The organism is Kitasatospora sp. NPDC057692 (genome assembly GCF_042799475.1).
In the GTDB taxonomy this organism is placed as follows: Bacteria; Actinomycetota; Actinomycetes; order Streptomycetales; family Streptomycetaceae; genus Kitasatospora.
This window is the reverse complement of the sequence record NZ_JBHVIV010000024.1, coordinates 1-53,899: the sequence shown is the minus strand read 5'-3', so window position 1 is coordinate 53,899 and position 53,899 is coordinate 1. Positions and strand designations below refer to the sequence as shown.

The 53,899-nt window shown below is 75.6% G+C and carries 45 protein-coding genes and 2 pseudogenes; 22 read left to right on the top strand and 25 right to left on the bottom strand.

Annotated elements, in window-relative coordinates:
• Positions 1-139 precede the first annotated feature (139 nt).
• On the bottom strand, positions 140-358 hold the full coding sequence (locus ACFVFS_RS16055) for a DUF397 domain-containing protein (protein WP_380624506.1): 219 nt from the start codon (positions 356-358) through the stop codon (positions 140-142).
• A 314-nt stretch (positions 359-672) separates the two neighbouring features.
• Here ACFVFS_RS16055 and ACFVFS_RS16050 point away from each other — a divergent pair, with 314 nt between their 5' ends.
• The gene (locus tag ACFVFS_RS16050; RefSeq protein ID WP_380624437.1) at positions 673-1,212 is read left to right on the top strand and encodes a PTS-dependent dihydroxyacetone kinase phosphotransferase subunit DhaM; all 540 of its coding nucleotides are present in this window, start codon (positions 673-675) and stop codon (positions 1,210-1,212) included.
• Positions 1,213-1,358: 146 nt separating this feature from the next.
• On the top strand, positions 1,359-2,288 hold the full coding sequence (locus tag ACFVFS_RS16045) for an NAD-dependent epimerase/dehydratase family protein (protein WP_380624435.1): 930 nt from the start codon (positions 1,359-1,361) through the stop codon (positions 2,286-2,288).
• 3 nt (positions 2,289-2,291) lie between these two features.
• Here the strand turns inward: ACFVFS_RS16045 and ACFVFS_RS16040 are convergent, their stop codons facing one another.
• The 6 genes from ACFVFS_RS16040 to ACFVFS_RS16015 all read right to left on the bottom strand — a co-directional run bounded on the left by ACFVFS_RS16040 (position 2,292) and on the right by ACFVFS_RS16015 (position 6,825).
• Entirely contained in the window at positions 2,292-2,780 is a 489-nt protein-coding gene (locus ACFVFS_RS16040) for an NUDIX domain-containing protein (protein ID WP_380624433.1), read from the bottom strand.
• A gap of 10 nt (positions 2,781-2,790) precedes the next feature.
• Positions 2,791-3,477, bottom strand: a complete 687-nt coding sequence (locus tag ACFVFS_RS16035; protein ID WP_380624431.1) for an acetyltransferase — start codon at positions 3,475-3,477, stop codon at positions 2,791-2,793.
• A gap of 26 nt (positions 3,478-3,503) precedes the next feature.
• Complete coding sequence (locus ACFVFS_RS16030; protein WP_380624429.1) at positions 3,504-4,229, bottom strand: sugar transferase; 726 nt, start codon at positions 4,227-4,229, stop codon at positions 3,504-3,506.
• A gap of 43 nt (positions 4,230-4,272) precedes the next feature.
• Positions 4,273-5,457, bottom strand: a complete 1,185-nt coding sequence (locus ACFVFS_RS16025; RefSeq protein WP_380624427.1) for a glycosyltransferase — start codon at positions 5,455-5,457, stop codon at positions 4,273-4,275.
• Complete coding sequence (locus ACFVFS_RS16020; protein ID WP_380624425.1) at positions 5,450-6,292, bottom strand: polysaccharide deacetylase family protein; 843 nt, start codon at positions 6,290-6,292, stop codon at positions 5,450-5,452. The genes ACFVFS_RS16025 and ACFVFS_RS16020 overlap by 8 nt, the downstream gene beginning before the upstream one ends.
• A gap of 263 nt (positions 6,293-6,555) precedes the next feature.
• Positions 6,556-6,825 carry a hypothetical protein gene (locus tag ACFVFS_RS16015; protein WP_380624423.1) on the bottom strand — a complete coding sequence of 90 codons (270 nt, stop codon included), beginning with the start codon at positions 6,823-6,825 and terminating at the stop codon, positions 6,556-6,558.
• A 373-nt stretch (positions 6,826-7,198) separates the two neighbouring features.
• Here ACFVFS_RS16015 and ACFVFS_RS16010 point away from each other — a divergent pair, with 373 nt between their 5' ends.
• Entirely contained in the window at positions 7,199-8,395 is a 1,197-nt protein-coding gene (locus ACFVFS_RS16010) for a polysaccharide deacetylase family protein (RefSeq protein WP_380624421.1), read from the top strand.
• Between the two features lie 698 nt (positions 8,396-9,093).
• Here the strand turns inward: ACFVFS_RS16010 and ACFVFS_RS16005 are convergent.
• Entirely contained in the window at positions 9,094-9,864 is a 771-nt protein-coding gene (locus tag ACFVFS_RS16005; RefSeq protein WP_380624419.1) for a glutamate racemase, read from the bottom strand.
• Positions 9,865-9,921: 57 nt separating this feature from the next.
• Here ACFVFS_RS16005 and ACFVFS_RS16000 point away from each other — a divergent pair, with 57 nt between their 5' ends.
• Positions 9,922-11,061, top strand: a complete 1,140-nt coding sequence (locus tag ACFVFS_RS16000; RefSeq protein WP_380624417.1) for a glycosyltransferase — start codon at positions 9,922-9,924, stop codon at positions 11,059-11,061.
• A gap of 92 nt (positions 11,062-11,153) precedes the next feature.
• Positions 11,154-11,900, top strand: coding sequence for an SAM-dependent methyltransferase (locus ACFVFS_RS15995; RefSeq protein WP_380624415.1), 747 nt, complete (start codon positions 11,154-11,156; stop codon positions 11,898-11,900).
• Here the strand turns inward: ACFVFS_RS15995 and ACFVFS_RS15990 are convergent.
• The 6 genes from ACFVFS_RS15990 to ACFVFS_RS15965 all read right to left on the bottom strand — a co-directional run bounded on the left by ACFVFS_RS15990 (position 11,852) and on the right by ACFVFS_RS15965 (position 18,291).
• Positions 11,852-12,787: an alpha/beta fold hydrolase gene (locus ACFVFS_RS15990; protein WP_380624413.1), complete on the bottom strand. Its 936-nt coding sequence runs from the start codon at positions 12,785-12,787 to the stop codon at positions 11,852-11,854. The genes ACFVFS_RS15995 and ACFVFS_RS15990 overlap by 49 nt on opposite strands.
• 50 nt (positions 12,788-12,837) lie before the next feature.
• Positions 12,838-14,037 carry a glycosyltransferase family 4 protein gene (locus ACFVFS_RS15985; protein ID WP_380624411.1) on the bottom strand — a complete coding sequence of 400 codons (1,200 nt, stop codon included), beginning with the start codon at positions 14,035-14,037 and terminating at the stop codon, positions 12,838-12,840.
• A 3-nt stretch (positions 14,038-14,040) separates the two neighbouring features.
• A complete protein-coding gene (locus ACFVFS_RS15980; protein ID WP_380624409.1) occupies positions 14,041-15,240 on the bottom strand; it encodes a polysaccharide ABC transporter ATP-binding protein in 1,200 nt (399 codons plus the stop codon).
• Positions 15,230-16,144 (bottom strand): ABC transporter permease, encoded by a 915-nt coding sequence (locus ACFVFS_RS15975; protein ID WP_380624407.1) that lies wholly within the window; start codon positions 16,142-16,144, stop codon positions 15,230-15,232. The genes ACFVFS_RS15980 and ACFVFS_RS15975 overlap by 11 nt, the downstream gene beginning before the upstream one ends.
• A gap of 219 nt (positions 16,145-16,363) precedes the next feature.
• The gene (locus tag ACFVFS_RS15970; RefSeq protein WP_380624405.1) at positions 16,364-17,053 is read right to left on the bottom strand and encodes a thiol:disulfide interchange protein DsbA/DsbL; all 690 of its coding nucleotides are present in this window, start codon (positions 17,051-17,053) and stop codon (positions 16,364-16,366) included.
• Between the two features lie 104 nt (positions 17,054-17,157).
• Positions 17,158-18,291 (bottom strand): glycosyltransferase family 4 protein, encoded by a 1,134-nt coding sequence (locus ACFVFS_RS15965; protein ID WP_380624403.1) that lies wholly within the window; start codon positions 18,289-18,291, stop codon positions 17,158-17,160.
• Between the two features lie 324 nt (positions 18,292-18,615).
• Between ACFVFS_RS15965 and ACFVFS_RS15960 the strand changes: the two genes are divergently transcribed.
• From ACFVFS_RS15960 to ACFVFS_RS15915, 10 genes and pseudogenes are all read left to right on the top strand, one after another.
• Complete coding sequence (locus ACFVFS_RS15960) at positions 18,616-19,746, top strand: glycosyltransferase family 4 protein (RefSeq protein ID WP_380624401.1); 1,131 nt, start codon at positions 18,616-18,618, stop codon at positions 19,744-19,746.
• 408 nt (positions 19,747-20,154) lie between these two features.
• Positions 20,155-21,990, top strand: a complete 1,836-nt coding sequence (locus ACFVFS_RS15955) for a tyrosine-protein kinase family protein (RefSeq protein WP_380624399.1) — start codon at positions 20,155-20,157, stop codon at positions 21,988-21,990.
• On the top strand, positions 21,987-23,159 hold the full coding sequence (locus tag ACFVFS_RS15950) for a glycosyltransferase (protein WP_380624397.1): 1,173 nt from the start codon (positions 21,987-21,989) through the stop codon (positions 23,157-23,159). Before ACFVFS_RS15955 ends, ACFVFS_RS15950 begins: the two co-directional genes overlap by 4 nt.
• Before the next feature lie 92 nt (positions 23,160-23,251).
• Positions 23,252-24,328, top strand: a complete 1,077-nt coding sequence (locus tag ACFVFS_RS15945; RefSeq protein WP_380624395.1) for a GNAT family N-acetyltransferase — start codon at positions 23,252-23,254, stop codon at positions 24,326-24,328.
• The gene (locus ACFVFS_RS15940) at positions 24,328-25,902 is read left to right on the top strand and encodes a hypothetical protein (protein WP_380624393.1); all 1,575 of its coding nucleotides are present in this window, start codon (positions 24,328-24,330) and stop codon (positions 25,900-25,902) included. The genes ACFVFS_RS15945 and ACFVFS_RS15940 overlap by 1 nt, the downstream gene beginning before the upstream one ends.
• Positions 25,899-27,092 carry a DegT/DnrJ/EryC1/StrS family aminotransferase gene (locus ACFVFS_RS15935; RefSeq protein ID WP_380624391.1) on the top strand — a complete coding sequence of 398 codons (1,194 nt, stop codon included), beginning with the start codon at positions 25,899-25,901 and terminating at the stop codon, positions 27,090-27,092. The genes ACFVFS_RS15940 and ACFVFS_RS15935 overlap by 4 nt, the downstream gene beginning before the upstream one ends.
• Before the next feature lie 138 nt (positions 27,093-27,230).
• A pseudogene (gene mscL, locus ACFVFS_RS15930) lies at positions 27,231-27,641 on the top strand (large conductance mechanosensitive channel protein MscL); the annotation flags it as partial.
• A gap of 534 nt (positions 27,642-28,175) precedes the next feature.
• The gene (locus ACFVFS_RS15925; RefSeq protein ID WP_380624389.1) at positions 28,176-28,976 is read left to right on the top strand and encodes a DUF6643 family protein; all 801 of its coding nucleotides are present in this window, start codon (positions 28,176-28,178) and stop codon (positions 28,974-28,976) included.
• 274 nt (positions 28,977-29,250) lie between these two features.
• Positions 29,251-30,129 (top strand): MOSC domain-containing protein, encoded by an 879-nt coding sequence (locus ACFVFS_RS15920; RefSeq protein WP_380624387.1) that lies wholly within the window; start codon positions 29,251-29,253, stop codon positions 30,127-30,129.
• A 300-nt stretch (positions 30,130-30,429) separates the two neighbouring features.
• Complete coding sequence (locus ACFVFS_RS15915) at positions 30,430-32,853, top strand: right-handed parallel beta-helix repeat-containing protein (RefSeq protein ID WP_380624385.1); 2,424 nt, start codon at positions 30,430-30,432, stop codon at positions 32,851-32,853.
• Between the two features lie 67 nt (positions 32,854-32,920).
• Here ACFVFS_RS15915 and ACFVFS_RS15910 read toward each other — a convergent pair whose 3' ends face one another.
• Together ACFVFS_RS15910 and ACFVFS_RS15905 are read right to left on the bottom strand one after the other, a co-directional pair.
• On the bottom strand, positions 32,921-34,039 hold the full coding sequence (locus ACFVFS_RS15910) for a PLP-dependent cysteine synthase family protein (RefSeq protein WP_380624383.1): 1,119 nt from the start codon (positions 34,037-34,039) through the stop codon (positions 32,921-32,923).
• Between the two features lie 110 nt (positions 34,040-34,149).
• Positions 34,150-35,328, bottom strand: a complete 1,179-nt coding sequence (locus tag ACFVFS_RS15905; RefSeq protein WP_380624504.1) for an ROK family protein — start codon at positions 35,326-35,328, stop codon at positions 34,150-34,152.
• Positions 35,329-35,444: 116 nt separating this feature from the next.
• On the opposite strand from ACFVFS_RS15905, the gene ACFVFS_RS15900 reads away from it, so the two are divergent.
• A complete protein-coding gene (locus ACFVFS_RS15900; protein ID WP_380624381.1) occupies positions 35,445-36,716 on the top strand; it encodes an MFS transporter in 1,272 nt (423 codons plus the stop codon).
• Between the two features lie 44 nt (positions 36,717-36,760).
• Entirely contained in the window at positions 36,761-37,342 is a 582-nt protein-coding gene (locus ACFVFS_RS15895; RefSeq protein WP_380624379.1) for a HutD family protein, read from the top strand.
• A 109-nt stretch (positions 37,343-37,451) separates the two neighbouring features.
• On the opposite strand, the gene ACFVFS_RS15890 is transcribed toward ACFVFS_RS15895, so the two are convergent.
• Positions 37,452-38,210 carry an acyltransferase gene (locus tag ACFVFS_RS15890; protein WP_380624377.1) on the bottom strand — a complete coding sequence of 253 codons (759 nt, stop codon included), beginning with the start codon at positions 38,208-38,210 and terminating at the stop codon, positions 37,452-37,454.
• 128 nt (positions 38,211-38,338) lie between these two features.
• Between ACFVFS_RS15890 and ACFVFS_RS15885 the strand changes: the two genes are divergently transcribed.
• The gene (locus ACFVFS_RS15885) at positions 38,339-39,094 is read left to right on the top strand and encodes a maleylpyruvate isomerase family mycothiol-dependent enzyme (protein WP_380624375.1); all 756 of its coding nucleotides are present in this window, start codon (positions 38,339-38,341) and stop codon (positions 39,092-39,094) included.
• An 18-nt stretch (positions 39,095-39,112) separates the two neighbouring features.
• Here ACFVFS_RS15885 and ACFVFS_RS15880 read toward each other — a convergent pair whose 3' ends face one another.
• Positions 39,113-39,886, bottom strand: coding sequence for an enoyl-CoA hydratase family protein (locus ACFVFS_RS15880; protein WP_380624373.1), 774 nt, complete (start codon positions 39,884-39,886; stop codon positions 39,113-39,115).
• Between the two features lie 416 nt (positions 39,887-40,302).
• On the opposite strand from ACFVFS_RS15880, the gene ACFVFS_RS15875 reads away from it, so the two are divergent.
• Positions 40,303-40,725: a RidA family protein gene (locus ACFVFS_RS15875; RefSeq protein WP_380624371.1), complete on the top strand. Its 423-nt coding sequence runs from the start codon at positions 40,303-40,305 to the stop codon at positions 40,723-40,725.
• A 4-nt stretch (positions 40,726-40,729) separates the two neighbouring features.
• Here the strand turns inward: ACFVFS_RS15875 and ACFVFS_RS15870 are convergent, their stop codons facing one another.
• Positions 40,730-42,061, bottom strand: coding sequence for an MFS transporter (locus tag ACFVFS_RS15870; protein ID WP_380624369.1), 1,332 nt, complete (start codon positions 42,059-42,061; stop codon positions 40,730-40,732).
• 75 nt (positions 42,062-42,136) lie between these two features.
• On the opposite strand from ACFVFS_RS15870, the gene ACFVFS_RS15865 reads away from it, so the two are divergent.
• Together ACFVFS_RS15865 and ACFVFS_RS15860 are read left to right on the top strand one after the other, a co-directional pair.
• Positions 42,137-43,129 (top strand): ArsR family transcriptional regulator, encoded by a 993-nt coding sequence (locus tag ACFVFS_RS15865; protein WP_380624367.1) that lies wholly within the window; start codon positions 42,137-42,139, stop codon positions 43,127-43,129.
• Positions 43,130-43,343: 214 nt separating this feature from the next.
• Positions 43,344-45,641: a glycosyl hydrolase family 18 protein gene (locus tag ACFVFS_RS15860; protein WP_380624365.1), complete on the top strand. Its 2,298-nt coding sequence runs from the start codon at positions 43,344-43,346 to the stop codon at positions 45,639-45,641.
• 90 nt (positions 45,642-45,731) lie between these two features.
• On the opposite strand, the gene ACFVFS_RS15855 is transcribed toward ACFVFS_RS15860, so the two are convergent.
• Positions 45,732-46,904: a geranylgeranyl reductase family protein gene (locus tag ACFVFS_RS15855; RefSeq protein ID WP_380624502.1), complete on the bottom strand. Its 1,173-nt coding sequence runs from the start codon at positions 46,902-46,904 to the stop codon at positions 45,732-45,734.
• Positions 46,905-47,131: 227 nt separating this feature from the next.
• On the opposite strand from ACFVFS_RS15855, the gene ACFVFS_RS15850 reads away from it, so the two are divergent.
• Positions 47,132-48,496: a dipeptidase gene (locus ACFVFS_RS15850; protein ID WP_380624363.1), complete on the top strand. Its 1,365-nt coding sequence runs from the start codon at positions 47,132-47,134 to the stop codon at positions 48,494-48,496.
• A gap of 83 nt (positions 48,497-48,579) precedes the next feature.
• Here the strand turns inward: ACFVFS_RS15850 and ACFVFS_RS15845 are convergent, their stop codons facing one another.
• The 5 genes and pseudogenes from ACFVFS_RS15845 to ACFVFS_RS15825 form a co-directional block, all read right to left on the bottom strand.
• Positions 48,580-49,434 carry a DUF4184 family protein gene (locus ACFVFS_RS15845; RefSeq protein WP_380624361.1) on the bottom strand — a complete coding sequence of 285 codons (855 nt, stop codon included), beginning with the start codon at positions 49,432-49,434 and terminating at the stop codon, positions 48,580-48,582.
• Between the two features lie 106 nt (positions 49,435-49,540).
• Positions 49,541-50,608 carry an NUDIX domain-containing protein gene (locus ACFVFS_RS15840; protein WP_380624359.1) on the bottom strand — a complete coding sequence of 356 codons (1,068 nt, stop codon included), beginning with the start codon at positions 50,606-50,608 and terminating at the stop codon, positions 49,541-49,543.
• 360 nt (positions 50,609-50,968) lie between these two features.
• Positions 50,969-51,904: a C40 family peptidase gene (locus tag ACFVFS_RS15835; RefSeq protein WP_380624357.1), complete on the bottom strand. Its 936-nt coding sequence runs from the start codon at positions 51,902-51,904 to the stop codon at positions 50,969-50,971.
• Positions 51,905-52,120: 216 nt separating this feature from the next.
• Positions 52,121-53,545, bottom strand: coding sequence for an acyl-CoA synthetase (locus ACFVFS_RS15830; protein ID WP_380624355.1), 1,425 nt, complete (start codon positions 53,543-53,545; stop codon positions 52,121-52,123).
• A gap of 180 nt (positions 53,546-53,725) precedes the next feature.
• Positions 53,726-53,899: pseudogene (locus ACFVFS_RS15825) on the bottom strand (electron transfer flavoprotein subunit alpha/FixB family protein); the annotation flags it as partial.

Genomic DNA, 53,899 nt, shown 5'->3' with positions numbered 1-53,899 from the left:
TTTATTTCGGATGTTTGTTTGGTCAACCAATTAAACATATTTTTGTCGGGCCCCCTCTCAATTGTCTTCGCCACCGGGCCCCTCCCCCCCCGCGCCCCCGGCCGGGCCGCCGCGGGGGGCCCCCCCGGCCGGAATCCGGTCAGGTGAGGTCGAACTCGCCGTCCCGCGCGCCGAGCACGAAGGCCCGCCACTCGCCGGGCGTGAACACCAGGACCGGGCCGTCCTCCTGACGGCCGTCCCGCATGCCGATGTAGCCGTCCACGAAGGCGATCTGGACGTCGCCCACGCCCTGGCTGCTGCACAGCCAGGTCGCCCCGGCGAAGTCCACCTTCGGCTTCCCGTTCGCGCCGAGCTCCACCGCTCCCGCGGCCTCCGTCCCGGTCGACTCCGCCCCGGTCACGCTGTTGGCTGCCACTGCTGGTCTCTCCTCCCGACGGCCTGAACGGCCCCAGCCTAGTCACCCGCACGGCCCCGGGCGGCGGGATCGGCGGGACTCCCCCGACCGGGGCCGACGGGCCGTCGGCGGCCCCGCCCGGCCTGCTCCGGCGCGTGTCCCGTACGGGCGGACGACGGGCGAACTGCCAGAGTGTGGGGAGCCCCCACCGAGTTCGCGACCCGGGTTCCGACCAGGTTCCCGCCCGAGTTCCCACCGAGCGCCCCGAGGAGCAGCCGATGAGCCGCCGGGACGGCACCCGCGCCGATGTCATCCCCATCTCCGACGCCCCCTCGGCCCACCCCCCGGCGCCCCGCACCCCGCCCGCACCGGCGCCGCTGCCCCGGCCCGGAACGGGCCGCCCGCCCGCGCACGGCCGGGTCGGCATCGTCCTGGTCTCGCACAGCCAGGAACTCGCCAACGCCGTGCGCACCCTCGCCCTCGCCCTGGGCGGCGACGACTCCCCCGCCCCGGTGGCCGCGACCGGCGGCGACCTGGTGGCCGGCCCCGGCATCAGCGCCGTCCTGGTCGCCGCCGCCACCCGGCGGGTCGACCAGGGCCACGGCGTGGTCGTGCTGGCCGACCTCGGCGGCGCGGTGACCACCGTCCGGGCGCTGCTCGCCGACGCCGACGAGCACGGCCTGCCGTTCCCGGTCCGCTTCGCCAACGCCCCGTTCGTCGAGGGCGCGGTGGCCGCGGTGGCCACGGCCACCGCCGGCGGCGACCTCGCGGCGGTGCTGGACGCCGCCGAGGAGGCGTACCGCCAGCCCAAGGGCTGACCGCCCCGGCCCGGGGCCCGCCGCTCCCCGCGCCTGGCCGCTTCCGGCCGTTCTCGGGGTTCCGGCCCACCACGGGTGATCGCGCGGCTACCATCGGCGCAGGACCGGCCGAGGGGCCGGGTGGTCGTGAGGGGGGAACCTCAGCCATGCGCGTGGTCGTCACCGGCGGAGCCGGATTCATCGGGGCCAACCTGGTCCGGGCCCTGCAGGCCCGGCCCGAGGTGGACCAGGTCCGGGTCGTGGACGACCTCTCCACCGGGCGGAAGACCAACCTGGCCGGCACCGAGGCCGTGCTCTACGAGGGCACCGTCCTCGACCCGGCGCTGCTGGACGAGGCCTTCGCCGGCGCCGACGCCGTGGTCCACCTCGCCGCACTGCCCTCGGTGCCCCGCTCGGTGGCCGACCCGCTGGCCAGTCACCACGCCAACGCCACCGGCACCCTGGAGGTGTTGGAGGCGGCCCGCCGCGCCGGGGGCCTGTACGTGGCCGCGGCGTCCTCCTCCTCGGTCTACGGCGCCAACCGCGAGCTGCCCAAGCGGGAGAGCATGCGCACCGCGCCGATGAGCCCGTACGCGGTCAGCAAGCTCGCCACCGAGTCCTATCTGGCGGCCTACCACCACTGCTACGGGCTGGGCGTGCTCCCGCTGCGGTTCTTCAACGTCTTCGGCCCGCTTCAGCCCGCCGGGCACGCCTACGCGGCCGTCGTCCCTGCCTTCCTGGACGCCGCGCTGGCCGGGCGGCCGGTGACCGTGCACGGGGACGGCGGGCAGAGCCGGGACTTCACCTTCGTCGGCACCGTCACCCAGGTGATCACCGAGGCGGTGCTGCGCCGGGTGGTGCACGCCGACCCGGTGAACCTGGCCTTCGGCACCCGCACCTCGCTGCTGGAGCTGATCGGCGAGCTGGAGTCGGTGCTCGGCCACCCGGTCGAGGTGGCGCACGTCGACCCGCGGCCCGGGGACGTCCGGGACTCGCAGGCCGACAACGCACGGCTGCGCGCGCTCTTCCCGGACGTCACGCCGGTGCCGCTGCGCGAGGGCCTGGAGCGCACGGCGGCCTGGTTCCGCGGCCTCTGAGCCCTACGGGCGCACGGCGCCGTTCCACTGGAAGGCGGCCTCCGGGTGGCCCGACACCGCCCGGTGGATCCAGCCGAGCTCCTTCTCGCCCATCGGCGGCAGCGCGTCCAGGGCGTACCAGCCGACCGCGAGGGTCTCGTCCTCGTCCAGCCGGACCTCGCCGCCCGTCGGACGGCAGCGGAAGACGACCTCCAGGTACTGCGTCAGGTCCCCGTTGGGGTAGGTGATCTCCGGCGAGACGGTGACCGCCAGCAGCTGCTCCGGGACGGCGACCACGCCGGTCTCCTCCAGGCACTCGCGGGCCGCGCCGTCGGCGGGCTGCTCGCCGGGGTCGAGGATGCCGCCGGGCGGCGCCCAGCAGCCGTCGTCGACGCGCTGCACGAGCAGCACCCGGCCGTCGTCGTCCAGGACGACGGCGACGACGGCGCTGAGCCAGAGCATGCGGGAGCCGACCACGGAGCGGAGGTCGGCGAGGAACGCGGGAATGGCCATGGCCCGCACCCTATCCGGAGGCCCGCCGCGCCTGACCAGGGTCCCCGGCGGCGGGCGGGCCGCCGCCGGGTCGGTCCCGGCGCAGCGGGCGGGCCGGGGAGCCGACCACGACCTCGCCGGGCGGCACGTCCCTGGTCACCACGGCGGCCGCGCCCACGAAGGCGCCCTCGCCCACCGTGCGGCCCTGGAGGACCACGGCGTTGGAGCCGACGGTGGCGCCGTCCGCGAGCAGGACGGCGCCCGAGACGTTGCCGCCCGGGTAGACCGTCACCCGCTCGCCCAGCACCGCGTCGTGGCCGACCGTCGCGTTGTAGTGGACCTGGCTGTGCGCGCCGAACCGGACGCTGCTGGACACGTAGGCGCCGCCCATCACCAGGCAGCCCGGGCCGAGCACGGTGTCCGGGGCGATCAGCGCCCGGGGGTGGACCAGGGTGGCCGGCTCCGCGCCCAGGCCGTCCAGCAGGGCGGCGAGCCGCTGCCGGACGGCCGGGTCGGCGATCCCGACCAGGTAGCGGGCGCCGGGTTCGAGCTCGGCGGGCCTGCGGACGGGCAGGCCGCGGACGGTGTCACCGTGCCGGCCGTCGTCGAGGAAGCCCGCGACGGGGACGCCGGCCGCGAGTGCGGTGTCCAGCGCCTCGCGGCCGACGCCCCCGGCGCCGGCGATCCAGAGCCCGGGCGGGGCGGCTGCGGAGGGCACGGGCTCCATCCTGCCCGGTCCGGCCGTCAGGACGCCTCCTCGACGGCCGCGTGGACCGGTGCCGGGAGGACCGGCGGGGCCGGCCGGGACGCCGTGCCCTGCCGGGGCAGGCCGATCACGGCGGGCGGCTGCTCGGCGGCTCCTGCGGCGACCGGCACACCGGTGTCGGCCGGCTCGGTGGGCGCCGGGAAGCCCGGGTTGACGCCGCCGGCCGCGGTGATCCCGGCCGGGCGCAGCAGCACCTTGACGGTCAGCAGCAGGATCCGCAGGTCGAGTCCGAGCGAACGGTTGTGGACGTACCAGAGGTCGAGCTCGATCCGCTCGGGCCAGGTGATGGAGTTGCGGCCCCGGACCTGGGCCCAGCCGGTGAGGCCGGGCCGGACGTCGAGCCGGCCGCGCTGCCGGCGGGAGTAGTGGACGACCTGCTCGGGCAGCGTGGGCCGGGGCCCGATCACGCCCATCTCGCCGCGTGCGACGTTCCACAGCTGCGGCAGTTCGTCCAGGCTGGTCCTGCGGAGCAGTTCCCCGAGCCGGGTGATCCGGGGAGCGTCCGGCTCCTCCGGGAAACGCCGGTCCCGCATGGTGCGGAACTTGAGGATCTCGAACTCCTCGCCGTGCAGCCCCGTCCGGGTCTGCCGGAAGAGCACCGGTCCGCCCATCGTGCGGCGGATCAGCAGGGCGATCACCAGGCCGAGCGGAATCGCGACGATCCCGGCCAGGCCGGTGATCACGAGGTCCCCCCCTCGCTTCATGACGGTCCTTCCCCCTGATGCGGTGGTGTGGTCGTGGGCGGGCTCAGCCGACCGTCCAGGGCAGTCCCTTGGCGCGGGCGACGGCCGCGTAGGTGGCCAGCGAGACGGCGGCGACCGCCCGCTGGTCGAACTGCGCCGTGGCGCGGCGGCGGGCCGCGGCGCCGAGGCGCTCGCGCAGGCCGGGCTCGGTGAGGAGCCGGTCGAGCGCGCCGGTGAGGGCCCGGGCGTCGCCGGGCGGGGCGAGGAGCAGGTGCTCGTCGTGGGTGCCGATCTCGCGGCAGCCCCGGATGTCGCTGAGCACCATCGGCAGGCCGCCGGCGGCGGCCTCCATGGCGGAGCGGGAGAACCCCTCCCGGTAGGAGGGGAGCACGAAGACGTCGAGGGCCGCGTAGACGGCGGGCATGTCGCCGCGCGGGCCGAGGAAGTCGATGCCGGACTCGGCGCCGTGGGCGTCCGGCTTGTCCGGGTCGTCGGGGCCGATCCACACGAACCGGGCCTTGCCGGCCAGCGCGCGGGCCGCCTCGGCGTACTCCCCGATGCCCTTCTCGGCGACCCGTCGGCCGACCCCGCCGACCAGCAGCTCGTCCGGCCCGACGCCGAGTTCGGCGCGCAGCGCGGCGCGGGTGCGGGCGCGCTCGCCCGGGTCGGTGGCGAAGCGGGTGAGGTCCACGCCGTTGCCGACCACCCGCGAGCGGCGGGCCGGGACGGCGCGGGCCAGGGTGCGGCGGTCCTCGCCGTTCTGGTAGAGCTCGGCGTGCGAGAAGCGGGCCGCGAAGGCCTCGGCGCCCAGCACGAAGGCCCGTTTGGCGAGCGGGTCGTGGGCCTGCGCCCAGAGCCCGTGGCAGGTGTTGACCACCACCGGGACGCGGGCGAGGCGGCCGAGGACCCGGCCGAGCACGCCGGTCTTCGGGTTGTGGGTGTGCAGCACGTCCGGGCGGATCCGGCTCAGCACGGCGAGCAGTTCCCGGGCGGCGGCGGCGTCGGACCGCGGTTCCCAGGCCCGGGTGAGCGCGTGCAGCGGCTCGTGGCGCACCCCGATCGCCTCCAGCTGCGGGACGTACGGGCCGGGCGCGCTGATCCCGTACGTCTCGAAGCCGGCCTCCAGGTCGACCTTCAGCTCGGTGGCGAGCAGCAGGTGCAGGCTCATGTCGACGGTGGTGAGGTGGGCGACCCGCAGCGGGCGGCCGCCGGGGCCGCGCAGCCGCGCGGGTATCCGGCTGTCAGGCACGGGCGCCCACCGCCTTCGCGGTGGCGACGATCCCGGCGTAGGCGCGTTCGGGGATCAGCCGGCCGTGCAGCTTGGCGCGGAAGAAGTCGATCGGATCGGTGCGGCGGACCGGCACCCGGCGCAGCCGGACCGGGTCCACGCCGGGGGTGTTGCGGCCGACCTCGCCGGTCGCGGCGGTCCGGAAGCGGGCCCGCAGGGCCGGCTCCATGTGCGGGACTGGCACGCCCCAGGTGTAGGCGTAGTGCCGGGGGCGGACGCCCAGGTGCTCCTCGACGTCGTCGTTGCAGGCGTCCAGTTCGGCGGTGGAGAGCAGCTCGGGGCGGGCGTGGGTGCGGGTGTGGTTGGCGACCGTGCACAGGCCGGAGGCGGTCATCTCGCGCAGCTGCTCCCAGCTGAGCGCGGGGGCGCCGGCCGCCTTGGCGGTCGAGCCCTCCCAGCGCATCTCGCCGCCGACGTGGCCGCTGGCCAGGTAGACGGTGAAGGGCAGTCCGCGCTCGCGCAGCAGCGGCCAGGCGTTGTCGTAGACGTCCGCGAAGCCGTCGTCGAAGGTGAGGACGACGCCCGGGGTGCGGCGCCCGGCCGCGATCCGGTCGGCGGCCTCGTCCAGGGAGACCACCCGCCCGGGCGGCAGCGCGGCGAGCAGGTCGGCCTGGGCGGCGAAGTCGGCGGCGGACACGTCCAGCTCGTCCGGGCTTCCCCCGCCCACCCGGTGGTAGATCAGTACGGTGGCGCCCTCGCCGGGGCTGGTCCCGACCCGGCGTGCCAGCTGGCGTTTCACCCGGGTCCGGATTCCCCCGCCGGCCGGGGCCGTTCCGGGCACGGCGGTGCCGCTCATCGCTCCCCCCTCTGCGGCGCCCTCCCCGGCACCGTCAAGTGGCCTCGCATCCGGCGCGGTTGGCACCCCGGACGGACATCACAGTAGGGGGAACTGTGGGGCTGGTGCCCCGGAATTGTGAAAGAAGCGAGAAGGAGTTGGCAGATGGGCTGAAAACCGGCCGATCTGACCGGTTGGACTCGATCGGGTGATCGATGTTTGAGCGGCTCCGCCTCGGCCGGTCCGTTTCCGTGCGTGGTCCGCCGGTGGCTCGCGGTGCGCGCTCAGGCGGTCGCGCGCCGGCGGCGGAACAGCGCGAAGCCGATCCGGCCGAGCAGCAGCACACCGGCCGCGAGGCAGCCGGCCACCGCCATCGCCCAGGCCGGACCGTCACTGTCCGGAACCACGACCGCCACCACGATCCCCAGCACGAGGCAGGCCAGGCCCACCAGCGCGAGCGGCACCTGATGGGTGACCAGCGGGCCCCCGTGACAGTACCGGGCCATCCGGGTCGCGCCGTGCGGGTGGAGGTGATCACGTTCCGCATCTGCCATGAGCCCAAGGTACCCCCGTACCGCCGCGCGGGCAGCATGCGGGACGCGATCGGGCGGACACTTTCCGTGACGGACGTGACGGGAGCGGCCGATGGTCGGCACGGTGTCGCGGAGCCGTCCCGGGCCTGTTCCGGGCTCGTCCCGGAATCGTTCCCGATCTGCGAAAAAACCTTGCCGGTCCGGTACAACCATCAACGGGGCGTAGCTGTCTCCATTACATTGAGCGATCCAGGAGCCGTCCGCGGTGCGGGTTGGGAGTCCCCGCCGCGGACCGGACATACCCAGGGGGCGGAGCCGCCGCGCCCTGGAGTCGGAGGCCGGGCTCCGTCCTCCGGCGGTACCGCCACGCCGCATCGGCGACCGAGGGGGAACCGTGCCGCAGTCCCATTCCACGACATCGACCTCCAGCCCCACCGCCCGGACCAGGGCCGTGGTGACCGCCCTGTCGGACCTGCGGCCCCCGCCGACCACCGCCGCGCCGCCCGGGCCCGGCACCGTGACGACCGACGGGCAGCCGGTCGTCACCCCGCCCGCCGTCCTTCCCCCCGCCGCCCTCGCGCCGGGGGGCCGGGCGCTGCGGTCCGCCGGCACCCGCACCTGCTCCGGGCCCGTCCGCCGACCCGCCGAGCCCGAGCCGGCCGGCCACCCGGGCGGCCACGCCGCGGACGCGCGCGGTGAGTGGCTGCGGTTCGCCCCCGTCCAGCCGCTCTTCCGCGCCCGCGCGGCGCAGCGGCTCGCCGTGCTCGCCTACCACGGGGTGACCGACCCGCGTTCGTTCGGCGCCCAGCTGGACCGGCTGCGAAGACTCGCGACCCCCGTCTCACTGGCCGCCGTGCAGCAGGCCGTCACCGAACGGCGCCCGCTGCCCGCCCGCAGCGTGCTGGTGACCTTCGACGACGCCGACCGCAGCGTCCTCACCCACGCGCTGCCCGCGCTGATCGAACGCGGCATCCCGGCCGCCGCCTTCGTCATCTCCGAGCTGATCGGCACCGAGAAGCCGTTCTGGTGGCACGAGGCCGACTTCCTCGCCCGGCACGGCGGGCGTGCCCGCTCCCTCGACTGCGGGCACCCCTCGCAGCTGCTCCGCCGGCTCAAGGCGATGCCCGACCCGGACCGCCGGCGCAGCCTCCACGAACTGCGGGTCAGCGCCGACCGGCGCCCGCCCGGCCAGGACCAGCTCACCCCCGCCGATCTGGTCGCCCTGAGCGAGGGCGGCGTCGCCATCGGCAACCACACCCAGGGGCACCCGTGCCTGGGCCGCTGCGACGACGCCACCGTCCGGGCCGAGATCACCGGCGCCCATGAAGCCCTCACCCGCTGGCTCGGCGAGCCCCCCATCGCCTTCGCCTACCCCGACGGCGGCCACGACGTCCGGGCCGAGACCGTCCTGCAGGAGCTGGGCTACCGGCTCGGCTTCCTCTCCGACCACCGCCTCGGCCCCCGGCTCCCCTCCCACCCTCTCCAGATCAGCCGGCTCCAGGTGGACTCCACGACCAGCACCCGGCGCTTCGACACCATCCTCTCCGGGCTCGAACCCGCCTACCGCCGCTGGCGCGGCCAGGCCGCCTGACCCTCGCCCCCTCCGCGCAGGAAGTCGCCCCACCGGCTTCCTGCGCGCAGCCGCCACCGAGAGTCGACCCCGCCGACTTCCTGCGCCGCTGCCGCCCTCCCCCACGACAGCACACCCGCCGCCAGAAGTCGGACCGGCCGACTTCCCACTCCGCCGGGGCCCCCGGGCCGCTGCGGCCGCGGCAACGCCGCCTCACGGACGGCACAACGTCGACCTCACCGCACGCGGCGACAGCCGCCGCGCCCCGGTCCCCCATCGGCCGGCCGGTCGGTGCGAGCCGCACACGCGCGCACGTCGGCATCGTGCGGCGAGCCGTCGGGGCCGGGGACGGCTCCACGGGAACGTCCGCCCCCTCCCCAGCACATCGGCGGCCACCTCCTGCCCCAGCCCGATCGACCCGGCCCGGCCCGGCCCGGCTGTCGAACAACGCCCCGCGCCCCACCAGCCCACGGCGCGGGCAGACGGAAACGGCCAGACCGCAGGGCCCGCACGACCGGGCAGCGGCACCGCGTTCCGGGCGGCAGGCCGTCGACGACAGGGCGGCCGCAGCCGAACCACTGGCCCGGCGTCGGCGCGTCCGGGCAGATCGGTGCCGGCGGAGACCCGGCCGCCGACGGGCGCCGCGGACCGGCGACAGCGGCGTCGCGGTGCTGCCGGCCCCGGGTTGCGGGACCGCACGGGGCGGGGCCGGTCGGGGGTCAGGTGGTGGGGGCCGCGAGGGGGAGGGCCTGGGGGTAGGCGAGGGCGGCGGCGGGCAGGGCGGCCTCGCTGCCGGCGTGGAGGACGGTGAGGGTGGCGGTGCCCTCGCGGGCGGGGTCGAGCACGCGGCGCAGCGCCTGGGCGGCGACCGGGTCGGCGGAGCCGTGCAGGGTGAGCGACGGCAGGGCGCTCGGGGCGACGGCGGCGCGGATGCGGTCGGCGACCAGTTCGTAGTGGGTGCAGCCGAGGACGACGGCCGCGGTGCCGGCCGGGGTGCGGGCGGCCGCGGCGGCGATGGCCGCCCCGATGGCCGCGTCGTCGCCGTGCTCGACGGCGTCCGCGAGTCCCGGGCAGGCGACCTCGGTGACCGCGGTCGTCCCGGCGAAGTCGCGGATCAGCCCGCGCTGGTAGGCGCTGCCGGTGGTGGCGGGGGTGGCCCAGATGGCGACCGGGCCGCCGAGGGCGGCGGCCGGCTTGATCGCCGGGACGGTGCCGATCACCGGCAGCGCGGGCTCCAGTTCGGCGCGCAGGGCGGCGAGCGCGTGGACCGAGGCGGTGTTGCAGGCGACGATCAGCGCGTCCGGCCGGTGCGCGGCGGCGGCCCGGGCGCAGCCGAGGGCGAGCTCGGTGACCTCCTCGGGCGTGCGGGGCCCCCAGGGCATCGAGGCGGGGTTGGAGGAGAGCACCAGATCGACGTCCGGACGCAGCGCCCGGAGTGCGGCGGCGGCGGCCAGCAGGCCGATTCCCGAGTCCATCAGTGCGATCTTCACGGGTCAAGACTTTAGTCGATGGCCCCCGCCGGGCCCCGGGTGCGGCAGACTGCCCGGGTGACCGTCCTGCTGTGGATCGCCGCGCTCTCCCTGCTGGTCTGGCTCTGGCTGGCGGGCTGCCACGGGTTGTTCTGGCGCACCGACGTCCGGCTGCCGGAGCGCCGGCCGCCGGAGCGCTGGCCGCAGGTGGCGGTGGTGGTGCCGGCCCGGGACGAGGCCGAGGTGCTGCCGGTGTCGCTGCCGGGCCTGCTGGCGCAGAAGTACCCGGGGCGGGCCCGGGTGGTGCTGGTGGACGACCACAGTTCGGACGGGACGGGCGCGCTGGCGCGCTCGCTCGCCGCCCCCGGCGGCCTGGAGCTGACGGTGGCCACCCCTCCCCCGCTGCCCCCTGGGTGGACCGGCAAGCTGTGGGCGGTGCGGCACGGGGTGGAGCTGGCCGGGCCGGACGCCGAGTACCTGCTGCTGACCGACGCGGACATCGCGCACGGGCCGGACTCGCTGGCCGACCTGGTGGCCGCGGCCGAGGGCGAGCGGCTGGACCTGGTGTCGCAGATGGCCCGGCTGCGGGTGGAGACGGGCTGGGAGCGGCTGATCGTCCCGGCCTTCGTGTACTTCTTCGCCCAGCTGTACCCGTTCCGGTGGAGCAACCGGCCCGGCGCCCGGACGGCCGCGGCGGCGGGCGGCTGCTCGCTGGTGCGGCGGGAGGCGCTGGAGCGGGCGGGCGGGGTGGCGGCGATCCGGGGCGCGGTGATCGACGACGTGTCGCTGGCCCGGGCGGTGAAGGCCACCGGGGGGCGGACCTGGCTGGGCTTGGCGGAGCAGGTCGACAGCGTCCGGCCGTACCCGCGGCTCGCCCAGCTGTGGCGGATGGTGTCGCGCAGCGCGTACGCCCAGCTGCGGCACTCGCCGGTGCTGCTGCTGGGGACGGTGCTGGGGCTGGCGCTGGTCTACCTGGTACCGCCGGTGGCGACGGCGGCGGGCCTGGTGGCGGGCGCCTGGCCGGTGGCCGCGGCGGGCGGGGCGGCCTGGGCGCTGATGGCGGGGACCTTCGTGCCGATGCTGCGCTACTACGGCCGCCCGCCGGCGGAGGCGCTGCTGCTGCCGTTCACGGCCTCGCTCTACCTCCTGATGACGGTGGACTCGGCGGTGCAGCACTGGCGGGGCAGGGGCGCCGCGTGGAAGGGCCGGACCTACTGAACCGCCGGACCTGCTGAACCGCCGGAGGCACCGAACCGCCGGACGCACCCAACCGCCGGACGCACCCAACCGGGGTGCGCCACACTGGTCGGATGGACGGTCAGACGGTCTCCCGGCTCGCGCACGCCCGTCATCCGATCGCCGCGCCGCTCTCCGACGGGTCGGTGGCGGCGCTGCTGGCGCGGGCGCTCGCGCCGGACGAGGAGGGGCGGGCACTCGACCTGGGGTGCGGCCGGGGGGCCTGGCTGCTGCGGGCGCTGGGCGCGCGGCCGCGCTGGCGGGCGGTCGGGGTGGACCTGGACGCGGCGGCGCTGGCCCTGGCCCGGGAGTCGGCCGAAGCGCTCGGGGTGCAGCGGCGGATCGGGCTGCACCACCTGGACGCCCGGGAGTTCACCGACCGCCGGCCCTTCGAGCTGGTCCTGAACATCGGCGCGACGCACGTCTTCGGCGGCCTGCTGCCGACCCTGGCCGCGGCCCGGGAGCACCTGGCGCCCGGCGGCCGGGTGCTGGTGGGCGAGGGGTTCTGGGAGCGCGAGCCCTCGGCGGCGGCGCTGGCCGCGCTCGGCGCCGCGCGCGAGGACCACGCGGACCTGGCGACCACCGTGGACCGGGTGGCCGCGGACGGCTGGACGCCGGTGGCCGCCCATGTGAGCAGCCGATCGGAGTGGGACGACTACGAGTTCGCCCGGACCGGCACGCTGGCCGAGTGGGCGCTGGACCACCCCGACCACCCGGACGCCGCGGACGCCCTGGCGGCGGCCGACCTGCACCGCGCCGAGTGGCTGCACGGCTACCGGGGGACGCTCGGCTTCGTCACGCTGGTGCTGCGCCGGGACTGAGTGCCGGGCGGCTGCCGCCGGAGCCGGACGAGGAAGTCGTCGATCAGCGGCGCGATCTCGGGCAGCTTCTCCTCCAGGGCGAAGTGCCCGGTGTCGAGGACGTGCAGTTCGGCGTCGGGCACGTCACGCAGGTAGGCACGGGCGCCCGGTTCGGTGAAGAACGGGTCGTTGCGCCCCCAGACGACCAGCGTGGGCGGGCGGTGGGTGCGCAGCCACTGCTGCCAGACGGGATAGAGCTCGACGTTGCGGTGGTAGTCGAGGGCGAGTTCGACCTGGATGTCCTTGCGGCCGGGCAGGTCGAGGTGGTGCTGGTCGAGGGTCCAGCCGTCGGGGGCGACCAGCGTGGGGTCCCCGGTGCCGCCCTCGTACTGGGAACGGGTGATCTCCAGGGTGAGGATGGCGCGGGCGCGCTCGGCGGCGCCCTCGACGCCGGGGCGGTTCGCGATGAACGCGCGGGCCTGATCGGAGAGCCCCTCCTCGTAGGCGTTGCCGTTCTGGACGACCAGGCCGGTGATCCACTCGGGGTGGCGGGTGGCCAGGCGCAGGCCGACGGGGGCGCCGAAGTCGAAGACGTAGAGGGCGAACCGGTCGAGGCCGAGGGCCCGGCAGAAGCCCTCGACGACATCGGCCAGGGTGTCGAAGCGGTAGCGGAAGGCGTCGGAGGCGGGGGCTTCGCTGTGGCCGAAGCCGGGGTAGTCGGGGGCGATCAGCCGGTGCCGGGCGCCGAGCGCGTCGAAGAGCCGGCGGAACTGGTGGGAGGCGGACGGGAAGCCGTGCAGCAGCAGGAGTACGGGGGCGTCGGCCGGCCCGGTCTCCCGGTAGAAGACCCGCAGGCCGTCGACGTCGACGTGGCGGTGGTGGACGTGCGGGATCGTCAGCTCGCTCATGCTAACCATTAAACATGCGAGTACCGGTTAGAGGAAGAGCTGATCCGGCGTCACCGCCCCAGCAGCCGCAGCGCGGCCGGCTTGGTGAACTCGTACCGGGTCATCTGCTCCAGGTCCTTCAGCCATCCCACCGCGCGGCCCGGCCGGGCCAGCACCCGGGTGTAGAGGTCCTCGAAGGCGCTGGTGACGCTCTCCAGCGAGAACCGGCCGACCACCCACTGCCGCCCCCAGGCGCCCAGTTCCGCGCGGCGCCCCGGGTCGTCGAGCAGCCCGCGCAGCTGGGCGGCCAGCGCCTCGGGGGCGCGCGAGCCGTCGCCGAAGCCGTACATGCAGCGCGAGGCGTGCGGCTCGACCAGCGGGCCTGGCTCGTGGACGGCGGTGTACCCGGCCGCGCCGTGCACCACCACCGGCTTGCCGAAGGCGAGCCCGCGCAGCGCCGAGCCGCCCATGCCGAGGACGACGTCGGCCGCCTGGTAGGCCGGGCGCGGGTCGGCCAGCTGGCCGGGGACCAGCACCGCCCGGCGGCCGAGGTCGGCGTTGACTGCGGCCGCGCGGGCGCGCAGCGGCTCCAGGCTGGGGCCGGCGCCGACGATCACCAGCCGCACCCGCGGGTCGTCCAGCCGCCGGACGGCGTCCACGGTGAGCTCGGCACCGGCGTCCTTCTCCAGTGCGGGCACCAGCCGGGTGACGATGACCAGCAGCAACTCCTCGTCCCCGATGCCGTGTTCGCGGCGGAAGGCCGAGCCGTCGACCAGTCCGGGGGCGTCCGTGGCGGTGTTCACCGGCGGCTCGATGAGGCTGACGTCCCGGTGGCCGAAGGCCCGGCCGTCGCCCATCAGCGCGCCCAGGCCCAGCACCAGCGGCTGGTGCCGGGGCAGGCCGCGCAGCATCCGGATGCCGTAGAAGGTGGTGACCACCGGCAGCCGGCCGTACCGCCCGGGCCCGAAGTAGGCGTTGCGGGCCGCCCGGACCTCCCAGGCGTGCAGCAGCTGGCTGCCGTGCTCGGCGGCGAGCCGGCCCAGCCGGCGCCGGACGTCGGCGTGCGGGGTGTCGGGGCCGCCCGCCACCACCACGTCCAGGCCGTGTCCGGCGGCGACGTCGACCAGCGGCGCCGGACCGGCCACCCCCTGGGCGAACAGGACCGGGTCGTGGCCGCGGTCGCGCAGGGTGCGGGCGATGTCGACCGCGTTGAGCTGGGCGCCGCCGAGGGCCAGGTTGTTGAGATGGACGAGCACCCGGACCGGTCGCACGCCTCACTCCTCCCAGTGGTGCGGGACGAACACCGGCGCGGCCAGCACGACGGCGCGCGGCGGGGAGTCCAGCATCGGCCCGAACACGTCGAACTGGCCGGCCGAGTGCCAGCTCATCAGCGTGCCGCCGTCGGTCCGGCCGATGCTGTAGACGCCGGTCCAGAGGGTGTAGCGGCCGCGCGGCAGCGGCAGCCGGGGGATCACGCAGGTCACCCGGCGGTCCTCGCCCGTCAGCCGGATCTCGTGGCTGATCTGGAAGATCGGGCTGGAGGTGCCCTCGCTGACGCCCAGGTGCAGGGTCGCGTCGCCCCGGTAGTCGCCGCTCAGGGTGAGTTCGACGGTCATCGGCTCGTCGGTGGTGAGGCTCTCCCGCTCCTCGCCGCGCACCTCCTGCTTGAGCAGCTGGATCGGCTCGCCGGTGCGGCCGCCGGCCTCGGACTGCGCCTCGATGGAGTCGCGGTAGCCGGCCATCGCCTCCTTGATCCCGGCGTCCACCCGGATCGAGCCCTGCTCCAGCCAGATGCCGCGCCGGCAGATGGACTCCACCGCGGGCAGGTCGTGCGAGACGAAGACGATGGTGGTGCCCTGCTCGGCGACCTCGCGCATGCGGTCCAGGCAGCGCTGCTGGAACACCGCGTCGCCGACCGCCAGCACCTCGTCCACCAGCAGGACGTGCGGCTCCAGGTAGGCGGCGACGGCGAAGCCGAGGCGCATCTGCATGCCCGAGGAGTAGAACTTCACCTGCCGGTCGATGGCCCCGCCGAGCCGGGCGAACTCGACGATGTCGTCGAAGCGGGTGGCCACCTCGCGCCGCCGCAGGCCGAGCAGCGCGCCGAACAGGTAGATGTTCTCCCGGCCGGTCAGGTCGGGGTGGATGCCGGCCCGGATCTCGATCAGCGCGCCGATCCGGCCGCGCACGTCGATCACCCCGCCGTAGGGGTACATCACCCGGGTCAGCATCTTGAGCAGGGTGGACTTGCCCGAGCCGTTGGAGCCGATCAGGCCGACCGACTCGCCGGGCTCGATGTGCATCGAGATGTCGCGCAGCGCCCAGCGCCAGTCCTCGCCCTTCTCGCCGCGCAGCCGCCGGGCCATCGACTCGACCTTGTCGCGCAGCAGCATCCGCTGCTGGTCGGCCTTGAAGCGCTTCCACACCTGGTCGGTGCGGATGGTCCCCAGCGGGAGGGTCTGGTCAGGCGACATCGGCGATCCCCGTCTCCAGCTTCTTGAACAGCAGGTAGCCGCCGACCAGGAACACCACCGAGGAGACCGCGGCGATCGTGGTGAGCGCGGCGTCGGGCGCCCGGCCGTACAGCAGGGCGTTGCGGTAGCCCTCGATCACGGCGCCGAGCGGGTTGAGGCCGACGTAGACCTCCTGGAGGCGCTCCGGGATCTGCGCCAGCGGGTAGGCCACGGGGGTGGCGAAGACGCCCATCTGGGTGATGATCGGCAGCAGGTGGCGCACGTCGCGCAGGTACACCACGGCCACCGACAGGACCAGGGCGATGCCGTAGGTGAAGGCGAACTGGATGCCCAGCAGCGGCACCACCCACAGGAAGGTCGCGGCGGGGGCGGTCCAGAAGACCAGGAACAGCAGGCCCAGCACGGCGGTGCCGATCAGCATGTCGACGGTGGCGACCAGCATGGTGGCGAGCGGGAAGACCTCGCGCGGGCAGTACACCTTGTTGAGCAGGCTGAGGTTGTTGGCCAGGCTCAGCGCGCCCTGGTTCATGGTGTTGCTGAAGAACTGCCAGACGATCAGGCCGACGTAGGCGAACAGCGGGTACGCGGCGCCCTCGGTGTCGACGTGCACGGCGCGGCGGAACACCAGGGTGAAGATGGCGCACAGCGCGAGCGGGGTGAGCACCGCCCAGGCGAAGCCCAGCACGGCCTGCTTGTAGCGGGCGCGCAGGTCGCGTTCGGCGAGCGCGCGGACGAGTTCACGGGCGCCCCACAGTTCACGGGCCACCCGGGCCGGGCGGAGCCGGCGTTTGAAGATCAGTTCGGGCGGCGGCCCGTCGGTGGCCCGCGGGCGCCGCCCCGGGGCCTGCGTTGTCTGGCTGTCGCGCTCGTCGACGAGCTGCGCGCGTTGTCCCCCCACGGACACCTGCCCTCTCCGGTACCGGCGGTATCGAGAAGTGGGCCCGTCAGAGCGGCTGTTGACACCGGCGGCGACGCGGCCCGGGCCCACTCTGGCACAGAGTGTGGCCGCCGGGGGTCGGTTCGGTGAAGGTGATCGGATCGCGATGGGGAGCGCGGCCGGAAAAGGGCGGGCCGGCCGGGGTGCGGCCGACCCGCCGGGGCGGTCGGAGGGGGTGGGGAAGGATCAGTGGAGCAGCGTGTGGGCCGGGTGGCGCTGCTGGTCCTGGGCGACCAGGTGGTCCATCGCCTCGGGCATCGCCTCGACGCCGCCGGCGTTGGTCGGCGAGGTGCGGTACTCGCCCTGGACGACCACGGTGGGCAGCTCGTTGATGCCGTAGCGGACGAACAGCTCGGCGGCCTCGTCGACCGACCGGCCCACCTCGTCCGAGCGGTAGGCCTCGCGGAAGCGGTTCTGGTCGACGCCCTGGCTCTGCGCCCAGGCGGTGGCGGTGTCCTCGGTGATGAGGTCCTGCTCGTTGGTGTGCACCGCCCGGAAGGCCTCGGTCTGCAGGCGCTCGACCAGGCCCAGGCGCTCCAGCGTGTAGTACAGCCGGGCGTGGCCGCGCTGCGCGGTCTCCTCGCGGCTGCCCTGCCAGATGGCCGGGACGCGGCGCAGGTCGACGTCGGCGCGGTGCCGCTCGGTCCAGGCCTGGAGCGGCTTCTCCAGCGCCTGCGAGTGCCCGCAGTCGTACCAGAAGAACTCCAGCGCCTCGGTGCGGGCGCTCTCGCGCACCGGCTGGATGGTGTCGAGGCGGGAGAACGGGGCGCCCTCGCGGGGCGGCTGGTGGTGGCTGGCGGCGGCGGCCTGGAGGGGGGACGCGGCGATCCCGGTGGCGACGGCCAGCAGCAGGGTGGTTCGAAGGATCGACTTCACACCGGGGAGTGTGACGCCCGACGGAGCGTCAGCGGCCGGTCGTCCCGGTGCGTCGGGCCGGGATTCGCCTGAACGGCGCACCCGGCCCGGCGCACCGGGACGCGTCAGCCGCGTCCGCCCGGTCCGCCGCGTCCGCAGACCTCGCTGAAGAGGCGCTGCCAGGCGTCGGCCACCGTGTCGAGCTCGCAGTGGGCCAGCGCGTGGGCGCGGGCGGCGGCGCCGAGTCCGGCGCGGTCTCCGGCCAGCACCTTGGCCAGCGCCTCGGCGAGGACGAGCGGGTCGCCGGGGGCGACCAGCGCGCCGGTGGTGCCGTCCTGGACCACCGAGCCGACCCAGCCGACGTCGGTGGCGACGGCCGGCAGGCCGGCCAGCGCGGCCTCGATCAGCACCCCGGGCACACCCTCGCTGTCACTGCTGAGCAGGACGGCGTCGACGGCCCGGTAGAGCGGGGCCGGGTCGGCGAGGGTGCCCAGGAAGTGGGCCCGGGCGGCGGCCGGATGTCGCTCCAGGGCGGTGCGCAGCGGGCCGTCCCCGGCGACGGCGAGCCGCACGTCGGGTAGCCGGTCGAGGGCGTCGAGGGCGAGGTCCAGGCGCTTCTCGCGGGCGATCGCGCCGACCCAGGCGACCACCAGGCCGTCCGGCGGCAGGCCCAGCTGCTGGCGGGCGGCGCGCCGGTCGGCCTCGCCGGCGGAGGGCGGGTAGCGGTCGGCGGAGCGGGCGTTGGGGATGGTGCGGACGTTGGCGGCGGGCAGTCGGAAGCGTTCGACGAGCAGGTCGCGGGCCTCGTCGGCGAGGGCGGTGACGGCGGCGGCGCGGTGCAGCAGGGCGCCGGTGCGCAGCCGGCGGAGCGGGCCGGGCGTCCAGTGCCGGGGGTCGCCGATGGAGACGTAGACGAACGGGGTGCGGGTGCCCGCGAGGGCGAGGGCGCAGGCGGGGAGGGTGGAGGATCCGTGGGCGACCACGAGGTCGGCGGTGCGGGCGGCGGTGCGCAGGGCTCCGAGGGTGCGCGGGTGGAGGCGGCCGGGGCCGAGGACCGTGGTGGAGCGGGTGTCGGGGGCGTCCGGGTGGGCGTCCGGGTGGGGGGCGAGCGCGCGCAGGGCGGAGGCCTGGCCCCGGCGGCGCAGTTCGCGGTGGAGGTCGCGGGCGAGTCCCTGGGCGCCGCGGCGGCGCGGATCGGTGATGAGGTGCAGGATGCGGGGGCGGGTTCCGGTCGTCCTGGCCGGTGTCGCTTCAGGCATGGGAAAGACCTTGGCACAGCCTCCGGCCTGGGACGACCCCTTCGCGCAACCCGGCGGTGGTCCGTACGCCAGCGCGGGTACTCCCGGAGGGCGCCGGGCGGGCGCCGTCGTACGCCCCTCGAAGGGTCCACGCGCCCTGTTCAGCGCTGTCGTCCGCCCCCTGACGGTTCGCCACCGGCCCGTCGGCGGCGCCCCCGGTGTGACCGAATCGCTGGCGGGCGCCGGTCGCGACCTGCGATGCTGATCGGCAGTCAGGGCGCCGTCCCGGCACGGGAGACCGGGCGCGCCCAGGAGGGCGGGGGTTGGCCTGTGCATGTGCTCTATGTGATCGACAGCGTGAGCCGGGTCGGCGGGGCCGAGCAGGGCCTGGTGGCGATGGCCCCCCAGCTGGTGCGGGCCGGGGTGAAGCTCGACGTCGCGTACCTCAAGGACTCCCCCGGCGGCTTCCAGCCGGAGCTCACCGCGGCCGGGGTCGACGTGTTCGGGGTCGGCCGGACCACCCGGGGGCGCACGGTCGCCGCCCTGCACCGGCTGGTCCGCGAGCGCCGCCCGGACCTGGTGCACACCACGCTGTACGAGTCGGACGTGCTCGGCCGGGCCGCCGCGCTGGCCGCCCGCACCCCGGTGGTGACCAGCCTGGTCAACGCGTCGTACGGGCCGGAGCACCGCAACGCGCGCGGGCTGAGCCCGTGGAAGGTGCGGGCCGCGCAGACGGTGGACGCCGCGACCGCGCAGGGCACCCGGCGCTTCCACGCGCTGACCCGCTACGTGGCCGGGGCGATGGCGCGCCGGCTGCGGGTGCCGTCCCAGCGGATCGACGTGGTGCCGCGCGGGCGCGACCCGGAGCGCCTCGGCACGGTGACGCCGGACCGGCGGGCCGCCGTGCGCACCGCGCTGGAGCTGCCGCCGGACGTGCCGGTGGTGCTGGCGGCGGCCCGGCAGCAGTACCAGAAGGGCCTGGACGTGCTGCTGGAGGCCTGGCCGGAGGTGCTGCGCGCGGAGCCGGAGGCGGTGCTGCTGCTGGCCGGCAGCGAGGGCGGCGAGAGCGAGCGGCTGCGGGCGCTGGCCTCGGCGACCGCCGGGGTGCGCTTCCTCGGGCCGCGCGACGACGTGTTCGACCTGATGGCGGGCTCCGACGCGTTCGCCGTGCCGTCCCGCTGGGAGGGCCTCGGCAGCGCGGCGATGGAGGCGATGGGGGTCGGGGTGCCGCTGGTCGCCGCCGACGTGCCGGCCCTGCGCGAGACGGTGGGCTCGGAGGACTACGCCCGGCTGGTGCCGCCGGAGCGGCCGGCCGCGCTGGCGGCGGCGCTGACCGACACCCTGCAGGACCGGGCCTCGGCGCGGGTGCGGACCAAGGCCGCCCGGGCGCGCTTCCTCACCTCGTTCACGCTCCACCAGGTGTCGGCCCAGATGGTGGAGTTCTACGAGCGCTCGCTGCGGCTGCGGGCGGTCTGAGCGCACCCGCCGGCCGGGCCGGACCGGGGCCGCCCTGTCCGGATCCCGGCGGTCCGGACCCGGCCGCCCGGGATCTCCCGGACGAGTATCGCCAAAGCGGTTGCGCCGCACGTCGGGGCTCGGGAAGCATCGCAGGGGGACCGGCGGGGGCGGCGGTCGGCAGGCACCGCGCGCGGTGCACCGCCGGGGCCGGGCCGGACCGTGGGGAGCGCGACGTCGAGACGTCGGCCGCGAGTCGTCAGGGGGGCGGGTTGCGACACCAGCCGAGGGATTCCACCGTGCCCGCGAGGGCCATCCGGTCATGCCCGGGGGCGTGACCCAGCGGTACCCGTACCCGCCGTGCTCCCGCCGGGGGCGTGACGGGCGCTGACAGCACCACCGCACCACGAACGCGAGGGGATCCAACCGGTGGAACCGGCAAACCACTTCACCGTCCTGCGGCGCTACTGGCGGCTGCTGGTCGGCTGCACGCTCGCCGCGCTGGTCGTCGGCTGGCTGCTGACCCCGACCGGCGACACGGTGGACAACGCCAAATGGAAGTGCAAGGTCGCGATCACCCCGGTCGCGGGCGCGGGCGACACCGTCCGCGCCGACCAGGTGCTCTCCTACGCGCAGGGCGCGGACGTCGCCGCGGCCACCGCCAAGGCCGTCGGCATCGCCGACGCCTCCGAGGTCATCGCCCGCCGGACCGTCACCGCGGACAGCCCGCAGATGCTGACGATCGCCACCACCGGGCCGACCAAGCAGTCCTGCTCCGACCTGGCCACCGCCTACTCGGCGGCGATCATCAAGGGCTACAGCGACGAGTCGGCCCGCAGCGCCGCCGAGACGATCAAGAAGCTGCAGGCCCAGGCGGACAGCCAGCAGCAGCAACTGAACGAGATCCAGGCCCAGTTCAACCGCTCCTCGGCCGCCGACCAGCCCAAGCTGCAGCCCAAGCTGACCGCCGCCGCCACCTCGCTGACCACCACCCTCACCACGATCAGCAAGCTGGCCAACAGCGCCCAGACCGACGCCATCCAGCAGTGGGGCAGCATCGACGCCCGCCAGGGCACCAGCAATCTGCTCTCCTCCCCCAGCCGCAGCGTGCGGCTGGGTCTCGCGGTGGCGCTCGGCCTGGCGCTCGGCGTGGTCGCGGCCCTGATGCTCAGCCGGATGGACACCCGGCTGCGCAGCCGCAACGCCGTCGAGGAGGCGTTCAACCTGCCGGTGATCGGCGAGGTGCCGCACCTGTCGCGCCGCCGGCGGCGGGTGCGCGAACCGCTGGTGCGCGCCCGGCCGTCCGACCCGGCCGCCGAGGCGTACCGCTCGCTGCGCTCGACCCTGCTGCTGACCGGCCCGGACACGCTGGCCCGCCCGGCCGGCGGCGAGGACCGGGACCCGGCGCGGACCGTCGCGCGCCGGCTCGCCGAACCCGCACCGGTGGTCCTGGTCGCCTCCGGCGGCAGCCGCGACGGCCGGACCATCACCATCGCCAACCTGGCCGCCGCGCTCGCCGAGACCGGCCGCGACGTGCTCGTCCTGGACTGCGACTTCCGCCATCCGCAGCTGCACACCCACCTCGGCGTCGGCGACGGGCCGGGCATGGCCGAACTGCTCAGCGGTGAACGGCTCGGCGAGCTGGACGACCTGGTGCGGCCGACCAACGTCGACGGCGTCTCGCTGATCACCGGCGGCAACACCACCGCCTACCCGGCGGCGCTGGTGCTGCGGGCCGGCGAGGTGCTGCGCCGGGCCCGGCGGCACGCGGACGTCATCCTGGTCGACACCTCGCCGCTGCTGCACGCCAACGACGCCTACGACCTGGTGCAGCACGCGGACGCGGTGCTGGTGACGGTGCGCAGCGGAAACGTCACTCCGGAACAGGCCGACCGGGTGGCCGAGTTGCTCTCCCGCACCGGCGTCCCGGTGGCCGGGGTGGCGCTGCTCGGCACCTACGGGCCGTCCGGCGGCCGGCGGCGCACCCCTGCGGGCGGCTCCGGGGCGTCCGGGCCGGCCGGCCGCAGCGGGGCGCAGAGCGCCGCACCGCCGCGCCAGACCCCGCCTGCGGGACCCTCCGCCGACCGGGGCTCCGAGCGCCCGGGCGAACTCGGTGGCGGGCGGACCACGCCCAGCTGGGCGCGGCGCCCCGCCGAGGCGGACGGCGGCAACGGCCACCGGCCGGACGGCGCGGCCGGCGTGAACGGCGCGGGCGGCGACGGCCAGGGCGAGCCGGCCCTGCTGCGCGAGGCGGAGGAGCGGTGAACGGACCCCTGACCGGAGCGGCGCACGGCACGGACGGCGCGCCCACCCGGGTGCTCTGGCTGGCCAAGGGCCTCGGCCGCGGCGGCGCCGAACAGCTGCTCCTCAACTGCGCCCGCCACGCCGACCGTTCGCGCTACCGCATCGAGGTCGCCTACGTGCTGCCGTGGAAGGACGCGCTCGCGCCCGCGCTCACCGAGGCCGGGGTGGCCGTGCACTGCCTGGGCGGGGTGCCGGGCACCCCGGGCCGGGCCGATCCGCGCTGGCCGCTGCGGCTGCGCGCGCTGCTGGCCGCGCGCCGGTACGGCCTGGTGCACACCCACATGCCCGTCCCGGCGGCCGCCGCCCGGCTGCTCGCCCCCACCCTCGCGGGGGGCGCGCCGCGGCTGGTGCACACCGAGCACAACGTCTGGGAGCGCTACCGCACGGCCACCCGCTGGGCGAACGCGCTGACGTACCGGCGCAACGACGCGGTGATCGCCGTCTCGCACGCCGTCGCCCGGAGCATCCCGCCCGGCCGGCGCCGCCCCGGCGAGTGGGTGACCGTCGTGCACCACGGCCCGGACCTGGCCGGCGCCCCCGAGGGACCGGCCGCCCGGGCCGCCGCCCGCGCGGAACTCGGCCTGCCGGCCGACGCGTTCGTCGTCGGCACGGTCGGCAACCTCACCCCCAAGAAGGACCAGGCGACGCTGCTCGCCGCGCACGCCGCGCTGCTGGGCCGCCGCCCGGACGCCCGGCTGCTGCTGGTCGGCGCCGGGCCGCTGGACGCGCAACTGCGCGCCCGGGCCGCCGAACTGGGCGTCGCGGACAGCGTCGTGTTCGCCGGCTCGCGCGCCGACGTGCCCGCGCTGCTGCCCGCCCTGGACGTGTTCACCCTGAGCTCGCGCCAGGAGGGCCTGCCGGTCGCGCTGATGGAGGCGATGACCAGCGGGCTGCCCGCCGTGGTCACCCGGGTCGGCGGCATGCCCGAGGTGCTGGACGACGGCGAGCAGGGCTTCCTCGTCCCGCCCGGCGACCCGGCGGCGCTGGCCGGCGCCTTCGACCGGCTGGCCGGGGACCCGGACCTGCGCGTGCGGCTGGCCGCCGCCGCCCGGGAGCGCGCCGAGCGCTTCGACGTGGCCGGCGCCCAACGCGCCGTCGAGGCGGTGTACGCGCGGGTCCTGCGGCACTGACCGCACGCCCCCGGCGGCCCGCCCCGAGAGCAACGACGCACCGACGTTTCCCCGTTAGCCCCCCGACCACCGATGGGAGAGCGAGTCCGGACGTGAGCGCCCTGCCCGCCCCCGCCGAGCTGACCTTCCGCCCGCTCGCCGAGGCCGACCTGCCCGCCCTGCTCGACCTGCTCACCGCCTCACTGGCGGGCGGCCCCACCGGCACCCGCACCGCCGGGTTCTTCGCCTGGAAGCACCGCCGCAACCCCTTCGGCGCCAGCCCCGGCATGGTCGCCGAGGCCCCGGACGGACGGCTCGTCGGCGTCCGGCTGTTCCTGCGCTGGCAGTGGCGGCGGGGCGGCGAGGACGGCTCCGAGGTGGCCGCCGTCCGCCCGGTCGACACCGCCACCCACCCCGACTTCCAGGGCCGCGGCATCTTCCGCCGGCTCACCGTCGACCTGCTCGACCAGGTCGCCGACGAGGCCGCGCTGGTGTTCAACACCCCCAACGGCAACAGCCTGCCCGGCTACCGGAAGATGGGCTGGCAGGAGCTGGGCCGGGTGCCGGTCGCGGTGCGCGCCGTACGCCCGGCCGCCTTCGCCCGGGGCGTGCGCGCCGCCCTCGCCCGCCGCCCGGCCGGCCCCGCGCGCCCCGTCGACGAGGACTGCCGGCTGCCCACCGCCGCCGCCTGGCTGGCCGCCCACGTCGGCGCCGGCGAGCACGGCGCGCTGGCCGAGCTGCTGCGCGAACGCGCCGCCGCCGACGCCGCGGACCGCCGGCTGGCCGTCCACCGCACCCCGGAGTTCCTGCGCTGGCGCTACGGCGAGGCCCCCGGCCTGGACTACCGGGTGCTCACCGTCCACCGCGGCGACGAGCTGACCGGCCTGGCCCTCGGCCGGCCCCGGCGGCGCGGCCCGCTCGCCGAGTTCACCCTCGCCGACGTCATCGTCCGCCCCGGCGACCGGGACAGCGCCGCCCGGCTGCTGCGCGCCGCCGCCCGGGAGAGCGGCTGCGACCACGTCGCCACCCACCTCTCCCCCGGCACCGAGGCCGCCGACGCCGCCCTGCGGGCCGGCTACCTGCGCGCCCCGCGCACCGGGATGACGCTGGCCGCCCGCACGCCCACCGGCCCCGCACCGTACACCCTGGCCGACTGGCGGTTCAGCCTCGGCGACCTGGAGGTCTTCTGATGCCGGGGGCGCCCGGCGGCCCGGGTGCGCCGGGGGCGGCGACGGCGGTGCTCAGACGCGTCCCCTGGCCGTCCGCCGTCGCCGCCGCCCTGGTCACCGGCTACGTCACGCTCTTCGTCCTGGCCTCGGTGCACACCTCGTACGACACCTGGGGCGCGCTGCTGATCCTCCCGGCGCTGATGGCCGTCGGCACGCCGGTCCTCGCCCGGATCGCCGCCGCCAACCCCGAACGGGACGTCTTCCGGCTGCTGCTGCTGGCGATGACCGCCAAGCTGCTCTGCGCCTTCCCGCGCTACCTGATGGCCTTCGTGCTGTACGGCGGCGCGGCCGACGCCAAGATGTACCACCAGAAGGGCACCGAGCTCGCCGCCTACCTCGACCAGGCCGACCTGCTCGGCGGCGTCCACTACGACCTGGGCATGAAGGTGGCCGGCACCGGCTTCATCATCATCGTCACCGGCGTGGTCTACGCGATCACCGGGCCCTCGCTGATCGGCGGCTTCCTGGTCTTCTCCTGGCTGGGCTTCTGGGGCCTGCTGCTGTTCTGGCGGGCGCTGCAGATCGCCTTCCCGGAGGCGGACACCCGTAAGTACGCCAAGCTGGTCTTCTTCCTGCCCTCCCTGCTGTTCTGGCCGTCCAGCATCGGCAAGGACGCCTGGATGATGTTCTGCCTGGGCCTGACCACCTACGGCACCGCGCGGCTGCTGGACCGCCGGTTCGGCGCCTTCGCCTGCATCGCGCTCGGCTCGCTGGGCACCGCGATGGTCCGCCCGCACGTCACCGCGCTGGCCGGGGCCGGGCTGATGGTCGCCTACGTGCTGCGCCGCCGGCCCCAGCAGGTCAGCGCGCTGGGGCCACTGCGCACCATCCTCACCGCCGTGGTGCTGGGCGCGATGGCGGTGCTGATGCTCCAGCAGGTCTCCACCTTCTTCGGCACCGACGGGACCGGCGGCGACGCGGTCAACCAGGTGCTCTCGGAGACCTCCCGGCGCACCAGCCAGGGCAACTCGATGATCAACGCGACCGCGCCGGAGGACGCCGCGCCGCAGTTCAGCCTCAACCCGGCGGGGCTGCCGGTCGCGGTGATCAGCGTGCTGTTCCGCCCGTTCCCGTTCGAGGCCTCCAACATCCAGAACCTGATCCAGTCGGTGGAGTGCTTCGCCCTGCTGGTGATGTTCATCCGGGCCTGGCCGCGGCTGAGCCGACTGCCCCGGCTGTTCGTGCAGCGCTCCTACGTGGCCTTCGCCGCCGTCTACACGCTGCTGTTCTGCTGGGCCTTCTCGACCATCAACAACATGGGCATCCTGTCCCGCGAACGGGTCCAGGTGCTGCCGCTCGCCCTGGTACTGCTGGTCGTCCCGGCCGCCGCGGCCCGCGGGTCCGCCGCCGGCCGCCGGCCGCCACCGGTGTGGCGGGCCGCGCCCGGCCAATGGGGCGCCCGCCGCCGCGCCGAGCCGCCGGAGCGCCGGCCGCGGCCCGCTCCGACGCCCTCCCCGGCCCCGCCGTCGTCCATCGCGCCATCCTCGTCCACCGTGTCACCGTCACCGTCCCAGGGGGGATCGACCGCGCCATGACCACCGACACCCTTGCCCTGCCCGCCGCCCTCGGCGGCACGCCCGCCTTCCCCGGCGGGCTGCCGCTCACCCGGGTCCAGGTGCCCGACCGCGCCGCGCTGCTGGAGCGGCTCGGCACCGTCCTCGACAGCGGGCAGCTCACCAACGGCCGCACCGTCGCCGAACTGGAGGAGGCGGCGGCCGAGCTGCTGGAGGTGCCGCACGTGGTGGCGGTCTCCAACTGCACCACCGGGCTGATGCTGGTCCTCCAGGCCGCCGGCCTCGACGACCGCCGCCCGGTGGTGATGCCCGGCTTCACCTTCTCCGCCACCGCGCACGCCGCGCACTGGGCCGGCGGCACCCCGGTGTTCGCCGAGGCCCGCGAGCGGGACATCACCCTCGACCCCGAGGACGCCGCCGCCCGACTGGCCGCCGCCGACCGCCCGGCCGCCCTGATGGCCACCCACGTCTACGGCACGCCCTGCCAGGTCGAGCGCCTCCAGGAGGTCGCCGACGCCGCCGGGGTGCCGCTGGTGTACGACTCCGCGCACGGCTTCGGCAGCCGCCGCAAGGGCGTGCCGATCGGCAACTTCGGCTACGCCGAGGTGTTCTCGATGAGCCCGACCAAGGTCGCGGTGGCCGGCGAGGGCGGCCTGGTCGCCACCCGCGACGCCGGCCTCGCCCGCCGGCTGCGCACCGCCCGCGACTACGGCAACCCGGGCGACTACGACACGCTGTTCCCCGGCCTGAACGCGCGGATGAGCGAGCTGCACGCCGCCGTCGGCCTCAACTGGCTGGCCGGCCTGCCCGAGCGGGTGGCCCACCGGACGGCGCTGGTCCAGGAGTTCGCCGCGGTGACCGCCGGACTGCCCGGGCTGCGTCTGGCGCTGCCGGAGGAGGGCGACACCTCGACCTTCAAGGACCTCACGCTCATCCTGGACGACGCCGCCTTCGGCCTCACCGCCCGCCGACTCGCCGACGCGCTGCGGGCCGAGGGCATCGACTCGCGCCGCTACTTCCACCCGCCGGTGCAGCGCCAGCGCGCCTACGCCCACCTGGGCCAGGCGGAGTCGCTGCCGCTGACCGACCGGCTCGCCGACGCGGTGCTCACCGTGCCCCTCTGGTCGCAGATGGACGCGGCCACCGTGCGCCGGGTCGCGGAGGCGGTGGTCCGGATCCAGCCGTACGCGGAGCGTCTGCGCGCGGCCTGACCCGAGCGGGCCGGTCCGCCGGCCCGTTACGCGGTTCGGGTGAACGCGGTTGGACCGCGGGCCCGCCGGGTCGGCAGGATGTCCGGCCGGGGCCCGCGGTCCCGTTCCACCCTCCCCCGTACGGATATGGAGTTCCCGGTGCTCAAGGGATTCCGCAGCTTCCTGCTGCGCGGAAACGTCGTCGACCTGGCGGTCGGCATCGTGATCGGCGCGGCCTTCACGGCCGTGGTCACCGGGTTCGTGACGGCGTTCCTCACCCCGCTGATCGGCGTGGCGACGGGCGCGGTCGGCGACTTCACCCAGAAGACCTTCGACGTGGCCGGCACCCGGTTCCCGTACGGAGTCTTCGTCAACGCCCTGATCGGCTTCGTGCTGGTGGCCGCGGTGATCTACTTCATCGTGGTGGTGCCGGTCGGCAGGCTCCAGGCGAAGCTGGAGGGCGCCAAGCCGGCGCCGGCCGCCACGGCGGACTGCCCGGAGTGCCTCAGCAGGATCCCGGCCGCGGCGGTGCGCTGCTCGTTCTGCACCTCCGAGCTGGCCGGCCGGCCCGGCTTCCCGGCCCAGCGCGGCCCCGTCGAGCAGCCCGCGGGCCCGTCCGCCGCGAAGGCGGCCGGAAAGGCCACCGGGAAGACCGGTGGGAAGAACGGCGAGAAGAGCGGCGAAAGGGCCGAGGAGGCCGACGGGAAGACCACCGAGCAGGCCGCTCCGGCGCACTGAGCGGAACCCGGCCACCCGGCCGCGGGCCCATATCGGTCCTGACGGGGACTTTATTCCCCAAACATTCACGAGCCCCCGCCGCGCCCCCGGCGGGGGCTCGAATGCGCCGGTCCGCGCCCCGCCCGCAGAAGTTTCTTCGACGGTCCCCGAACCGTCCACCGGCCCGTCACCGCACGGGTCTTCGACACCCCCGTCCGAGCCCCGTTCGAGCCCCCGGAACCCCCGGACAGTGGCCTGAAGTCGCCGCCAAAATGTCCGTTCTTCCTACTTTCGAAACCTTTGTTCGGGCGAAGCTTGTGTAAACACTCGAACTGCTCCGCCTCCCAGTCTCCTCAGCAGCCGCGTTGTGGGCTTACCGTATGCCCCATGACCTCGCCCCGCTCCTACGACGGAGTCGGCTACCCCTCTCCGTCCTTCTCCTCCGGCACGCCCATCTACGACAGCCTCGTCGCAGAGCGCGGTGTCCCCCAGATCGCGCCCATCAACGTGCCGGCCGCCCTCCCGCCGGCCCTGTCGACCGGTTACGGATCCGGCCTGTCCGGCCCGTCCTACGAGAACAACCGGTACGGCACCGGGTACGACAGCCCCGGCGGCAACCTCCCCGCCCTGCCGCCCGCCCGCCTCGCCCTGGGCCCCGGCCCGAGCAGCGCGCCGTCCTCCGGCCCGGCCACCACGTACATCCCGGCGCAGTCGGCGCCCGCGTACGCCGCCGCGCCCCAGCCTCCGGTCCCCGGCTACGGCGCCCCGCAGCCGTACCTGCCCGGCCAGCGCCCGCAGACCCCGGCCCCGGGCTTCACCCAGGCCGCCACCGGCGGATACCAGCCGTCCGGCGGCCAGAGCTTCGGCGGCCAGAACACCTTCGTCGGCGGCCACGGCGGCCCGCAGACCTTCGGTGCGCAGCCCGCCGGCGGCCCGGTCGGCCCGCAGGGCATGGTCGGCCAGCCCCAGGCCCCGCAGCCGTTCGGCGGCCCGCAGGGCTTCGTCGGCCAGGGCGCCCAGCCCGGCGGCTTCGGCGGCTCCGGCGACCAGTCCTTCGGCGGCGCCCAGCTGCGCCCCGCGGTCACCCCGGTCGCCCCGGTCCGCCCGATGCAGCCGCAGCGGCCCGGCCCGTACGGCGAGCCCGGGCAGTTCCAGCAGGGCTACCAGCCGCAGGCCCAGAGCTACTGAGGCCGGTGGCAGCTCCGGGCCGGCCCCACCCGGCCCGCACCCGCACCACCTAGCACCACCCGGCGCACCCACATCCGCCGGGCGTACGGAGAAACGGGTCATCCACGGACCGCCCGGAACGCCGCCCCACCTGGCGTTCCGGGCGGTCCGTGCGCATTCGGGCACGCGGGCGGGCGCGTTCGGGCGGCCGCGGCACCGCCGTCGGGACCGCGCCTCGGGACGGGGCGCGGACCGCGCCTGCCGCCGGTCCGGACGCGGCTGGCAGGATGGGGGAATGCAGCTCACCGGACTCCACGTCTACCCCGTCAAGTCCATGTACCGCCTGAGCCCCGAGAGCGCCCGCGTCGAACCGTGGGGCCTGGCCGGCGACCGGCGCTGGATGCTCGCCGACGGCACCGGCCGGTTCGTCAGCCAGCGCGAGAACGCCGCCCTGGGCCAGGTCCGGGCCGAGCTCACCCCCGCCGGGGCCCTCGTGCTCACCGCCCCCGACGGCTCGCACGCCGAGATCCCCGCCCCCGCCGTCGCGGTCGGCGACCCGCTCGCCGACGTCGAGGTCTGGGGCACCCGCTTCCGCGCCGCCGAGGCCGGCAAGGAGGCCCAGCTGTGGATCGCCGAGCACCTCGGCGACTACCGCCTGGTGCACCTGGACGACCCGCGCGCCCGGCCCGTCGACCCGGACTTCTCCACCCCCGGCGACACCGTCTCGATGGCCGACGGCTTCCCCCTGCTGCTCACCAGCACCTCCTCGCTGGCCCGCCTCAACGAGCTGATCGCCGCCGAGCACCCGGACGGCCACGAGGAGCTGCCGATGGAGCGGTTCCGCCCCAGCGTGGTGGTCTCCGGCGGCGAGCCCTGGGCGGAGGACGGCTGGCGGCGGATCCGGATCGGCGAGCTGACCTTCCGGGCGGTCAAGCCGTGCGGGCGCTGCGTGGTCACCACCACCGACCAGGAGAGCGGCGAACGGCGCGGCCCCGAGCCGCTGCGCACCCTGGCCCGGCACCACCGGCTGCTGAAGAAGGCGGCGTTCGGGCAGAACCTGATCCCCGAGCGCCCGGCCGGCGTCGAGGGCGACGTGCTCGGCACGCTGCGGCTGGGCGACGAGGTCGAGGTGCTGGAGGACGGCGCGCACTGGCCGGCCGACCGCCAGGTCTGACGGCGGGCGCCCGCGCCCGCGCCCCCGTTTCCGCCCTCCCATCCCCTCCCCTCCGCACCCGCGTCCCGGAACCGGACGTGTGCGCGCTCGTTGAAGCAGGTGCCGACGCACCCGGTGGGCCCGCGGCTGTCGTCCGGCCCGCCCGCCCCGTCCGGCCCGCGCGGCCTGAGCACCCGCGCGGGCGCGCTACGGTGGGCGGACGACCCGCGCACCCCGGTGCGCCGCGTCCGGGCGCACCGCGTCCGCGTGCGTCCGGTCCGCAGATCGCCGGCTCGATGAAGGTGGGGACGACAGACCGTCATGGCTGAGCACAGGGTCCGGGTCACCCAGGACAGCGCATCCCGCTGGCGGCGCCGCGCCGGCGAGTACGACACGCTCGCGGAAGCCCTGGCGGCCGCGGAACCGGGCGACACGGTGACCGTGCGGCCGGGCACCTTCCGGGAGAACGTGGTCGTCGACAAGGCGGTGACGCTCGTCGCCGCCCAGGGCCCCGGCAGCGTCCGGATCGACCCGCCGGGCGGGGTGCCGCTCACCGTCACCGCCGCGGCGGCCGTCCGCGACCTCGTGATCGAGGGCAGCGACCGGTCCGTCCCGGCCGTCCTGGTCACCGGCGAGGAGGCGACCGCCGCGTTCAGCGGCTGCCGGGTGGAGACCCACTCGGCGGCCGGGGTCGAGGTGACCGACGGCGCCCGGCCGACCCTGAAGGGCTGCGTGGTGAGCAACCCGGACGGCCTCGGGCTGCGGCTGCGCGGCCCGGGCACCGCCGCCGCCTTCGAGGACTGCGAGGTCGCCGCCGCCGGCCAGGCCGGGCTGGCGGTGCTCGGCGGCGCGGCCGCCGCGCTGGAGCGCTGCCGGGTGCACCACGCGTCCGGCGCGGGTGTGCTGCTCTCCGACCCGGGCAGCGCGGCCGAGCTGACCGGCTGCGAGATCTACGAGATCCGCGGCAGCGGGGTCCAGGCCGAGGCCCAGGCGGGCGGGCGGCTGGTCGACTGCGAGATCCACCGGGTGACCGGCAACGGCCTCACCCTGGACGGCGAGGCCGAACTCGTGCTCACCGGCAGCCGGGTGCACGACGTGCCGGAGAACGCCGCCGACCTGCGCGGCCGCGCCCGGCTCAGCCTCGTCCACTCCACCGTGCGGGACTTCGGGCGCGGGGCGCTCTCGGTCTGGGACCAGGGCACCGAGGCCAGCGCCGAGTCCTGCCAGATCCACGGCTCGAACGGCGAGTACCCGGCGCTGTGGGTGAGCGACGGCGCCCGGCTCACGCTCACCGACTGCGCGCTGCACGACCTGCCGGACGCGCTGTTCGTGCTGGACCGCGACTCGGCGGCCGTCGCCGAGGGCTGCTCGTTCAGCCGGATCCGCAGCTCGGCGGTGTCGGTCAGCGGCGGGGCGACGGTGACGCTGACCGGCTGCCGGGTCCAGGAGGCGGGCACCGGGCTGTGGTTCCGCGACCACGGCAGCGGGGGCGTGCTGACCGGCTGCGAGATCTCCGACGTGGCGACCGGGGTGATCGTCACCAAGGGCGCCGACCCGGTGCTGCGGGACTGCACCGTCCGGGCCGGGTCGGACGCCGGCGTCTACGTCTCCGCCCAGGGCCGGGGCACCTTCGAGGACTGCCGGGTCTCGCACGGCAAGGGCTTCGGCTTCCACATCATCGACGGCTGCCGCACGGTGCTCACCCGCTGCCGGGCCGAGCAGAACGAGCGGGCCGGCTTCGAGTTCTCCGAGCCCGGGCCGGTGGTGGAGGGGTGCACCTCGGACGACGTGCCGGCCCCGACGGCCGCGGCCGTCGGGGCCGCCGGCGCGGCCGACATCCCCCCGCCGCGTGCCCAACTCGCGGCCACCGCGGCGACCTTGGCCTCCGCCGCCCCCGCCGCCGCGGTGATCGGGCCGATCCCCGACTGCCGGCCCGCCGACGAGGCGCTGGCCGAACTCGACGGACTGGTGGGCCTGGCCACCGTCAAGCAGGAGGTGCGGACGCTGATCGACCTCATCTCGGTCGGCCGGCGGCGCCGGCAGGCCGGACTCAAGGCGCCCTCGCTCCGCCGCCACCTGGTCTTCACCGGTGCCCCCGGCACCGGCAAGACCACGGTGGCCCGGCTGTACGGCGAGATCCTGGCCTCGCTCGGGGTGCTGCAGCGCGGCCACCTGATCGAGGTGGCCCGGGTCGACCTGGTCGGCGAGCACATCGGCTCCACCGCGATCCGCACCGCCGCCGCCTTCGACCGGGCGCGCGGCGGCGTCCTGTTCATCGACGAGGCGTACGCGCTGGCGCCGGAGGACGGCGCCCGCGACTTCGGGCGGGAGGCGATCGACACGCTGGTGAAGCTGATGGAGGACCACCGGGACGAGGTGGTGGTCATCGTGGCCGGCTACACCGCCGAGATGGAACGCTTCCTCTCCGCCAACCCCGGTGTCTCCTCGCGGTTCTCGCGCACCATCACCTTCCCCGACTACTCGGCCGGGGAGCTGCTGGAGATCGCCCGCGCCCAGTGCGCCGAACACGAGTACGCGCTCGCCGAGGCCACCGAGCACGCCCTGCTCGACCACTTCGCCGGCATCGAGCGCGGCCCCAACTTCGGCAACGGGCGCACCGCCCGCCAGGTGTTCGAGACCATGGTCGAGCGGCACGCCATGCGGGTCGCCCAGCTGCCCGACGCGTCCACCGAGGACCTCCAGCTGCTCGTCCCCGCCGACCTCCCGACGGCCCGGCTGCCGTAGGGCCGGAGTCCGGCGCCCCCGGGCCGACGGGCCGGTCGGCCCGTCGGCCCGTCAGCCCGTCAGCCCGTCAGCCCGTCCAGTCTCCGCCGGCCAGGAAGGACTCCAGGCCGGCCAGGTAGGGCGCGATGTCGATCCGCTCGCCCGCCAGCCAGTCGTCCGAGTAGTACTTGTCGAGGTAGCGGTCACCCGGGTCGCAGATCAGGGTGACCACGCTGCCACCCTCCCCCGCCGCCCGCATCTGCGCGACGATCCGCAGCGCGCTCCACAGCCCGGTCCCGGTGGACGCGCCCGCCTTCCGGCCGAGCACCCGGTCCAGCAGCCGCACCGCGGCGACCGAGGCGGCGTCCGGGACCTTCATCATCCGGTCGACCGCCCCGGGCACGAAGCTCGGCTCCATCCGGGGCCGCCCGATCCCCTCGATCCGCGAGCCGCGGTCGCACACCGCGTCCGGGTCGCCGTGCACCCAGCCGTCGAAGAAACAGGAGTTCTCCGGGTCGGCGACGCAGATCCGGGTGTCGTACTGCATGTAGTGGACGTAGCGGGCGATGGTCGCCGAGGTGCCGCCGGTGCCGGCGGTGGCCACGATCCAGGCCGGCTCCGGGTGCGGTTCCAGGCGCAGCTGGGCGAAGACCGACTCGGCGATGTTGTTGTTGCCCCGCCAGTCGGTGGCCCGCTCGGCGTAGGTGAACTGGTCCATGTAGTGGCCGCCGGTCCGCTCGGCGAGCCGGGCCGAGGCCTCGTAGACCTCGTCCGGCCGGTCCACCAGGTGGCACTCCCCGCCGTGGAACTCGATCAGGTCGATCTTGGACTGGCTGGTGGACTTGGCCATCACCGCGATGAACGGCACCCCGACGAGCTGTGCGAAGTACGCCTCGGAGACGGCCGTGGAGCCGCTGGAGGCCTCGATGACGGGCTTGCCGGGGCGGATCCAGCCGTTGCAGAGCCCGTAGAGGAACAGCGACCGGGCCAGCCGGTGCTTCAGCGAGCCGGTCGGATGGGTGGACTCGTCCTTGAGGTAGAGGTCGATGCCCCAGTCCGCCGGGAGCGGGAAGCGCAGCAGGTGGGTGTCGGCCGAGCGGTTGGCGTCCGCCTGGACCTTGCGGACCGCCTCCTTGAGCCAGCGCCGGTACGCCGGGTCGGACCGGTCCACGTCGACGGTCGGTTCGGTCCCCATGCCCATGCCCATGCCACTCTCCTCGTACGGTCCCCTGAAGGCCCCCGCTCGCTCACTACGAGTGTATGGGTGTCACGATAAGTGACATTATCCGAAGCTCTAGGCTCCGCTTATCGGACCACCTACCCGGCGGTCACCGATTGCGGGTCCGCCAGGTACGGGAGCCAGCCGAGTTCGGCCGCCCCGGCCAGCGCGCTGTGCTCCAGCTCCGCGCCGACGATCGGCACCCGGCCGCTGCGCCCCCACAGGCTGCGCTCGGCGACGACCGCCCGCAGCCGGTCCGGCGCGGCCTCCAGCAGGTCCAGGTGCAGCCCGCTGAGCACCACCCGGTCCGGGTTGAGGATGTTGGCGACCCCGGCCAGGCCGAGGCCGAGCCGGTCGATGACGTGCTCCACGGCCGCCCGGGCCCGCTCGTCGGTGGCGGCGGCCCGGCAGAGCTCGCCCGCCTGGTCGAGCAGCGGCCGGTCCGGGTCCGGCGTCAGTCCGGCGGCGGCGAACAGCGCGTCCGGGTCGGTCTCCGAGTTGAGGCAGCCGCGGTTGCCGCAGCCGCAGGGCCGGCCCTGCGGGTCGACGGTCAGATGGCCGACCTCCAGGGCGAGTCCGGCGCTGCCGGTGTGCAGCCGGCCGTCGATGACCAGCGCGCCGCCGACGCCGCGGTGACCGGAGGTGGCGAGCAGCAGGTGCCGCGCGCCGCGGCCGGCGCCGTGCCGGTACTCGGCGAGGGCGGCGAGGTTGGCGTCGTTGGCGATCGCGGTGGGCAGCGGGTCGAGCGCGCGCGGGCCGTGGTCGGCGCGCCCCACCTCCACGTCGTACAGGTCGGCCACGGGCGTACCGCTGGGCCAGGCGAAGTGCAGCGCGGCGAGCGCCGTGCCGTCCGGCTCGGTGACCGGGTTGGGCAGTGCGAGCGCCGCGCCGAGACAGCGCCGCTCGGTGCCGCGGGCGAGCTCGGCGCCCGCCTGGGCGACCGCGCGCAGCATCCGCACCGGGTCGGTGGCGGCGGGCAGCGGCAGGTGGACCGGCGGGTCGAGCAGGCCGCCGAGACCGGCCAGGGTGACGCTGAGGCCGTCGGCGTGGATCTGGCCGGCGACCACCACCGGGCCCGCGGGATCGATGGCGAGCCGGTGCGAGGGGCGGCCGCGGCCGCCGCCGGCGGGGCGGGAGTCGACCGTGATGAGGCCGAGCGCCTCCAGCTCGGCGGTGACGGCGCCGGCGGTGGCCCGGGTGACGTCCAGCGCGCGGGTCAGCGCGGAGCGGGTCGGGGCCCGGCCGGTGTGGATCAGCTGGAGCGCGGGGCCGAGCAGCGTCCGCCCTCGGTCGGGGGCCGCGCGGCGGTGGGCGTCGCGCTGCGCGTCGTGGTCGGCCCCGGTCCCGGGCTTCGGGCTTGAAGGTGAGAGCTGCACGGACCTATTGTTACTTTGTGCCGCTCCGAAACAAAATCCGTCCCTCCGGTCCCCTCCGTCAACTGACTCCCCAGTCTCGCAGCACCGCGGCGAAATCCCCCAGCCCTTTCGCGCACTCCCTCGCCTCCTGGGGCACCGCCCGGCTCGCCCTCACCGCCTTCTTCGCCGTCGACGGCCTGCTGTTCGCCGCCTGGGTGGTCCGCATCCCGGACGTCCGCAGCCAGGTCCACGCCTCGCACAGCGCCCTCGGACTCGCCCTGCTCTGCGTCTCGGCGGGCGCCGTGGCCACCATGCCGATCGTCGGCCGGCTCTGCGTGCGCTACGGCTCCCGGCCGGTCACCGTCGCCTCGCTCGCCGTGCTCGCGCTCGCCGTCCCGCTGCCCGCGCACACCCACTCGGTGACGGCGCTCGGCGGCGTCCTGCTGCTCTTCGGCGCCGGATACGGCGGGGCCAACGTCGCCATGAACAGCGCCGCCGTCGAGATCGTCGCCGAACTGGGCCGCCCGGTGATGCCCAGCTTCCACGCCGGGTACAGCCTCGGCGGGCTGCTCGGGGCGGGCGTCGGCGGGCTGCTCGCCGGTCCGCTCACGGCCGCCGGGTGGCTGGCGCTGGCCGGACTCGCCGGGCTCGCCGTCACCGCGGCGGCGGGCGTCGCGCTGCTCCGCAGCCCGGCGGCGCGACTGCTCTCCCCCGCCTCCGCCCCCTCCACTCCCTCCACCTCAACCTCCACCTCCACCTCCTCCGCCCGCTCCACCGGCCGGGTGCTGGTCCTGCTGCTCGGCCTCACCGCGCTCTGCACCGCGTACGGCGAGGGCGCCGTCGCCGACTGGACCACCCTGCACCTCACCGACGACGTCCACGCCGACGCGCGAGTGGCCGCCGCCGCCTACGCCGCCTACGCGCTCGCCATGACCACCGGGCGGATCGGCGGCACCTGGCTGTCCCTGCGCCTCGGCCAGGACCGGGTGATGATCCTCGGCGGCCTCACCGCCGCGGCCGGGATGCTGCTGGCGGCACTCGCGCCGCTGGTGCCCCTGGCCGTGGCCGGGTTCGTCCTGGTCGGGCTCGGGCTCGCCAACATCTTCCCGCTCGCCATCGCCCGGGCCGGCGTCGTCGGCGGCCCGCAGGGCGTCGCGCTCGCCTCGACGCTCGGCTACGCCGGCATGCTGATCGGCCCACCGGTGATCGGCTTCCTCGCCGACGCGACCAGCCTGCCGCTCGCCCTGACCACCGTCGCCGCCGCCGCGACCGTCGCCGCCGTCCTCCCGCTGGCCGCCCGCCGCCGCTGAACCCGTCACCCCGCCCCCACCGACCGCCGTGCGAGGATCGCGCCATGACGAACAGCACGGCTCCGGTCCGGTTCCTGCCCGCCGCCGAGCGGCCGGCCACGGCGTGGCGCAACGGGGGCGGGGTGACCAGGGAGGTCGCCGGGGAGCCGGCGGACTCCGGGCCGGACGGCTTCCGGTGGCGGGTCAGCCTCGCCGAGGTCGCCTCCGCCGGACCGTTCTCCGCGTTCCCCGGCGTCGACCGGGTGATCACCGTGGTCGAGGGCCCGGGCATGGCGCTGACCGTCGACGGCACCGAGCACCTCGTCGACGCGCCGTTCCGCCCGTTCGCCTTCTCCGGCGACGCGGCCACCGACTGCCGGCTGCTCGGCGGCCCGCTCGTCGACTTCAACGTGATGACCCGGCGCGGCCGGGCCACCGCCGACCTCGTCCTCGCCGAGCGCCCCGGCCCGGTCACCGTCCCGGACGGCGCCACCGTGCTGCTGGTCTGCCTCTCCGGCACCGCCGCCCTCGACGGCACCCCCCTCGCCCGCTACGACGCCGCCCTCCTCACCGCCCCGGCCACCCACGCCCTGCGCCCCGAGGGCGTCACCGCCGTCCTCACCTTCCGCACCACGCCGCGGGGCTGACGGCGTCCGGCGGCGGCGAACGGGAACGCGCCGCGCCACGCGTGCCGGACGTCGGGGCGCGGCCGCGCGGTCGCCCGCCAGGCCCACCGCGGGCCGGCCCGGGCCCTGCTCAGACCCCCGGCTCGCCCGGCAGCCGCAGGTCCCACCCGGCCAGCGCCCGCAGTTGGGCGACCGTCACGTCGTCCGGCAGCGGCCGCGGCGGCTCGTTGCGGAAGGGCGGCTGCCAGCCCTCCTCCGGCGTCCACCGGCGGACCGCCCTGGCCGGGGCGCCCGCGACCACGGTGTGGTCCGGCACCTCGCCGCGCACCACCGAGCCGGCCGCGACGACCACGTTGCGGCCCAGCCGGGCGCCCGGCAGGATCACCGCGCCGGTGCCGATCCAGCTGCCGGAGCCGATCTCCACCGGCTCGTTGCGCGGCCACTGCTTGCCGATCGGCAGATCGGTGGCCCGGTACTCGTGCGCCTGGTCGGATATGTAGACGCCCGGGCCGGTCCACACGTCGTCGCCGAGCACGATCGACTGGTGGCCGACGATGTGGCTGTCCCGGCCGATCACACAGCCGCCGCCGATCCGCACGATCGGCTCGGGGCCGAGGTCGAGCCCGGGCAGGAAGCCCGCGCTGATGGTCACCCGCTCGCCGATGATCGAGAACGGCCCGATGGTGATCCACTGCTCGTTGAAGACCGCGCCGAGCGGGAAGGTCAGCTTCGTCCCCGCGCCCAGCTCGCGGAACCGGTACGGCCCCGGGTTCTCGCTGGACACCGCGCCGGCCTCCTGTACCCACCGCCAGCCCCGGTGGACGAGCCGGCCGGCGGCTCGCCGGCCACCCGCCCGGGCGGCGCTGAGCAGGGAACGCGTGATCGACATGCGCTCACGTTACCGGCCCGTAGCGCCCGCCCGGCGGGAGGGCGGCCAAGGTCACACGGCCTGTCCTCGTCGAAACCCCGTTCGGAAAACCGCTCCCGGAACCAACCTCTGCTGCCAGACTCGCCGTTATGGAGATCACCACGCACCTCGACGCCCTGCGCCGCGAGGGCGCCCTGCTCGCGGACGCCGCCGCCCGCACCGACCTCGGGACCCCCGTCCCGACCTGCCCGGAGTGGCGGCTGCGCGACCTCGTGCTGCACCTCGGCCAGGTGCACCGCTGGGCGACCGTCACCGTCCGCGACCGGCTGGCCGCCCCGATGGACGCCGAGCGCCAGCAGGCCATCTGGGGGCCGGAGCCGGACGACGCCGACCTGGTCGCGTGGTTCCGCGCCGGCCACGCCACCCTGGTCGACACGCTCACCGCCGCCCCGGCCGACCTGGACTGCTGGACCTTCCTCCCGTCGCCGAACCCGCTCGCGTTCTGGACCCGCCGCCAGGCGCACGAGACGGCCGTGCACCGGATCGACGCCGACGCGGCGGCCGGTGTCGAGGGGCCGCACGCCGACCCGGAGTTCGCCCAGGACGGCATCGACGAGCTGCTGTCCGGCTTCCTCACCGTCGGCCGCTCCAAGGTCCGCAGCGAGCACCCGCGCACGATCCAGATCAGCCCGAGCGACGGCCCGGGCCGGTGGCTGCTGACCATCAGCCCGGAGCCGATCGCCGTCGAGCACGTCGAGCGGCCGGCCGACCTGACGCTCTCCGGCCCGGCCCGCGACCTCTACCTGCTGCTCTGGAACCGGCTGCCGGGCGGCACCGGCCGGGTGGCCACCGCCGGGGACGACTCACTGCTCGACCTGTGGCGCGAGGCCGCGGCCATCGGCTGAGCCGCGCGGAGGGGCGGGTCAGCGCACCCAGCGCGCCGGGCGCTTCTCCAGGAACGAGCGCATGCCCTCCTGCGCCTCCTCCGAGCCGAACAGCCGCGCCGACAGCTCCACCAGCTCGTCGGCGTCCCGCTCGAAGGAGCGCACCACCTCGGCGTTGGCCAGCCGCTTGGACTGCGCGAGGCCCTGCGGCGAGCCCAGCCGCAGGGCGTCCAGCAGGCCCTTGAGCGCCACCTCGGCCGCCTCCGGCGCGTCGACGGCCTGGGTGACCAGGCCGATCCGGGCGGCCTCGGCGGCATCGAAGACCTCGCCGGTCAGGTAGTAGCGGGAGGCCGCGCGCGGATCCAGCTTGGGGCGCAGCGGCAGCGAGATGACGGCCGGCGCGAGCCCCAGCCGGACCTCGGTGAACGCGAAGGTGGCGGCCGGCCCGGCGAGCGCCAGGTCGGCCGCGCCGACCAGCCCGAGCCCGCCGGCCCGGACGTGCCCGTCGATCACGGCGATCACCGGCTTGGCGCAGTCCACGATGGCCCGCTGGAGGTCGACCAGCCCGCGCGGCCCGACCGTCGGATCGGCACCGGTCGCCTCCGAGAGGTCCGCCCCGGCGCAGAACACCCTGCCCGCGTGCGTCAGCACCACCGCCCGCACCTCCGGATCGGCCGCCGCCCCAGCGAGCCCGGCCGTCAACTCGGCCATCAGCCGGGTGGAGAGGGCGTTGCGGTTGTGCGGCGAGTCGAGCGTCAGGGTGGTGACGGCGTCCTCGGTGGCGACACGGACGAGGGGCGCTTCGCTGGTCATCGGTGCGGTCCTGCTTTCCGGCTGAGGGTGGGTCGGAACGAACGCCCGCCACCCGTGAGCCGCGCGCGCCCGGACGACTCTGACACGCCCGCCCTCCCCCGGACCAGCCCCTTCGGCCCCCCGGAACGGGATCAGAGCCGCGCCGTGTCGCGGTCGGGGCCGAACGGCTCCGGCGGCCGGACCGGCGCCCCAGTTCCTCCAACCGGGGCGTCGGCTGTCGGCGGATGACCTCGGCGGCGCTCTCGTGCGCCCACGACGCCGACCGCGGTGTGACGACTCCTTCGACGATCCCGGTAGGGCTCGTCCTCACGAATCGGTCTCCTCCTGGCCGGACGGGCTCGTCACCGCAGGTACGGAAGCGGTCTACCGACCGTAAATGCCTGTTGCGGTGATCGGGCGTCGGCCACGATGGTCGTATGACCATGGAATCGCAGCGGAACAGCGGCTCGCTCACCCACATCGCCGAGCCGCCCGGGGTTGCTCCGGGGACGGGGTACACGCAGGTCGTCAGTGGGAGCGGGCGGCTGGTGGCCGTGTCGGGGCAGGTGGCGTTCGACGAGGAGCGGCGGCTGGTCGGGGAGGGGGACCCCAAGGCGCAGGCGCGGCAGGTGTTCGAGAACCTGCGGCGCTGTCTGGCGGCGGCGGGGGCGGACTTCTCGCACGTCGTGAAGCTGACGTACTTCGTCACCGACGTGGCCTTCATGCCCGCGATCCGCGAGGCCCGCAACGAGGCGCTGGGCGACCTGCCGCTGCCGGCCTCCTCGGCGGTGCAGGTCGCGGCGCTGTTCCTGCCGGAGGTGCTGATGGAGATCGAGGCCTTCGCGGTGGTGCCGGAGTAGGCCCTCAGACCGTCGCCGCCGTCGTGTCCCGCCGCCGGGCCCACCGGACGGCGGGGCCCATCCCGAGGCCCGCCCCGGCGAGCAGGGCGCCGAGGGCGGCCCAGCCGACCAGGCCGTGGCCGATGACGACGGTCGAGACCACCGCAGGGCCGATCATCAGAGCGGCGGCGGTGCCCGCGTTGAAGACGCCCTGGTAGGCGCCGTGGGCCCGCTCGCCGGCCAGGTCGTAGCTGAGCGCCCAGGTGCCGGCCTGGCCCAGGACCTCGCCGACCCCCTGGAGCGCGACGCCGGCGAGCACCACCACGGCGGCGATCGCGGCGGGCGCGCCGTGGGCGAGGGCGATCACCAGGCAGGAGGCGGCCAGGATCAGCCCGGCCCGGCCGCAGGCCCGCGCGGCGGCCGCCGGGTGCTCGGTGCCCCGGGTGGCGCGGACCTGGAACGCGATGACCAGCACGGTGTTGACGACCAGGGTGGCGGCCACGGTGATCCGGGGCGCGTCGGTCTGCTGGACGATCCACAGCGGCACGCCGACCTCCAGCATCGCGAACTGCAGGCCGAGCACCGCGCTGAGCCCGGTCACCAGCAGGAACGGCCCGTCCCGCAGCGCCGGGTTGGGCTCCCGGGCCGGCCGCCGCCGCCCGCCGCGTTCCCCGCCCGCGTCAGCAGCGGCACCCGAGCCACCCGGGCCACCCGCGCCGCGGACCCGGTCCGGCACCGGCAGCCGCTGGAACATCACCGCGACCGCCAGGTACGAGGCCGCGTCGGCCAGGATCGCCGCCAGATAGCCGGGGCGCGAGTCCACCTGGAGGGCGACCGCGCCGACGCCGGTGCCAAGGCAGAGCCCGACGTTGGTCACCACCCGCAGATAGGCCCGCCCGGCCACCCGCTTGTCGGCCGGCAGCACCTCGGCGTAGAGGGCGTTGCGCACGGCGGCCGCGCCCCGGTCGGCGGCGGCGACCAGGCAGGCGAGCGCCACGAACGCCGGGTAGCCGCCGACCGCTGTGTAGCCGGCGGTGCCCAGGCCGGTGAGCGCGACCAGCGCCACCAGGATCGGCCTACTCCCCCAGCGGTCGGCGGCCCGCCCGGCGGGGACGCTCGCGAGGACCCCGCAGAGCCCGGCGGCGGTGAGCGCGAGGCCGAGCTGCGCCGCGCTCAGGCCGAGGTAGCGGGTGAAGAACAGCACGCCGACGGAGAGCGAGAGGCCGCTGCCGAGGGTGTTGAGCAGGGTGATCCGGGCGAGCCGGCGCACCGTCGGGTCGGGGTGCAGCAGACGGGAGGCCCTGGACGCGGGTGGCGCGGGGCGCGGTGCGGCGGTCGCCGCGGGTGGGGTGGTCATGACCCGATCACACCCCGGCGCCGCCGCCGGACCGTACTGATTTAGGCTGGCCCTAAAACCTCCAGGAGGGACGGCGTGCACCGGTTCAAGCTCGACCTGGCCGATCTCGCCACCACCTGGTTCGCCTGCTCGCCGATCCAGGAGGCCGCGCTCAGCCTGCGGATGTGGACCCACCCGGGCTACTACGCCCTGCAGTCCGCCGCGTTCGAGCGCCTGCGGCCCGCCTTCGAGCGGCTGGACTCCGCGCTGCTGCTCTCCCTGGTCGGCGCCAACCGCTGGATCCCGGACTTCCTGACGCCCCGTCCGGCCACCCCGTGGCCGGACTTCCGCACCGAGCTGGCCGCGGTCCGGGCGCTGCCGCCGGAGCAGTTGCGCACCGAGCTGGAGCAGACCTTCCTGCCGCACCACCAGCCGCTGCCGGCGGTGCTGGCGGCCGGGCTGGCCGATCCGGCCCGGCTGCTGGCGCGGATCGCCGACGCGCTGGAGGAGTACTGGGAACGCTGTCTGGCGCCCGCGTGGTGGCCGCAGGCGCGGGCGGTGCTGGAGGCGGACCTGGTCTACCGGTCGCGGGTGCTGGCCCGGCAGGGCGCGGCGGCGCTGTTCGCCGACCTCGACCACCGGTTGCGCTGGGCGGACGGCATCCTGTCGATCGACCGCCGCTGGAAGGACTGGGACGGCGAGATCACGGTGGACGGCCGGGGGCTGGTCCTGGTGCCGACTTTCTTCGCCCGCGGCGCGATCACGATGATCAGCAACGACCGTCCGCCGCAGATCAGTTACCCGGCCCGCGGGCAGGCGGGGATGGCCCGCCCGCGGCCTCCGGCCACCCCGCGCGCACTGGAGCGGCTGCTGGGCGCGCCGAAGGCCCGGCTGCTCGCGCTGCTGGCCGAGCCGGGCTCCACCACCGACCTGGCCTACCGGCTGGGCGTGACGCCGGGCGCGGTCAGCCAGCACCTCGCGGTGCTGCACGCGACCGGGCTGGTGACCCGGGCGCGGCACGGCCGTTCGGTGCTGTACAGCCGCAGCGCACTCGGCGACGAGCTCTCCGGCGCGCCGCGCCGCAGCTGACGGACCGCTTTGCCGGATCCGGCCAACTCGTCAGTGGTACAGACCTGTTGACGCATTGGTCTGTACCTCCTACAGTGCCCATGCCCCCGTCTCCCCACGGCGGCGGGCATGTCACAAACCCGGTACCACCCCGGTACCGGCCGGTATCACCCCCGCACCACCCCCGTTCGGTTCGGCGTCACCCTGTCCAACCCCCACAGTCGCAGGGAGAACCATGTCCGTTCGATCCCGCACGCGCCGAGGCCGCCACAGGCTGCTCGCGCTGCTCTCCGTCCTGCTCCTCCCCCTGGCCGCGGTCACCGCACTGGCCACCCCGGCCAATGCGGCCGGCAAGCTCACCGCCGCCTTCACCAGCGAGAACAGCGGCTCCTGGTGGAAGGGCACCTACATCGTCAAGAACGACAACACCACCGCCGTCAACGGCTGGACCCTGGAGTTCGACCTCCCGGCCGGTGTGACCATCCAGAACAGCTACAACGGCACCGCGACGGTCAACGGCCGCCACGTCACCGCCGTCGCCGCGTTCTACAACGCCAACGTCCCCGCCGGGAGGACCACCGAGCCGTACAGCTTCTGGTTCGTCGCCAACGGCCCGATCGGCACGCCGACCGGCTGCCGGATCAACGGCGACAAGTGCGACGGCAGTTCGGACGTCCTGCCGTCCGCCCCGGGCACCCCGACGGTGACCGACGCGACGGCCCACACGCTCGCGCTGAAGTGGCCCGCCGCGACCGGCGGCGACTTCCCGGTCGCCTCCTACGACGTGCTGAACGGCAGCACCGTGGTCGGCAGCAGCACCACCACCGACGCCGTGGTCACCAACCTCACCCCGGCGACCAGCTACACGCTGACCGTCCGCGCCAAGGACACCCGCGGCAACCTCGGCCCGGCGAGCGCGCCGGTCACCGCCTCCACCTTCGACCCGTCCACCGACCCGACGCCGCCCACCGCGCCCACCAACCTCCGCACCACCGCGGTGGGTTCGAGCGACGTGACGCTCGCCTGGAACGCCGCCACCGACAATCTGAAGGTCGCCGCGTACGACGTCTACCAGGACGGCGCGCTGGTCCGCACGGTCACCGGCTCCACCCTGACGGCCACCGTCAGCAGCCTCTCCCCGTCCACCTCCTACACCTTCACCGTCAAGGCCCGGGACGGCGCCGACAACGCCTCCCCCGCCTCGGCCCCGCTCAAGGTCACCACCTCCGACCTGGTCGGCGCCGGCAAGTACGCCCGGGTCGGCTACTTCACCCAGTGGGGCATCTACGGACGCCAGTACTTCGTGAAGAACCTCGACACCTCGGGCAGCGCGGCCAAGCTCGACGTCATCAACTACGCCTTCGAGAACATCGACCCGGTCAACCTCACCTGCATGGCGGGCGTCACCCGGGGCACCACGTCCAACCCGCAGGACCCCGACCAGGGCACCGGCGCGGGCGACGCCGACGCCGACTACGCCCGCCCGATGAGCGCCGCCCAGTCGATCGACGGCGTGGCGGACGACGGCTGGGGCAAGCTGCGCGGCAACTTCAACCAGCTGAAGAAGCTCAAGGCCAAGTACCCGCACCTGAAGGTCGTCGCCTCGCTCGGCGGCTGGACGTACTCCAAGTACTTCTCCGACGCGGCGGCCACCGACGCGTCCCGGCAGAAGTTCGTCAAGTCCTGCCTCGACATCTGGATCAAGGGCAACCTGCCGGCCTACAACGGCGCGGGCGGTGACGGCGTCGCGGCCGGCATCTTCGACGGCATCGACATCGACTGGGAGTGGCCCGGCTCGCCCGACGGCCACGCCGGCAACCACTACAGCGCCAACGACAAGGACAACCTGACCGCGCTGCTCGCCGAGTTCCGCAAGCAGCTGGACGCGCTCGGCGGCTCGCACAAGCTGCTGACCGCCTTCACCCCGGCCGACCCGGTCAAGATCAACCAGGGCTGGGACCTGTCGAAGATCTTCAACTACCTGGACATCGCCAACATCCAGGGCTACGACTTCCACGGCGCCGGCAGCGACAACTCGTGGGAGCCCAACCGCGCCGGCCACCAGGGCAACCTCTACGTGGACGCCCAGGACCCGTACACCACGCACTTCAGCGTCGAAGGGGCCGTCAAGCCCTACCTGGACGCCGGGGTCAACCCGCGCAAGCTCACCATCGGCCTGGCCTTCTACGGCCGCGGCTGGCAGGGCGTCGCGGACGGCGGCGTCAAGGGCGAGTGGCAGAGCGCGACCGGCGCCGCCCCCGGCCAGTTCGCCGAGGAGGCCGGAACCCGCGGGTACAACAACCTGCTCACCACCTTCCCCAACCTCTCCGTCTACCACGACGAACAGTCCGTGGCGACCTACGGCTACACCGGAGCGGGCGGACAGTGGTGGACCTTCGACGACGCCTGGTCGATCACCAAGAAGACGGCCTGGCTGAAATCGAAGGGCCTGCTCGGCGCGATGATCTGGGACATGACCGGTGACACCCCGGGCGGCACCCTGATCAACGCGGTCGACGGCGGCCTCAGGTAGCCCCTGCCACCCCGGTGATCCATGCGCGCCGGGCCGGACGGGAAGCCCCCGTCCGGCCCGGCGTCACATCGTCCGGGGCCGCGCGCCGGATCAGCGCGAGGCGAGCGCGGCCAGCCGGCGGGCCGAGCGGTACTGCCGCAGCACCTGGGCGAAGGTGGTGTGCCCCTGGGTGGTCCGGGCGAACGCCCGCCACGCCGGGTCGACCAGGCAGACCGCCGCGTGGAACAGGTACGGCCGGCGCTCGAAGGCGTTCAGCATCTGCTTGCCGGCCCGCATCTCCACCCCCAGGCCCGCCTTGATCGCGAACGCGTAGTTCAGCGCCTCGCGCCGCACCTCGGCCGCCGTACCCGACTCGGCCACCTTGACCGCCCACTCCCCGGCCAGCCGGCCCGAGCGCAGCGCGTACGAGATGCCCTCGCGGGTCCACGGCTCCAGCAGGCCGGCCGCGTCGCCGGCCACCAGGACCCGGCCGCGCGACAGCGGCGAGTCGTCGGCCCGGCAGCGGGTCAGGTGCCCGGACTCCACGCTCGGCGGGAACCCCGACAGGCCCAGCCGCCGGATGTAGTCCGCCAGGTACTGCTTGGTCCGCTCGCCGTCGCCGCGCGCCGAGATCACCCCGACGGTCAGGCTGCTGGACTCGGTCTTCGGGAACACCCAGCCGTAACTGCCGGGCAGCGGGCCCCAGTCGAGGTGGATCCGGCCCGCCCAGTCGGCGGCGACGTCCGCCGGGACGGGGATCTCCGCCTCCAGGCCGAGGTCGATCTGGTCGAAGGAGACGCCGACGTGCCGGCCGATCCGGCTCGCGCTGCCGTCCGCGCCGACCACCGCGCGCGCCTCGAAGCCGCGCCCGTCGGCGGCGGTGACCAGCGCCGTCCGGTGCTCGCCGCCGCGCTGCTCCACCCCGGTGACGGTCACTCCGGTGACCAGCACCGCCCCGGCCTGCTTGGCCGCCTGGACCAGGCGCAGGTCGAACTCGTCCCGGTTGACCAGGCCGAACAGCATCCGCCGGGAGCGCCTGGTCCGGGTGAACCGGCCGCGGTACGCGAAGGTGACGGCGTGCACCCGGTCCTGGAGCGGCAGTCTGAAGTCCGGCGGCAGGCTGTCCCGGGACGGGCCGATGATGCCGCCGCCGCAGGTCTTGTACCGGGGGTGCTCGGCCTTGTCGAGCAGCAGCACGCGCCGGCCCTGCAGGGCCGCGGCGTGCGCGGCGGAGGCGCCGGCCGGTCCGGCGCCGACCACGACGACGTCCCAGACGCCGTCCAGCGGGTCCGGCCGGTCCGGCCCGTCGGCCTCGGCGTCGAGCGGGCTACGAGTATCGGGGCTTCCGGAGTCAGTCACGGGCAGCAATCCTAAGGCGTCATCCCCCGCCGCCGTCGGCCGCACCGCCCCGACGCCCCCCGCCCGGCTCCGCCTATGATCGGCACTACCCCCCGTCAACACCGTTCGCCCGCACCACCCCCTCGGACGGACCAGCCCTCCCCGGAGCACCGATGCCGCAGCAGCCCCTGGCCGACGTCGTCCGGTCCCTCATGGACCGCGCCCGCACCGACCTCGCCGACCTGGTCGCCTTCCCCTCGGTCGCCGACCCGCGCCAGTTCCCGGTCGAGGAGTGCGAGAAGGCCGCCCGCTGGGTCGCCGACGCCTTCGCCGCCGAGGGCCTGACGAACATCCGGCTGCTGGACACCCCCGACGGCACCCAGTCCGTCTACGGCGAGCTCCCCGGCCCGGCCGGCGCCCCGACCGTGCTGCTCTACTCGCACTACGACGTCCAGCCGCCGCTCGACGAGGACGCCTGGCTCAGCCCCGCCTTCGAGCTCACCGAGCGCGACGGCCGCTGGTACGGACGCGGCGCCGCCGACTGCAAGGGCAACATCCTGATGCACCTGACGGCCCTTCGGGCGCTGCGCCAGGTGGACGGCGGCTACCCGGTCGGGCTGAAGGTCATCGTCGAGGGCTCGGAGGAGCAGGGCACCGGCGGCCTGGAGCGCTACGCCGAGGCCCACCCCGAGCTGCTCACCGCCGACGCCATCGTGATCGGCGACACCGGCAACTTCGCCGCCGGCCTGCCCACCGTCACCGCCTCGCTGCGCGGCATGACCGTGGTCGACGTCTCGGTCCGCACGCTGGCCGGCAACCTGCACTCGGGCGCCTTCGGCGGCGCCGCCCCGGACGCCCTGCAGGCCCTGGTCAAGGTGCTCGCCTCACTGCACGACGAGAACGGCGACGTCGCCGTGGCCGGGCTGGCCACCGACCAGAGCTGGAGCGGCGTGCAGTACCCCGACGAGCAGTTCCGCGCCGACGCCAAGGTGCTGGACGGCGTCGCGCTCACCGGCACCGGCACCGTCGCCGACCGGCTCTGGGCCCGCCCCTCCGTCACCGTCCTCGGCATCGACGCCCCGCCGGTGATCGGCGCGACCTCCTCCGTGCAGGCCTCCGCCAAGGCCTCGGTCAGCCTGCGGGTGCCGCCGGGCATGGACACCGCGGCCGCCCAGGAGGCGCTGGTCGCCCACCTCGAGGGCCAGGTGCCGTTCGGCGCCCGGGTCACCGTGGAGCGGCAGGGCAACGGCGCCGCGTTCAGCGCCGACATCTCCGGCCCGGCCTACGAGGCGATGGGCGAGGCGATGGCCGAGGCCTTCGGCACCCCGATGGTGGCCTCCGGCGAGGGCGGCTCGATCCCGCTCTGCAACACGCTGCGCACCCTCTACCCGGAGGCCGAGATCATCCTGATCGGCGTCGAGGAGCCGACCACCCAGATCCACGCCGTCAACGAGAGCGTCGACCCGCTGGAGCTGGAGCGGATGGCCCTCACCGAGGCGCTCTTCCTGCGCCGCTACGCCGAGCTGCGCTCCGCCTGACGGTCCGGCACGCCGATCCGGCGCGAACCGTCGGACACGCCCCGGGGCCGCGCCGTCCATCCGTGACGGCGCGGCCCCTGCCGTTACGCGCCGGCCCCGCGCAGCCACCCGCCCGCGCGAACCTGCGCCCGCGCGCCCGTACGCCGCGGGGAACCGCTCCCCGCACGCCCCCGCGCCCCCGCCACGGCCGCCCGGCCCAGCGCCCAGCCGACCGCGCCGACCGCGAGGCCGGCCCCCGCTCCGAAGCACAGCTCCGCGAGCGGTCCGCGCCGCAGCGGCACGAGCCGGTGCACCACTCCCGCCGCGGTGGCCGCCCCCAGCACCGCCGCGCCCGTCCGCCGGGCCCGGTCCGACAGCTCGACGGCCGGGCGCACCGGCTCCACCGCCCGGGCCGCCCGCACCGCGTACCCCGCCACCGCGGCCAGCCCCGGCGCCGAGGTGCCGTACTGCAGCACCTCGTACAGCGGCGGGCCGCCCGCCACCGGCCGCTCCAGCGCCGGCAGCAGCCGGGACCCGAACCGCCCGGCGTGGGTGAAGCCGTCCCAGCCGACGTGGCTCGCCGCACCGGCCGCCGCCGAGACCGCGAACCACCCGAGGTCCGCGCCCGACGGCCGCCCCCGCCCGGCCCGGCGGGCCGTCAGCGCCTCGGCCGCGCCCGCCCACCGGCCCGGGAGCAGCGCGACCAGCGGTCCGCGCACCAGCCCGTGCCAGCCCGCCACCAGCCCGGCAGCGAGCACCACGTCCACCGTCGGCACCGCCCACCAGCGGTGGGTCGTCCCGCCGTGCCGGTACACCCCGGGCAGCAGCGACTCGGCGAAGAACGGCAGGTCGGGCGCCAGTGACCCGGCGACCAGCGCCGAGGCGACCAGGGGTCCGCGCTCCCCCGCCGCGCGCAGCAGGGGCAGCACGGCGGCGGGGTGGCTCAGTGTGAACGGCATGCCGTCATCCTGCCGCCCCGCGGCGGGCGCCGTCCCCCGGGGGCCGGGGCGGCCGCGGGGCACGCGCCGGCCGCCCGCACGCCTCCCGCGCTCACGCCGCCCGTACTCACGCCGCGTCGGCGGTCGGCGCCAGCCCCGCACCGGCCCGGCGCCCGGCCTCCAGGTAGCGCAGCTCCCCGCAGCGGCGGGCGTCCAGCGCGGCCGCCAGCCGCCGGTACCGGGTCGGGGGCAGCAGCCCGGCGGCCTCCTCCAGACCGACGAACCGCCAGCCGCGCAGCTCCTCCTGCGGGAGCCGCAGCCCCTGCCGGGCGGTGGCGTCCAGCAGTCCGCCGTCGTAGACCAGCCGCAGCCCGCCGCAGCGCGGGCCGGTGCGCGGCTCCCAGTCGACGGCGAGCAGCCGCAGCGCGGCCGGGTCGAGGCGCAGGCCGAGCTCCTCGGCGGTCTCCCTGAGCGCGGCGTCGGTGGGCGCCTCGCCCCGCTCGACGACACCGCCGGGGAACTCCCAGTCCGGCTTGTAGACCGGGTCGACGAGCAGTACCCGGTCCTGCTCGTCGAAGAACAGGACGGCGGCCGCCACGGTGTCCCCGGTCGGGTCGGGGGTCTGCACGATCGGACAGCGGGCCGAGCCGTCGCTCACCAGCTGGGCGAGCCGGGCGGCGGTCTCGCCCGGGGTGAGGCCGGAGGTGTCGACGAGCCGGGCGTCGCGGCGCAGCCAGCGGCGGGCGGCGCGGTAGCGCGGCAGGTGCTCCAGGCACCACTGGCGGATCCGCTCGCTGCGCTCCGGGTCGTCAGGGACCTCCTCGCGCTGGGCTATGCGCTGGCGCAGGATCGTTTCTTCAGGGTCCAGGACGAGGTGGTGCACGGCGATGCCGTTCGAGGCCAGCGACCCGAAGATCTCGTCCCGGTAGTCCTCCCGCAGCAGCGTCATCGGGACCACCAGCGGCCCGGGCACCTCGCCGAGCAGTGCCGCCGCCGTCTCGGGGACCAGCCGGCGCCAGGCCGGCAGGTCCTGGAAGTCCGACACCGCCGCCATCCGGTCGGCCGGCAGCATCGCGCGCAGCCCGAAGCCCACCAGCTCGGGATCGAACAGCATGCTGCCGGGCAGCAGTTCCACCAATGCGCGGCAGGCACTCGTCTTGCCCGCCCCGAACGTGCCATTGATCCAGACGATCACTCACGCCCCCATGTTCTCGACCTCCCCCGGCGCCGTTCGCACCGGGCGGCGCCCCCGTCCGTCGAATCAGCGCCACCCGAGGTGGTACCCCCGCCGCGCCGGTCCCCATACCTCCACGCCGTCCCCGCTCATGGCGGTTCCCCGTTCCGCTTGTCAGGGGCATGTGCCCAGGTCAGAGGGCCTGCGACGATTCCCGTACGACCCCGGCCGCGCCGGAGCGCGCACCCCTGGGCACCGGAGTCCGGCCCCGGGGCGCGCGCCCCTTCCGCACTTCCCGCGCCCCATCGCGCGCAGGTCCCCGGCCCCGCCGGTGCCGACGCCGTCGCGGCCCCGGCACCGGCGGGACGGTGCGGACAGGCCTCAGGGCCGGCCCATGTGCGTCGGGTAGTAGCCGCTGCTGATCCGCGAGACCCGGATCGAGGTACCGGGCCGGGCGGCCTCCACGTACTGGTTGTTGCCCAGGTAGATCGCCACGTGGTGGATGCCCCGCGCGCTGCCGTCGTCCGACCAGAACAGCAGGTCGCCGCGGCGCAGCTGCCCGGCCGTCACCGGCGTGGTGGCCGCGTACTGGTCGTTGGCGACCCGCGGCAGGGAGACGCCGCCGCGCTTGAAGGACTGCTGGACGAGACCCGAGCAGTCGTAGCCGTCCGGCCCGTTGCCGGCCGTCCGGAACGGCTTGCCCAGCTGCGCGAGCGCGTACTGCACCGCGGTCTCGACGTCACCGTCCGGCGACGGGGCCGCGGACGAGGACGTGGACGAGGGGGCCGTGTCGGAGGACGGGGCGGCCGAGCCCGAGCCCGACCCGCCGGTGCGGTCCAGGTAGACGTCGTAGTGCGAGGTCCAGCGCCACTGGCCCTGGCTGTTGCGGAACCAGTACCGCGAGCCGTCCCACCCCTGGGTGATCCCCCCGGACGAGCCGGCCGACTTCACCGCGGACGTCCCCGAAGCCGTGCCCCCCGAAGCCGTGCCCCCCGTGGCCGAGCCGCCGCTGCGCGCCAGGTAGACGTCGTAGTGCGCCGTCCAGCGCCAGTGGCCCTGGCTGTCCTTGAACCAGTACCGCGAGCCGTCCCACCCGGCGTGGGCCGGCGCCGGCTCGGCCGCGGCGGTCCCCGCGCCGGCGCCGAGGCCGATCACGCCGGCGCCGGCCGCGATCACGGCCACCATGCCTATCCCCCGGCGGACCCGCGCCGCACGGGAGGGGCGGGCACCCGCCGCCGGCCGGAGGGAGGAGGAGGCGGTGGACTGCCCGGTCGCGTCGTCGGCGGCACCCGGTGCGCCGGTGTTGACGGTCGTCATGCTGCTGTCTTCCTTCGCTGATCGCGCCGGTCGCGACGATCGCGCCGAACGCTGGGAGCTGAACGCTGGACGCGGTGCGCGGGGCCTCGTCGGCCCCGGCCGCGCCGCTTGTCACGTTAGGCACGCGTCCGCTCACAGCGCGCAGTGGAGTGCGCCAAAGGAAGGCTCACGGAAGGTGAGCGACCGTCATCCGACCCGGCGCCGGATGACCGCCCGTCACTCGGGTGCCGACTCCGCCAGCAGCTGCTTCTTCAGCACCTTTCCCAAGGCGTTCCTGGGCAGTTCGGGCACCAGCACCACCCTCCGGGGCCGCTTGTGCACCGAGAGCCGCTCGGCCACAAAGGCCGTCAGCTGCTCCCCCGTCACCGAACCCTCCGGAACGACGTACGCCACGATCGCCTGGCCGAGGTCCTCGTCCGGCGCGCCGACCACGGCGGCGTCGGCCACCGCCGGGTGGTCGCGCAGTGCCGCCTCCACCTCGCCGGCGCCGATCCGGTACCCGCCGCTCTTGATCAGGTCCACCGAGGCGCGCCCGACGATCCGGTGGAAGCCGTCCGCGCCGATCACCGCGACGTCCCCGGTACGGAACCAGCCGTCGGCGGTCCAGGCCTCGGCGTCGGCGTCCGGCCGGTTGAGGTACCCGCGGAACAGGGTGGGACCGGCCACCTGGAGTTCGCCGACGGTCTCGCCGTCGTGCGGGACGGGCCCGCCGTCCTCGCCGACCAGCCGGGTGCGCACCCCCGCCACCGGGAGGCCGACGCTGCCCGGGCGGCGCTCGCCGTCGGCCCTGGTGGAGACGGTGATCAGCGACTCCGTCATGCCGTAGCGCTCGATCGGGGCCCGCCCGGTCAGCGCGGCGAGCCGTTCGAACACCGGGACCGGCAGCGGGGCGCTGCCGGAGACCAGCAGCCGGGCGGAGGCCAGCCGGGCGGCCGCCTGCGGATCGCCCGCCAACCGGGACCAGACGGTCGGCACGCCGAAGTAGAGGCTGCCGCCCGCCGCCGCGTACCCGGCGGGGGTCGGGCGCCCGGTGTGCACCAGCCGGCTGCCGGTTCGCAGCGCGCCGAGCACGCCGAGCACCAGTCCGTGCACGTGGAACAGCGGCAGGCCGTGCACCAGGGTGTCCTCGGCGGTCCACTGCCAGGCGTCGGCGAGCGCGTCGAGGTCGGCGGCGACGGCGGAGCGGCCGATCATCGCCCCCTTGGGCGCGCCGGTGGTGCCGGAGGTGTAGAGCACGAAGGCGGTCGCCGCCGGGTCGGGCTCGGCGTACGTGGTGGCGGAGCGCTCGCGCAGGTCCACCGGGAGGCCGGCGATCCCGGCGTCCTCCGGCGGGGTGTCGGCGGCGGCGTGGGCGAGCAGGGCCGCGCCCGAGTCGCGCAGGATGTGCGCCCGCTCCTTGGGCCCCGAGTCGGGCGGCAGCGGCACCACCGGCACCCCGGCGAGCAGCCCGCCGACGACGGCGGCCACGGTCTCGGCGGTGGGCCGGGCGAGCACCGCGAGCGCGGGGGCGCCGGCCACCCGGTCGGCGACGGCGGTGGCCGCGCCGAGCAGCCGCTCGCGGGAGAGCCCGGGACCGTCGGAGATCCGCAGCGCGTCGGCCGAGTCGCCGGATCCGCCCTGAAGCGCCGTCAAGAGTGTCATGCGTCCGCCCTCGCCCCTGTCCACGATGTCCACGATGGTCCGCTGCGCGCGACGGTCAACGACCCGCGCCGCCGACCGACTCTACGGGCCGCCGCCCACCGGCCGGCGTCCGGGCGAAGGACGGCGGGGGCGCGCCCGGGAAATCCCGGGCGCGCCCCCGCGCCGATGCCGTGCGCCGGATCAGACCTTGCGGGCCTTCACCTCGGCGGTGAGCTGCGGCAGCACCGCGAACAGGTCGCCGACGACGCCGTAGTCGACCAGCTCGAAGATCGGGGCCTCGGGGTCCTTGTTGACGGCCACGATGGTCTTCGAGGTCTGCATGCCGGCCCGGTGCTGGATCGCGCCGGAGATGCC

Bases quoted from the DNA above. Each gene is read 5' to 3' on its own strand.
- ACFVFS_RS15860 (WP_380624365.1), top strand. From the start codon at position 43,344: ATGTCCGTTCGATCCCGCACGCGCCGAGGCCGCCACAGGCTGCTCGCG.
- ACFVFS_RS16015 (WP_380624423.1), bottom strand. From the start codon at position 6,825: ATGGCAGATGCGGAACGTGATCACCTCCACCCGCACGGCGCGACCCGG.
- ACFVFS_RS15895 (WP_380624379.1), top strand. From the start codon at position 36,761: ATGACGAACAGCACGGCTCCGGTCCGGTTCCTGCCCGCCGCCGAGCGG.
- ACFVFS_RS15965 (WP_380624403.1), bottom strand. From the start codon at position 18,291: ATGCCTGAAGCGACACCGGCCAGGACGACCGGAACCCGCCCCCGCATC.
- ACFVFS_RS16030 (WP_380624429.1), bottom strand. From the start codon at position 4,229: ATGAAGCGAGGGGGGGACCTCGTGATCACCGGCCTGGCCGGGATCGTC.
- ACFVFS_RS15845 (WP_380624361.1), bottom strand. From the start codon at position 49,434: ATGCCGTTCACACTGAGCCACCCCGCCGCCGTGCTGCCCCTGCTGCGC.
- ACFVFS_RS16020 (WP_380624425.1), bottom strand. From the start codon at position 6,292: ATGAGCGGCACCGCCGTGCCCGGAACGGCCCCGGCCGGCGGGGGAATC.
- ACFVFS_RS15850 (WP_380624363.1), top strand. From the start codon at position 47,132: ATGCCGCAGCAGCCCCTGGCCGACGTCGTCCGGTCCCTCATGGACCGC.
- ACFVFS_RS15835 (WP_380624357.1), bottom strand. From the start codon at position 51,904: ATGACGACCGTCAACACCGGCGCACCGGGTGCCGCCGACGACGCGACC.
- ACFVFS_RS15980 (WP_380624409.1), bottom strand. From the start codon at position 15,240: ATGTCGCCTGACCAGACCCTCCCGCTGGGGACCATCCGCACCGACCAG.
- ACFVFS_RS15925 (WP_380624389.1), top strand. From the start codon at position 28,176: ATGACCTCGCCCCGCTCCTACGACGGAGTCGGCTACCCCTCTCCGTCC.
- ACFVFS_RS16050 (WP_380624437.1), top strand. From the start codon at position 673: ATGAGCCGCCGGGACGGCACCCGCGCCGATGTCATCCCCATCTCCGAC.
- ACFVFS_RS15935 (WP_380624391.1), top strand. From the start codon at position 25,899: ATGACCACCGACACCCTTGCCCTGCCCGCCGCCCTCGGCGGCACGCCC.
- ACFVFS_RS15940 (WP_380624393.1), top strand. From the start codon at position 24,328: ATGCCGGGGGCGCCCGGCGGCCCGGGTGCGCCGGGGGCGGCGACGGCG.
- ACFVFS_RS15870 (WP_380624369.1), bottom strand. From the start codon at position 42,061: ATGACCACCCCACCCGCGGCGACCGCCGCACCGCGCCCCGCGCCACCC.
- ACFVFS_RS15875 (WP_380624371.1), top strand. From the start codon at position 40,303: ATGACCATGGAATCGCAGCGGAACAGCGGCTCGCTCACCCACATCGCC.
- ACFVFS_RS15995 (WP_380624415.1), top strand. From the start codon at position 11,154: ATGGACGGTCAGACGGTCTCCCGGCTCGCGCACGCCCGTCATCCGATC.
- ACFVFS_RS15885 (WP_380624375.1), top strand. From the start codon at position 38,339: ATGGAGATCACCACGCACCTCGACGCCCTGCGCCGCGAGGGCGCCCTG.
- ACFVFS_RS15915 (WP_380624385.1), top strand. From the start codon at position 30,430: ATGGCTGAGCACAGGGTCCGGGTCACCCAGGACAGCGCATCCCGCTGG.
- ACFVFS_RS15920 (WP_380624387.1), top strand. From the start codon at position 29,251: ATGCAGCTCACCGGACTCCACGTCTACCCCGTCAAGTCCATGTACCGC.
- ACFVFS_RS15910 (WP_380624383.1), bottom strand. From the start codon at position 34,039: ATGGGCATGGGCATGGGGACCGAACCGACCGTCGACGTGGACCGGTCC.
- ACFVFS_RS15890 (WP_380624377.1), bottom strand. From the start codon at position 38,210: ATGTCGATCACGCGTTCCCTGCTCAGCGCCGCCCGGGCGGGTGGCCGG.
- ACFVFS_RS16045 (WP_380624435.1), top strand. From the start codon at position 1,359: ATGCGCGTGGTCGTCACCGGCGGAGCCGGATTCATCGGGGCCAACCTG.
- ACFVFS_RS15990 (WP_380624413.1), bottom strand. From the start codon at position 12,787: ATGAGCGAGCTGACGATCCCGCACGTCCACCACCGCCACGTCGACGTC.
- ACFVFS_RS15880 (WP_380624373.1), bottom strand. From the start codon at position 39,886: ATGACCAGCGAAGCGCCCCTCGTCCGTGTCGCCACCGAGGACGCCGTC.
- ACFVFS_RS16040 (WP_380624433.1), bottom strand. From the start codon at position 2,780: ATGGCCATTCCCGCGTTCCTCGCCGACCTCCGCTCCGTGGTCGGCTCC.
- ACFVFS_RS15830 (WP_380624355.1), bottom strand. From the start codon at position 53,545: ATGACACTCTTGACGGCGCTTCAGGGCGGATCCGGCGACTCGGCCGAC.